This window comes from Defluviimonas aquaemixtae (assembly GCF_900302475.1).
Classification (GTDB): domain Bacteria; phylum Pseudomonadota; class Alphaproteobacteria; order Rhodobacterales; family Rhodobacteraceae; genus Albidovulum; species Albidovulum aquaemixtae.
In genome coordinates this window covers 619324-676994 of the sequence record NZ_OMOQ01000002.1, presented here as the reverse complement: position 1 = coordinate 676994, position 57671 = coordinate 619324, and the positions used below count along the sequence as shown (strand labels likewise).

At 64.1% G+C, this 57671-nt stretch carries 44 protein-coding genes and 2 pseudogenes (2 of these 46 only partly in view); 19 read left to right on the top strand and 27 right to left on the bottom strand.

The window, feature by feature from the left end:
• Both DEA8626_RS15025 and DEA8626_RS15020 read left to right on the top strand, forming a co-directional pair.
• Window positions 1–1329, top strand: partial view of a selenium-binding protein SBP56-related protein gene (locus DEA8626_RS15025; RefSeq protein ID WP_108854024.1) — the 3' portion only. It extends 72 nt beyond the left edge of the window; only the last 1329 of its 1401 coding nucleotides appear in the window; its start codon lies beyond the left edge, outside the window; its stop codon occupies window positions 1327–1329.
• A 13-nt stretch (window positions 1330–1342) separates the two neighbouring features.
• Window positions 1343–1999 (top strand): hypothetical protein, encoded by a 657-nt coding sequence (locus DEA8626_RS15020; protein WP_108854023.1) that lies wholly within the window; start codon window positions 1343–1345, stop codon window positions 1997–1999.
• Between the two features lie 138 nt (window positions 2000–2137).
• Here DEA8626_RS15020 and DEA8626_RS15015 read toward each other — a convergent pair.
• Window positions 2138–2377, bottom strand: a pseudogene (locus tag DEA8626_RS15015) (integrase core domain-containing protein); the annotation flags it as partial.
• A gap of 994 nt (window positions 2378–3371) precedes the next feature.
• The gene (locus tag DEA8626_RS15005) at window positions 3372–4112 is read right to left on the bottom strand and encodes an SDR family oxidoreductase (protein ID WP_108854022.1); all 741 of its coding nucleotides are present in this window, start codon (window positions 4110–4112) and stop codon (window positions 3372–3374) included.
• A gap of 181 nt (window positions 4113–4293) precedes the next feature.
• On the opposite strand from DEA8626_RS15005, the gene DEA8626_RS15000 reads away from it, so the two are divergent.
• The 4 genes and pseudogenes from DEA8626_RS15000 to DEA8626_RS14985 all read left to right on the top strand — a co-directional run bounded on the left by DEA8626_RS15000 (window position 4294) and on the right by DEA8626_RS14985 (window position 7897).
• Window positions 4294–5208 (top strand): AraC family transcriptional regulator, encoded by a 915-nt coding sequence (locus DEA8626_RS15000; RefSeq protein ID WP_181366458.1) that lies wholly within the window; start codon window positions 4294–4296, stop codon window positions 5206–5208.
• Window positions 5209–5244: 36 nt separating this feature from the next.
• Complete coding sequence (locus tag DEA8626_RS14995) at window positions 5245–6264, top strand: zinc-dependent alcohol dehydrogenase family protein (protein ID WP_219929204.1); 1020 nt, start codon at window positions 5245–5247, stop codon at window positions 6262–6264.
• Window positions 6265–6343: 79 nt separating this feature from the next.
• Window positions 6344–6694 carry an aldo/keto reductase gene (locus tag DEA8626_RS14990; RefSeq protein WP_219929203.1) on the top strand — a complete coding sequence of 117 codons (351 nt, stop codon included), beginning with the start codon at window positions 6344–6346 and terminating at the stop codon, window positions 6692–6694.
• Window positions 6695–6707: 13 nt separating this feature from the next.
• Window positions 6708–7897 (top strand): annotated as a pseudogene (locus DEA8626_RS14985) (IS3 family transposase).
• Between the two features lie 476 nt (window positions 7898–8373).
• On the opposite strand, the gene DEA8626_RS14980 reads toward DEA8626_RS14985, so the two are convergent.
• The 25 genes from DEA8626_RS14980 to DEA8626_RS14860 all read right to left on the bottom strand — a co-directional run bounded on the left by DEA8626_RS14980 (window position 8374) and on the right by DEA8626_RS14860 (window position 38728).
• Window positions 8374–8745 (bottom strand): IS66 family transposase, encoded by a 372-nt coding sequence (locus tag DEA8626_RS14980; RefSeq protein ID WP_281261497.1) that lies wholly within the window; start codon window positions 8743–8745, stop codon window positions 8374–8376.
• 4 nt (window positions 8746–8749) lie between these two features.
• Window positions 8750–9469 (bottom strand): helix-turn-helix transcriptional regulator, encoded by a 720-nt coding sequence (locus DEA8626_RS21605; protein ID WP_108854020.1) that lies wholly within the window; start codon window positions 9467–9469, stop codon window positions 8750–8752.
• Between the two features lie 183 nt (window positions 9470–9652).
• Window positions 9653–10423: a hypothetical protein gene (locus DEA8626_RS14970; RefSeq protein ID WP_108854019.1), complete on the bottom strand. Its 771-nt coding sequence runs from the start codon at window positions 10421–10423 to the stop codon at window positions 9653–9655.
• Window positions 10416–14231 (bottom strand): phage tail protein, encoded by a 3816-nt coding sequence (locus DEA8626_RS21090; protein ID WP_181366457.1) that lies wholly within the window; start codon window positions 14229–14231, stop codon window positions 10416–10418. The genes DEA8626_RS14970 and DEA8626_RS21090 overlap by 8 nt, the downstream gene beginning before the upstream one ends.
• A 294-nt stretch (window positions 14232–14525) precedes the next feature.
• On the bottom strand, window positions 14526–15695 hold the full coding sequence (locus DEA8626_RS14960; protein WP_108854018.1) for a hypothetical protein: 1170 nt from the start codon (window positions 15693–15695) through the stop codon (window positions 14526–14528).
• A gap of 12 nt (window positions 15696–15707) precedes the next feature.
• On the bottom strand, window positions 15708–17387 hold the full coding sequence (locus DEA8626_RS14955) for a hypothetical protein (RefSeq protein WP_108854017.1): 1680 nt from the start codon (window positions 17385–17387) through the stop codon (window positions 15708–15710).
• 22 nt (window positions 17388–17409) lie between these two features.
• Entirely contained in the window at window positions 17410–19530 is a 2121-nt protein-coding gene (locus DEA8626_RS14950; protein WP_108854016.1) for a hypothetical protein, read from the bottom strand.
• Complete coding sequence (locus DEA8626_RS14945) at window positions 19527–21416, bottom strand: baseplate J/gp47 family protein (RefSeq protein WP_108854015.1); 1890 nt, start codon at window positions 21414–21416, stop codon at window positions 19527–19529. Before DEA8626_RS14945 ends, DEA8626_RS14950 begins: the two co-directional genes overlap by 4 nt.
• On the bottom strand, window positions 21416–26455 hold the full coding sequence (locus DEA8626_RS14940) for a baseplate J/gp47 family protein (RefSeq protein WP_108854014.1): 5040 nt from the start codon (window positions 26453–26455) through the stop codon (window positions 21416–21418). Before DEA8626_RS14940 ends, DEA8626_RS14945 begins: the two co-directional genes overlap by 1 nt.
• Window positions 26455–26883 carry a GPW/gp25 family protein gene (locus tag DEA8626_RS14935; RefSeq protein WP_108854013.1) on the bottom strand — a complete coding sequence of 143 codons (429 nt, stop codon included), beginning with the start codon at window positions 26881–26883 and terminating at the stop codon, window positions 26455–26457. Before DEA8626_RS14935 ends, DEA8626_RS14940 begins: the two co-directional genes overlap by 1 nt.
• Window positions 26880–27155: a PAAR domain-containing protein gene (locus tag DEA8626_RS14930; RefSeq protein ID WP_219929202.1), complete on the bottom strand. Its 276-nt coding sequence runs from the start codon at window positions 27153–27155 to the stop codon at window positions 26880–26882. The genes DEA8626_RS14935 and DEA8626_RS14930 overlap by 4 nt, the downstream gene beginning before the upstream one ends.
• 20 nt (window positions 27156–27175) lie before the next feature.
• Window positions 27176–27817 (bottom strand): phage baseplate assembly protein V, encoded by a 642-nt coding sequence (locus DEA8626_RS14925; protein ID WP_108854011.1) that lies wholly within the window; start codon window positions 27815–27817, stop codon window positions 27176–27178.
• Complete coding sequence (locus DEA8626_RS14920) at window positions 27814–28923, bottom strand: phage late control D family protein (protein WP_108854010.1); 1110 nt, start codon at window positions 28921–28923, stop codon at window positions 27814–27816. The genes DEA8626_RS14925 and DEA8626_RS14920 overlap by 4 nt, the downstream gene beginning before the upstream one ends.
• On the bottom strand, window positions 28913–29608 hold the full coding sequence (locus DEA8626_RS14915) for a CIS tube protein (protein WP_108854009.1): 696 nt from the start codon (window positions 29606–29608) through the stop codon (window positions 28913–28915). Before DEA8626_RS14915 ends, DEA8626_RS14920 begins: the two co-directional genes overlap by 11 nt.
• A gap of 3 nt (window positions 29609–29611) precedes the next feature.
• A complete protein-coding gene (locus tag DEA8626_RS14910; RefSeq protein WP_146188879.1) occupies window positions 29612–30547 on the bottom strand; it encodes a hypothetical protein in 936 nt (311 codons plus the stop codon).
• 101 nt (window positions 30548–30648) lie between these two features.
• A complete protein-coding gene (locus DEA8626_RS14905) occupies window positions 30649–31071 on the bottom strand; it encodes a phage tail protein (RefSeq protein WP_108854007.1) in 423 nt (140 codons plus the stop codon).
• 2 nt (window positions 31072–31073) lie between these two features.
• Window positions 31074–31265, bottom strand: coding sequence for a DUF6760 family protein (locus tag DEA8626_RS14900; RefSeq protein WP_108854006.1), 192 nt, complete (start codon window positions 31263–31265; stop codon window positions 31074–31076).
• Window positions 31262–31621, bottom strand: coding sequence for a hypothetical protein (locus DEA8626_RS14895; protein WP_108854005.1), 360 nt, complete (start codon window positions 31619–31621; stop codon window positions 31262–31264). The genes DEA8626_RS14900 and DEA8626_RS14895 overlap by 4 nt, the downstream gene beginning before the upstream one ends.
• Before the next feature lie 15 nt (window positions 31622–31636).
• Window positions 31637–32077, bottom strand: coding sequence for a phage tail protein (locus DEA8626_RS14890; protein ID WP_108854004.1), 441 nt, complete (start codon window positions 32075–32077; stop codon window positions 31637–31639).
• A 34-nt stretch (window positions 32078–32111) separates the two neighbouring features.
• Complete coding sequence (locus tag DEA8626_RS14885) at window positions 32112–33698, bottom strand: phage tail sheath family protein (RefSeq protein ID WP_108854003.1); 1587 nt, start codon at window positions 33696–33698, stop codon at window positions 32112–32114.
• Between the two features lie 14 nt (window positions 33699–33712).
• A complete protein-coding gene (locus tag DEA8626_RS14880; protein ID WP_108854002.1) occupies window positions 33713–34609 on the bottom strand; it encodes a hypothetical protein in 897 nt (298 codons plus the stop codon).
• Between the two features lie 26 nt (window positions 34610–34635).
• A complete protein-coding gene (locus tag DEA8626_RS14875; RefSeq protein WP_108854001.1) occupies window positions 34636–35292 on the bottom strand; it encodes a hypothetical protein in 657 nt (218 codons plus the stop codon).
• Window positions 35289–35876 carry a Pvc16 family protein gene (locus DEA8626_RS14870; RefSeq protein ID WP_108854000.1) on the bottom strand — a complete coding sequence of 196 codons (588 nt, stop codon included), beginning with the start codon at window positions 35874–35876 and terminating at the stop codon, window positions 35289–35291. The genes DEA8626_RS14875 and DEA8626_RS14870 overlap by 4 nt, the downstream gene beginning before the upstream one ends.
• Window positions 35873–38191 carry an AAA family ATPase gene (locus tag DEA8626_RS14865; RefSeq protein ID WP_146188878.1) on the bottom strand — a complete coding sequence of 773 codons (2319 nt, stop codon included), beginning with the start codon at window positions 38189–38191 and terminating at the stop codon, window positions 35873–35875. The genes DEA8626_RS14870 and DEA8626_RS14865 overlap by 4 nt, the downstream gene beginning before the upstream one ends.
• Before the next feature lie 120 nt (window positions 38192–38311).
• Entirely contained in the window at window positions 38312–38728 is a 417-nt protein-coding gene (locus DEA8626_RS14860) for a DDE-type integrase/transposase/recombinase (protein ID WP_108853998.1), read from the bottom strand.
• A 1407-nt stretch (window positions 38729–40135) separates the two neighbouring features.
• Here DEA8626_RS14860 and DEA8626_RS14855 point away from each other — a divergent pair.
• From DEA8626_RS14855 to DEA8626_RS20855, 13 genes are all read left to right on the top strand, one after another.
• Complete coding sequence (locus tag DEA8626_RS14855; protein WP_108853997.1) at window positions 40136–42481, top strand: type IV secretory system conjugative DNA transfer family protein; 2346 nt, start codon at window positions 40136–40138, stop codon at window positions 42479–42481.
• A 25-nt stretch (window positions 42482–42506) separates the two neighbouring features.
• Complete coding sequence (locus tag DEA8626_RS14850) at window positions 42507–45848, top strand: tetratricopeptide repeat protein (protein WP_108853996.1); 3342 nt, start codon at window positions 42507–42509, stop codon at window positions 45846–45848.
• A 428-nt stretch (window positions 45849–46276) separates the two neighbouring features.
• Entirely contained in the window at window positions 46277–46477 is a 201-nt protein-coding gene (locus DEA8626_RS20860; RefSeq protein WP_146188877.1) for a hypothetical protein, read from the top strand.
• 104 nt (window positions 46478–46581) lie between these two features.
• Entirely contained in the window at window positions 46582–46899 is a 318-nt protein-coding gene (locus tag DEA8626_RS14840; RefSeq protein ID WP_108853994.1) for a hypothetical protein, read from the top strand.
• A gap of 565 nt (window positions 46900–47464) precedes the next feature.
• Window positions 47465–47836, top strand: a complete 372-nt coding sequence (locus DEA8626_RS14835; protein WP_146188876.1) for a hypothetical protein — start codon at window positions 47465–47467, stop codon at window positions 47834–47836.
• A complete protein-coding gene (locus DEA8626_RS14830) occupies window positions 47836–48930 on the top strand; it encodes a C1 family peptidase (protein ID WP_181366456.1) in 1095 nt (364 codons plus the stop codon). The genes DEA8626_RS14835 and DEA8626_RS14830 overlap by 1 nt, the downstream gene beginning before the upstream one ends.
• Complete coding sequence (locus DEA8626_RS14825) at window positions 48927–50345, top strand: hypothetical protein (RefSeq protein ID WP_108853991.1); 1419 nt, start codon at window positions 48927–48929, stop codon at window positions 50343–50345. The genes DEA8626_RS14830 and DEA8626_RS14825 overlap by 4 nt, the downstream gene beginning before the upstream one ends.
• 3 nt (window positions 50346–50348) lie before the next feature.
• The gene (locus DEA8626_RS14820; RefSeq protein ID WP_108853990.1) at window positions 50349–50981 is read left to right on the top strand and encodes a hypothetical protein; all 633 of its coding nucleotides are present in this window, start codon (window positions 50349–50351) and stop codon (window positions 50979–50981) included.
• A gap of 86 nt (window positions 50982–51067) precedes the next feature.
• Window positions 51068–52156 (top strand): hypothetical protein, encoded by a 1089-nt coding sequence (locus tag DEA8626_RS14815; protein ID WP_108853989.1) that lies wholly within the window; start codon window positions 51068–51070, stop codon window positions 52154–52156.
• A gap of 193 nt (window positions 52157–52349) precedes the next feature.
• Window positions 52350–53390, top strand: a complete 1041-nt coding sequence (locus DEA8626_RS14810; RefSeq protein ID WP_108853988.1) for a hypothetical protein — start codon at window positions 52350–52352, stop codon at window positions 53388–53390.
• Window positions 53391–53393: 3 nt separating this feature from the next.
• Complete coding sequence (locus DEA8626_RS14805) at window positions 53394–53819, top strand: PH domain-containing protein (RefSeq protein WP_108853987.1); 426 nt, start codon at window positions 53394–53396, stop codon at window positions 53817–53819.
• A complete protein-coding gene (locus DEA8626_RS14800) occupies window positions 53816–54307 on the top strand; it encodes a hypothetical protein (protein ID WP_108853986.1) in 492 nt (163 codons plus the stop codon). The genes DEA8626_RS14805 and DEA8626_RS14800 overlap by 4 nt, the downstream gene beginning before the upstream one ends.
• Window positions 54308–56306: 1999 nt before the next feature.
• A protein-coding gene (locus DEA8626_RS20855; protein ID WP_146188875.1) for a hypothetical protein crosses the window boundary here: on the top strand, window positions 56307–57671 show its 5' portion. 207 nt of this gene lie beyond the right edge of the window; 1365 of the gene's 1572 nt are visible here — the first part of the coding sequence; its start codon is at window positions 56307–56309; the stop codon falls past the right edge of the window.

The window sequence follows — 57671 nt, the reverse complement described above, 5'->3', positions numbered from 1 at the left end:
GCGTTCACATTGATGCTCAGTCCGGATAGATCACAGCCCGATGGACTCGCGGTCATTGACGTGAATCCCAGTTCGGATTCGTATGGCAAAGTTCTGCACAGCCTTTTCATGCCAAACAAGGGCGACGAATTTCATCATTTTGGATGGAACGCGTGTTCCTCGGCTCTTTCGCCATTGACCGGCCACGCCTTTCTGGAACGCCGTTACCTGATCATTCCCGGAATTCGGTCCTCGCGTATCTACGTGATCGACGTGAAAGAGCCGCTCAAGGCGAAAATTCACAAAGTCATCGAACCCGATGAGCTATTCCGAAAGACCGGCTACTCGCGCCCGCACACCATCCATTGCGGCCCCGAAGGCATCTATGTCAGCACGCTTGGCGGTGGCGGCAAAGACGGCACAGATGGACCTCCGGGCATCTTCATCATGGATTGCGAGACCTTCGAAATTCTCGGCCGCTACGAAATGGACCGGGGCGCACAGGACAAGCACTACGATTTCTGGTGGAACCTGCCGCGTGATTACATGGTCAGTTCCGAATGGGGCCTGCCGCCTCAATTCGAAAACGGCATCGTGCCCGAAGATCTGCTGTCCAACAAATATGGTCACTCAATCCACTTCTGGGATCTTCGCGCGCGCAAGAACATCCAGACCATCGACCTTGGCGAGAACCACCAGATGGCTCTGGAAATCCGGCCCGCCCATGATCCGGCCAAGCAATACGGCTTTTGTGGCGTAGTAGTGGACACGACGAACCTGCAAGGTTCAATTTTCACGTGGTGGCGCAGCGACAACGGCACATTTGAGGCGAAGAAAACCATCACCATCGACCCGCAGCCCGCTGATGCCGACGATTTGCCGGACCTGCTTAAGGGATTTGCCGCCGTACCGCCGCTTGTCACCGATATCGACCTCAGCCTCGACGACAGGTTCCTTTACGTGGCCTGCTGGGGTACGGGTGAGATGCACCAGTACGACGTGAGCGATCCAATGCACCCGAAACTCGCGGGAAAGGTCGAGATTGGCGGCATCGTCAAGAAGACCAAGCACCCGAACGGCAAGGCATTTGGCTATGGCCCGCAGATGGTCGAGATCAGCCGCGACGGCAAGCGCGTCTACTGGACCAACTCGCTCTATTCCACCTGGGACGATCAGTTCTATCCCGGCGACCGGGGCGCAGCGATGGTCATGGCGAATGTTGGCGAAAAAGGCGGCTTGAACTTGGAGAAGAACTTCTGGGTCGACTTCCCCAAGGGCTACCGCAGTCATCAGATCCGCCTTGAGGGCGGCGACTGCTCGACCGACAGCTTCTGCTACCCGTCGGCCTGAGGTGGACACACTGATGAACACGGCGGCCCTTTGGTGGGCCGTCGTGACAATCGGCGTCTATCACGGTCTGAACCCTGCGATGGGCTGGCCGCTGGCGGTGTCATCCGCCCTGATGGAACGACGTGGATATGCCCTGCCGCAGGCTCTGATTGCCTTGGGGACGGGCCATTTCGTTTCGATGACGGTGATCCTGTTGCCATTTTCGCTCATGACGGCGTTGGTTCAGTGGGAACGCGAAATCCGCCTCGCTGCGGCGGGGGTTGTGATTGCCATGGGGATGTTCCTGCTCACGTACCGGCGCCACCCCCGTTTCTTGTCCCGCGTGCCGCCGTCGCGGCTCGTCCTGTGGTCTTTCCTGGCAGCTTTCGCTCACGGCGCAGGTCTGATGCTGGTGCCGATGTATCTTGGGCTTTGCCGAACAGAAACGCTGGATACCGGGCACCAGGCGGCGGTTTCACTCATGGCCGGCAACATCGGCACGGCGCTGCTTGTCGCCGCAGCGCATACCGCAGCAATGATCGTGGCTGGCGGAGCGTTAGCCGTCACGTTCTATGTCTGGCTCGGTTTGCGATTCCTATCGAGGACCTGGTTCAATCTCGATCTGCTCTGGGCGCTGTCCCTAATCTTGGTAGGATCCGTCGGACTGTCCGGCGCATTGGGTTCCGCGTGACTTGCACCGGCATAAGCCAATTGGGTGTGGGGACTAAAATATTCGAATGCGGATGAAGCTTCCCTTTGGGTCTTGCCGCCTGAAACTGCACCGCACTGACGGCAAGATTTCGGGCACATTGACCTATGAGCTGTCCACTTAACCTTCTTGGCTGACGAATGACATGACGGTTTCGATTGGCCGTCGGCCTTGGTTGCGGTAGCCCAGATGCGGGCGTTCGGTGTTGTAGTGGACGAGCCAGGCGTCGAGGTCGGCCTGCAAGGCGTCGACGGTTTCGTAGAAGGTCTCGCGCATCTTCACCCGGAAGAACTCGTCGAGGACGGTGCCGTTGAAGCGCTCGACGAAGCCGTTCGTCTTGGGCGACTTCACCCTGGTCCGCAACACTGTTAGGCAATCGTGACGGCGAATGGCCTAACCATAAGCAGGAGAAACGCGCGTCCATTCTTATGTCGCCTGACTACATGTAAGCCATGGGTGTGCTGTTCGACCGAGAGATGTATAGATAGCCTGACATATTCGACCAGAAGACGCCAATTGCGGTACTATCCGAACCGGAAACCGCCCTTTTGACGGCAGGCTCGGGCTGAACTTTCCGAGCTGATTTCGCCTTTTCTGACGCGCCGCCAACTATGTGAGAAGCGCGACGGCCGAGACGCGGGGCACGCCTGCGCTTTACAGGGGCTATGTAGACCAGCTCACCGCAACACTTTCGAACGAAGGCGTGGTCGGTCGCGCGAGCGAAGAGCTACACAAGATCATTGATCGTGTCGTGGTTCGCCACGACGTGAACCGTGATGTGCACGAACTCGAAATTGAGGGCGATCTCGTTGAACTTCTGTCCAAAGCAAAACCCGCCGGAGAGGCGGGCTATGTCGCTTCGAGAAGTTCGCCAAAGTTGGTTGCGGGGGCACGCATTGGCCTTGACCGAACTCACGCCCGACTTAGGTAGGGTCCCCAACGATGACCGAAGAGGGAGGATTCCGGAAGTTCGCCGCAGGAGCGAACTGACTTGGGACCCACTGTGGAAGCGGACTTTCAGCGGCGCCTCCAACGGCAAGAGTTGCCGGACTCTACGAAAATGCAAAATGGGCAAGTGGAAGGCAGCCAGGAGGTTCGATTAGCGCGCGGCGCGAAGGAAAAATGATTGTTGGTCAGGGCACTGTCGCCAAAAGTCTGACTGATCTCGGTTTTCCCCCTGCACTGCCTGACCTACCAACTGCGGGCCTTCAGATAGAAAGTCGGCACATGGCGGTGGATATAGAGAGTTTCGAGGGAGCTCTTTGACCCGCTCTTCCTATGCAGACCACGCGTACGGAGGAAACATTTGGCCGTGCGCTGGCCAAAGGGCCCTGTAGGCCCCTGGGCCTCATGGTCAGAATTCCTGCACAGTCGGGCGGAGGACGATTTCGTTGATGTCGACGTCAGCGGGTTGCGAGATTGCGTAGGCGATGGCGCGCGCTACCGAGTCAGCCGGGATGGCCTGCTTGTAGAATTCCTGTACGAAGTTCGAGCTTTCCTCATGCGAGGATCCGAACTTCAACTCGGAATCGACCGCGCCGGGCTCGATCGTGGTGGTGCGGATCGCACCTCCGACTTCCTGACGAAGCCCTTCGGAGATCGCGCGCACGGCGAATTTCGTGCCGCTGTACACCGTACCACCCGGCGCAAACACCTTGATGCCGGCAACCGAGGCGATGTTGATGAAGTGGCCAGCGCCCTGGGCCTGAAAGATCGGAAGGGCGGCGGCAACGCCATACAGGACGCCCTTGATGTTGATGTCGATCATGCGATCCCATTCGTCGACCTTTGACTCGGTCAGCGGTGCAATCGACATCAGCCCCGCATTGTTGACCAGTACATCGACACGGCCAAAGGCGTTCATTGCCTCTTTAAAGATTTCGTCCACGTCTGATTGCTTGGTCACGTCGGCCTGAACCACCAGGACTTCGGTGCCGCTGCTGCGCAGGTCTTCGGCGATTGCTTCCATTCGGTCCTTGCGACGCGCAGCCAATACGATGTGTGCGCCAAGGCCGGCCAGATGGCGGGCCGTCGCTTCGCCAAGCCCGCTGCTACCACCGGTGATGACCACGACTTTGCCGTTGATGTTGTCCATGTTCTTTTCCGTATCTTGTGGAACGGCACCGTGCCGTTCGATGGGCAGAACCTATGGATGGTCAGGCCGCGCCGACATGCCTGTTGCGGTCAATGATTTGCCTATTCCTGCTCGCAGTGACGATTTGTGGGCGACAAGAGGCGAATTATTGATATGAAGCAGCATGTCGATACGAATTGATATGACGGACTTCAGGGACGTGATGCAGCGACAGGGGCTGACATCCGGTGCTGGCCTTCGGGAAACATTGATCCCCGGTGTCCGGGTCTTTTGGGCTTATGAGCAGGGTCCGCCGACGCCGCTGATCTATGAGGCAGGGATCGTGCTGGTCTTTCAGGGGCACAAGATCGGATATCTGGGTGACCAGGTATTTCGCTATGATGCCGACAATTACCTTGTACTCGGTCTGCCACTGCCCTTCGAATGCGCGACCTTCGCCACCGCGAAAGAGCCGCTGTTCGGCCTGTTTGTCGATATCGACCGCACCGAGCTGGCGGGGATGGTGGCATCGGTCAAGGATATCCAATCAGATGCAATTCAGCCCCATGATCTGGGTCTGGCGGTCAAACCGGCCCCGCATTCCGACGAAACCCGTGATGTGGCGGGCAGGCTGCTGGGGCTGCTGACCGATCCGGCAGCGGCGGCGATCCTTGGCGATGCGACCCGGCGCGAGGTAGTGTTTCATGCGCTGCGCGGGCCGAAGTCCGGATTGCTGAGCGCGGTGGCCGGGGCGGCCACGCTGGACGACCGCATCGACCGCAGCATCGCCATGATCCGCAGGGATTTCGCATCAAACGTCGCGGTGCAGGAAATGGCGGAACTTTCGGGGATGAGCCAATCGGCCTTTCACCGCCAGTTCCGCGACCGGACAGGGCATTCGCCGATACAGTTCCTCAAGCGGATCCGCCTGCACCATGCCCGCCGCATGATCGCGTTTGAAAACGCGCGGATCAGCGATGCCGCCATGCGGGTGGGGTACGAAAGCGTTTCGCAGTTCAGCCGTGAATACAAACGCCTGTTCAGCGAAGTGCCAACACACGCACGCGCCAATGCGCGGACCAATCCCGCGGCCTATTCCGATCCGATGCGGTTTTAGGCGGCCAACCTCAATGCCAAAGAAAAGGTGAAAGACATGAGCCAGGACATGAAGGTTATCGAGGCGACGGAGTTCGCGCTTGAAGGCTTGCAGGAATCGCGCCGCCCGATCCCGACCGCCGGGCCGGGCGAAATCCTGGTCAAGGTCAAGGCGGCCAGCCTGAACTACCGCGATATCGCGGTGATGTCGGGCACATATCTGCCGGGTTTACAGCTTCCTTATGTCCCCGTGTCCGATTGCGCGGGCGCGGTGGTCGCCGTGGGGGATGGCGTGACGCGGTTCGCCACCGGTGACCGCGTGATCCCCTGCTACATACAGGGGTGGCAAAACGGAGATCTCACCCAGAAGCAGCGCAAAGAGCAAACGCTGGGCGCGCCTTTGGACGGTGTCTTGCAGGAATACATCGTTGTTCCGGCGGAAAACGCGGTGCCAACGCCCGCCATATTGACCGATGAAGAGGCCGCCACCCTACCCATCGCTGCATTGACCGCGTGGCATTGCCTGCAATCGGGTGGTGTCGCGCCCGGCAAGAAAGTTCTGGTTCAGGGCAGCGGCGGCGTCGCACTGTTTGCGTTGCAGTTTGCCAAGGCGCTTGGCGCGACGGTTGTGGCGCTAACGTCATCGTCGGGAAAAGCGGACTTCCTGACCGGGCTGGGCGCGGATCACGTGATCAACTACCGGGACGTGCCCGAATGGGCAGGTGCAGTGCGCGAAGCGACGGGCGGCACGGGTGTCGACATCATCGTCGAAACAACGGGCACGTCGATGCCGCAATCGCTGAACGCCTGCGCTTTCGGCGGGTTCATCGGTGTCATCGGCTTTGTCGGCGGATACGAAACCAGCCTTGATATTCGTCAGTTGATCGGCCCCAAGATCCGCTTGGAAGGCATCGTCGTCGGGTCGCGCGCCATGATGGAGGACATGATCCAAGCCATCGAACAGCACGCCCTGCACCCGGTGATCGCCGAGCGTTTTTCCTGGCTATCGATCGTCGACGCTTTCGATGCCCTGAAAGCGGGCGACAAGCCCGGCAAGATCGTTCTTCAGGTTGCCTGAAGACACAAGGCCGGGGTCCGATGCGCCGGGGACCGGGCCTGAGAACAACTGGAAATACGATTGGAGGAATTTGAAACCGATGTTGAAACAAAAACAGATTGGCCGTTCGGGCCTGTGGGTTTCGGAGCTCTGCCTGGGCTGCATGAGCTTCGGCGACCCGGCGAAAGAACGCGCCTGGGCGCTTCCACAGGATCAGGCGCTGCCCCTGATCCACAGGGCCTATGAGGCCGGGATCAATTTCTTCGACACCGCGAACGTCTATTCCGCCGGGACCTCGGAAGAAATCCTCGGCAACGTGCTGTGGGACATGGCGCCGCGCGAGGAAATCGTGCTTGCCACCAAGGTCTTCGGCGATCCGCGACCGGAACGGCAGGGGCTATCCCGCCGGCTGATTTTCCAGCAGATCGAAGAGGTGGCTCGGGAAAACTGAACGGCTGAGTTAGGTGGATTCTCCGCTCCCAAACCGGCAGCGTGGCCGGGAAGAAGGAGCGAAGACGACCAGACGACCCAGACGGAACCACAGCCCTGCATTCAAGGCTAAAGTCGCGTTGGCTGCATTGAAGGGCGACAAGACGATGAGCGAACTGGCGACGCATTTCGACGTGCATCCGAACCAGATCAAGCAATGGAAAGATCAGCACCTCGGTGGCGTGACGGACGTCTTCGACGACAAGCCCAAGGCGACGAAAGAGCCTGAGATTGACGTCAAATCGCTGCATGCAAAGATTGGCCAACTGACGCTGGAGAATGATTTTTTGGAAGGAGCGCTCGACAAGGCCGGCCTGTTGCCGAGCGCAAAGAAATAACGGATCGCAGTCACAAGCTGAGCCTGGCACGGCAGGCCGAACTGCTCGGGATCAGCCGTGGCAGCCTCTACTATGAGCCTCGTCCAACCAGCGAAGACGACCTCAGGCTGATGCGCCGGATCGACGAGTTGCACATGGAATTCCCGTTTGCCGGCAGCCGGATGATGAAGGGCCTTCTGCGCCAGGAAGGCTTCACGGCCGGGCGGTTGCATGTCGCCACGCTGATGAAGACCATGGGCATCGAGGCCTTGTATCGGCGTCCCAGCACGTCGAAACCCGCGCCCGGCCATAAGGTCTATCCGTATCTTCTGCGGAAACTGGCCGTGACCCGGCCAAACCAGGTCTGGGCGATGGACATCACGTATACTCCGATGGCTCGGGGCTTTGTCTATCTCGTCGCCGTTTTGAACTGGTTCAGCCGAAAGGTGCTAGCTTGGCGGTTGTCGGTCACCCTGGAAACCGGACCCTGCATAGAAGCTCTGAAAGAAGCGATGCGCCGGCATGGAAAGCCCGAGATCATGAACACCGACCAAGGCAGCCAGTTCACGTCGATCGACTTCATCAAGGTGCTGAAGGATGGCGAGATCCAGATCAGCATGGATGGCAAGGGCGCGTGGCGCGACAACGTCTTCGTTGAGCGGCTCTAGCGAACGATCAAATACGAAGAGGTCTACCTGCGGGCCTATGACAGCGTGTCAGCCGCCCGCGAAAGCCTGCGTCGCTACATCAATTTCTACAACTCAAGGAGGCCGCATTCATCGCTGGACGGGCAGACGCCCGATCAGGCATATTACAACCCGCCTACGCCAATCCTGGTGGCGGCATAATCGGGCGGAAAATCCACTTACGAAACGGCTCGAAACTGTTCAAACCAACCGAGCCACCTCTAGGGGGCAATCACCGCCATGATCGAACTCGCCCAGCCGGAGGCGGGCAAGTCGCTTGATCCGTGTTCGGTGAAAGTGGTTGCGGGGGCTCGCAACTCACGATTTCTGCGGTTGGTGGAGAGCGTGGTCCCGCGACTTGTCGTGTAGAATTGGCAAGCGTGGCGTAAAAATGTGCGGAGGACGTGATTTCAACTTTCGCGCCTACAAACGAACGCGCCGACACGCCCTATGCACACGATCCGCACATGCTGACTGCCTAACCGCTTACGGCCACTTCGGTTTCGGCCCGATCCTCCAGAAGCCAGCAGACATTCTCCGGTCGAGTTCGATCTGGAGTGCGATTGCCGGCGGGGACCGACCGAGACAATGTACTCAACAACCAAGGCTTGACGCGTGGTAAGCGCTCAGCCGGCGCCCTATGCGGCGAGGCTTGATGCGGGTGCGAAGTTCCAGGGCATGAGGTCGTCGATGCCGCTCTTGGGGTGTCCGTCGAGCAGAGCGCGCAGCGTGTTGGTGAGATAGCTGACCGGGTCGATATTGGTCATCTTGCAGTTGGCGATGAGGCTGACGAGCATCGCCCAGTTCTCGGCGCCGACCTCGTGCCCGGCGAAGAGTGCATTTTTCCGCGTCAGGGCAATTTTACTGATCTGGTTCTCGACCGGGTTGGTGTCCAGCTCCAGCCGGCCGTCGTTCAGGAACCGGGTCAGGCCAGGCCAGCGCGCGAGCGTGTAGCGGATGTCCTCGGCCAGTTTCGAGGACCTCGAGAATGCACGAGAGCTGCGCCTCACTCAATCACCTTTTCTGAGATGGATACCGTAGCTCGAAACGATGCTCTCCACGGGAACAGGCACCTGAGTTACGCCATGGTGCTCCAGAAGGCTCGGCGCGCATGACGCGGCCGGGAATGGCGCCCCGGCGCGGGACTTCGAGCTTTTCGAGAATGGCGTGCACGTGGTTCTTCACCGTGCCGATGCTGCGGTTGAGCTCGTTCGCGATTTCCTTGTTGCTCAGGCCGTCGCAGACCAGTCCGCACACTTCGCGCTCGCGCCGTGTGAGCGTCTCGACCTCGGGCCAGTCCTCGACCGTGCGGGGGCCCAGGCTGGTGTGCAGCTTCTGGAAGAGTCCCGCCGCCGCCCTGGGCGCCAGCTTGACCTCGCCGCGGCAGGCGGACCGAATGATCCCGGAAAGCTCGGAAAGCGCCGTGCCGGTCGGCGCCACCCCCGCGAAGCCAAGACGGGCGCAGTCGAGAAGGGCTTCGCCGTCCGCCTCATCCACGCCCAGCGCCACGAAGCACGCATCGGGCGCACAGGCCATCAAGGCCTCCACCACGACCGGCCCGTCGATCGAGGAGAGATCGACGAGGATCGCCGATCCCGGACACTCGCTGTTCAGTTCCGCAAGGCGCGGGATGTCTGACGCGAAGACCACCCTGGTCACGTCCTTTTCGCGCGAAAGCCCTCGCTCAAGGCACTCACCGAACAACCTGTTCTCGGAGTAGATCAGCACATTCATGCAATCTCTCCAGGCAAATATGACCTAAAAATTATTACAACCATAGCATGAAATTGCCCGGGCTCCGAACAATGTTTCTAGGCTTTCACGGTTTTTCACTGTTTATCCAGTGACCGAGGATCAGTTCCCGTGCTGACGATTTCCACCTCGGACCACGCGCTTACCGCCCGCCTCCGATGTCCATCAGCGGAAGATGCAACGAAGCCGATATCCTGGCCCCTCCGAGGTCACTTCTGCCACGGTGCCGTCGCCTGTCTTACCGTCTGCGATCCCCTCCAGAATCGCGTTGATCACAGGCAACCACCGCGAGCTCCAGCCCTGGTCGACCGGCCCATTGCGCAGGACGAGTCTTGGCACCGCCGACAGCCCATAGGCGCGATGCAACTGGAGCCGGGCATACTCCGGGGACTCCATCAAGATCAGGTCCACGTCGCCCTCAAGGTCGCTGCCGGTTCCAATAATGGAAATCATCAGGACCGGCACGTCGTCCATCCGCGCGGCAGCGGTCACTCCGACCTTGATCGGCCGTTCCGAAACGTCTCCAGTGACTTCACCCTGCACGATCGAACCGTTGTCCATCCTGTGCCAAACCGGCGAGTTTCTGGCCTTTGCCAGGGCCTTGAAGAACTTTCGTCTGACCCGCCTCTCGCGAGGATCGGGGATGCCCTCTATCGGCTTGAGTCGAAGCGCCAGATCCGCAGCGAGCTGGGCTTCCTCGTCAGTTAGGTTTCGCGGAGCGAGCCCAAGCGTGGCGCCGGCTTCCGCAAGTGCCGGCTCGCAATGCAGCGTTCTGTTCGGAAGCGCCTCGACAACTTCAGCAATGCCTTGCCGGTCAGTCTCGGCAAACGAAATGGACTCGCGGGAAATGTCTGGCGTCAGCGGAAGATAGAAACTCTTCGTGTTTCCATTTTCGTCTCGCGCAGGTCCGATGCGAATGATCAGATCGTTATCCATAACTTCCACCCGTTGCGTAATCGATGATGACTTCTACGAAACCGTCTTTCAACTCTTCCTCGGTTTCGATGCCGCGGAACCTTTCGGATTGGATTAGGGCCTCGGCCTGCGCAACGTTCATTCTGCGGAAATGCTCGATGGCCCGTAAAAGGGCCTCTTTCCGCTCCTGACCAGCCGGGCTGGTCGGATTCACAGAGATCCTGTCGCGCGGTGGCACTTCCATCGCGGCATCTTCGCCCATCCTAAACGCCTGAGCTCCGCCCTGTTCGCCTGCTTCGGGTTGTTCGCTGGCAATCGGAGCAAGCGCGCTCGGTGTCACCGGAGCGTCGGGCCGACGGCTTGCTCTTTCATGCATTATGAACTCCCCCGCCGCCGACGATGCGATGGCGGATCGACCCCTCGTCCTTTCGGCGACAAGCCGGATCGTCTCGAGAACGCGCAGCTGTTGTTCGATCTCGGCCCCGTGCGCCGTGCCGTGATAGGGAGCGGGAAGACGATAATTTCTGCGCCAGAACTGGTAAGCCTGTGACAGCGCACCGCGCGTCATTCCCAGATGGGTGGCAGCGCTTGCAATGGCGGTCTCGACTTCCGTGTAGGCCGGCGGAGCGGAACCTGCCCCGTGAACCGGAACGTTCGGCCTTTCCGGACCGAACCTGCCCGCACTGATGGTTACGCCACCGACGCCCTCGGGCCCGACATCAACCGGACGCCGGCTTGCGGTAATCCCTTCCGAGCCGGACGCTTCGATCTGGTCGGACATCGTGTTGCCGAGGGCCAGCATGTCCTGCCGCGAAGGCGTGTGAATCCGGCTCACGTCTTCCCCTTCCGGCACGTGGATAATCCGTTGCATCTCCTCGGTGCGCCCGGCCAACGCCTGCCGCAAGCCGTAGTCGTCCATCACCTCGTCCACAGCGTTCAACTTGGCCTTCACAACCTGATCTGAGGTGAAGGTGCCCTCGTCCTCCCCTGCCGGGACCTCTCCGGTCGGGTTGGCGCTCCATTCGTACTTGATACGGCCCCCGGCGGACTCGACTTCGATGGACTTGAACACGGGATAGTCGCGCCGCACCCCGGCCGCGACCGCTTCGGCTTCCTCCTGGGAGATTTCCCCCTGATCGAGAGCCGCCTCGTTCCGCTCGCGGAGGGCGAGCAGTCCGGCGTCGATCTGGGCCTGAACTTCTGGATCCGCCGCCTCTTCTTCCTGCGGTTCCTCCTCGCGCCCTGCGCCGAAGAGCCCCTTGATCCCCCGCGCCAGTGCCACGCCCTTGTTGATGATCCAGTCGATCGCCATGTTAACCGGGCGCTGGACCGCTTCCATGAACTGCCGGATCTTGTCCGAGATGCCGCCGAGGCCGAGGAGCGAGGCGAGGAAACCGATCACCACCGGCAGGATGCGGTTCAGGGCGCCTTCCACCGCGGTGGCCATCGCGCCGATGTTGCCCGCCACGATCACGGCGAGCGAGTTGATGATCGCGTTCACCGCCGCGATGATCTGCTGGCCGCGTTCAATGAAGAAGACCACGATGTCGTAGATCATCATGCAGGCCTTCACGAAGGCGCCGGCGGGGTTCAGAAGGCCGATTAGCCACTTGATGCCCGCCTCGACGATCTTGGTGATGACCCAGCTTCGGATCTCGGCGAGGATGGTTTCCTTGATGTCGCCGAGCTTCTCCAGAAGCATCTGCCACAACCCGGCCGGACCCTCGGTGAAGAGGACTCGGATGATCTCGACGCCGGTCTCGATCTTGGCGACCATGTCCTCGCCAAGGATGCGGACGGCGCGGGCGCGCACGTTTTCCTTTGTCAGGCCAAGCACTTGCAGGACGACGCTGAGGAACCCTTTCAGGTCCCAGGTCTCGGGCAGCTGAAGCCCAGCGCCCTCGAGCGCGCCGAAAAGCCATCCCATGAGGGCCTGCTTGAGGTTCTCGACGATGTTGCCCATGAACTTGTCGAGCCCGGCCTTGATGCCGGCGATCAGGTTCGTCAGGAACTGGATCGGATCCTCGATGATCGCGGTCACGACCGACGCCGCGCGGGCGAGGATGCCGAGCAGCATGTTCTTGAATTCGAGGACCTTCTGGACCACGCCGACCGTCGCGTCGTAGACGCGTTCCCACAGGCTGCGGTTGGCGAGCCGAAGCTCCTCCTCGCGGGCGTTGCGGCGCTGGATGCCCTCGCGGTACATGTCGACCATGTTCGAGATTATCGCGTCGCGGCTGCTGCTGATCTCCCCTTCCAGCGCCTCGAAATCCTCGGTGATGGACTGGCTGGCCTCGCCGGCGAAATCGCGTTCGTTCTCGGGCAAGGTTTCGTTGATGTAGGTGTCGATCTCGTCCCGGCCTGCCTGGACACGGGCGCGGGCGCGGGCCAGTTCGGCCTCGACGAAGGTCGCTACCTCGTCGATGGCGCGGTCGATCCGCGCCTTGAAGGCGAGCCGACCCGCGGCAAGCGCTCGTTTGAACCGGGCATCGCCGCCGCCCGTGAAGAACTCGCCGAAGCGGGTCAGAAGCCCGCCGCGGACGTCGTCGAAGGCGTCGTTGTAGTCCGCCAGCGCCTCGTCGATCGCGGTCTGGAATTTCTCGCCGACCTTTTCGGTCATCTTGGTCAGGATGTCCGTCACGTCCGTGCGGGTCCGCTGTCCGATGCCCTCGATCGTCGCGGTGATCTCCGCCTTGCGGGCCGCCGTCAGGCCCGAGGTCTGGGCTTGCTGCCCGGCGACCTCGTTGAGCTGCGTCGCCCGCGTCGCGTGGAAATCGGTCAGGCCCGAGGCGATCACGCCGGCGGCGCGGCCATGGGTTGCGGCCCGGTCGGCCGCCTCGGCTTCGCGAAGCTGGGCCGGTCCTTCCTCGTTGTGCCGCTCCGCCTCGCCGCGCGCGCCGAGCGTCGCGGTGAACTGCGGGTCGTTGCCGCGTTCCAGCATCGTGTCGGTGATGTTGTTCTCGGCCGCCAGCGCATCGGTCTCGGCGCGATTTCGGGACATGTCTACAGCCTGGGGCGTCGATGGCGGCGGCACGACAGGTCCGGCCGAGACCGCGGCGGGTGCATCGCCGACGGCTTCGGGCTCGAGCGGCACGGCTTCTCCCTCCGGCGTCGGGGCGGGCTGGTTCGCTTCTTCGACGGCGGCGGGTAGACCCCCGGTGGCCTCGGCCGTGTGCCCGCCGAGCGAGCCCTGGATCTCGCGCGCCGCGTCCTCACCGCCCTCGTCCATCAGCCGCTTGGCGTCGTCCTCGCTCTCGGGCGGCGGCATCGCGTTGTCGATAGCCTCGCGAAGCTGCTGGCGGAAGGTCTGGCGGTCGACCTCGCCGGTTTCCGCCTCGTCGGCTTGCGCCGCCCCGAGGGCCGCCGCCGAGCGCCGTCCGGTGACCTCAGGCGCGTCGGAGGAGGCCATTGCCGCACCGGTCGCGGCGCTTTCAGGCTGGTGCGCGGCCGAGGCGGCGGCGCGGCTCGACACGGCGCGCGCCGCGGGCGCCACGGCCTGCGCGGGGCTCGGTTCGGCGGGTTCCTCGGGCGCTTCGGCCGGGGGCTCGGCTTCGGTTGCCTCCCCCGGCGCGGCGGTCTCGCGCGATGGCGCGGCCGCGCCGCCCTCGGTGTCCAGCGCGACGGCCTCCACGGCGGCGGACGCGGCCTCCCCTTCAACCGGGCCGGACGGGGTTTCGGACGACTGCGGGGCCGCCTCCGCCTCTTCCGTCGCGGTCCCGGTCGACTGGGCCAGATCGGCAATGCCTTCGACCACGGCGCCGGTGATCGCCGTCGCCGCCCGGGCCGCGGTCTGGCCCTCGATCGCGTGCTCGGCCGGCCGAGCGGGCACGGCCGTTCGCGCCGACATGGCGGGCGTGACGGCTGGCGGAGCATTCGCGCGATTTGCCGGCATTGACGGGGCTGTCGACCGGGTCAGCGAAGCGCCCGGAGGACGCCGCAGAGCCGAGCCCATCTGTCCCGGCCCCTCGCCCGGCGCGCGCCGCTCGGGGAGGCGCATCCGCGAGGCAAGCCCGGCCGACGCGCGGTTGGCGCGGGGGGCGGACGGGCGCCGGGAGCGGGGCGATCGCGCCATGACCTCTCCTTGGACGCAGGGGGCCCGGCGCGCGCCGCGCCGGGCGCGGGCTCAGTTGTCCTTCACCACGCCGGCGAGGATGTTCAGGACCTCGCGGCTGGTCTTCTGCGACCGCAGCCCAAGCATGTTCATCGCCAGAGTGGGCTGTTCCTTGAACATCTTTTCCAGTTGTTCGGTCGCCCCGAGACGCATCATGCCCTTCGCAAGCTTCATCTGGGTCGTGTCCAGATTCAGCTTGGCTTCCTTGACCTTCGCCTCGATCTTCTTTTCGAGTTCGGCGACGCTCTGCGCCGTCTGTGCCTGCTGCGCTTTTTGCGCGCCGGGGTCCTCGATGAGGTATTCGCGGCACCTGCACTCGATCGGCTTGATCATGCGGCGGTGCCGGTAGGGCGCCCGGGGATAGGGCCCGAAGCCTCCGCCATCGAGCGGCGGGCGGAAATTCCCGACGATGACGCCGGTTTCACAGACCTCGACGCAGCCCAGCAGCACCCAGCCCTCGCCGCAGCAATCGCAGGGGTCGCACTGGACCAGGCAGTCGCAGGGATGCATGGGCTTCCCATAGTCCCCCGAGCTGCCCGGCTGCCCCTGCCCGCCGGCAGTTCCGCCGCCGCCACAGCCGCAACCGCAGCCGCCTCCCCCGCCCGCGTCCTTATCCGGCCAATTGTAGCAAGTGTGGTCGGGAAGGCCCTTCGGCGAGAACGCCTTGATCTCGACGTGGTCGCGGCTGCGGGCGCAGTTGACCTCGGACCCGCTGTCGCAGCAATCGCCGCGCGGCGCCTCGTCGGCCCTTGTGCGTCGTGCGGCGATGCAGACCCAGGCGGTCTTGTCGTCGCCGTCGTCGCACTTGCACCCGCACTTGTCGGGCGAGACATCGACGACCGCCGGTTCGCAGATCTCGATCGGCAGACCGTGGCAGTCGATGGCGGTGCCCCGCCCGACCTGCACCTTGAACCCCTGGTAGGCTTTCTTGCCGTCCGTCTGGTTCGTGCTGGCCGGCTTCTTGCAGGGATCGCAATCGACGATCCTGCCGCAGATCTCGGGGGCCGGGTCGAACGGAAAACCGCACACTATGCCGCATCCATAGACGGCGCGGTTCACCGCCTGCATCAGCTGCACCGGGTAATGCATCGCCGCGGTGAGGTCGGTGTCGTTGACGATCATCCCGTAGTTGAAATTGACCGCGGTGCTTCGCATCGGAACGATTGTGCTGGGCTTATTCATGGAAAACACTCCTTATCGCGAAGAGGAGAAGCCGGCGGTGCGGCCCTCGTCCTGATTTGAGGATTTGACGCGGCCCCGGTCGCCGTAGCTGGCGACGGGCCGCTCGTCGTCGTCATCATCGCCGACACCTTCTGCCGGCCATTCAGGGCCGACGCGGAACGTGCTGATCCAGTTACCTCCCGGGCGGGCCTGCCCGGTCTTCCGGCCGCAATGATCGCGGCAGTCCAGTTCCACGGGCTGCGCATCCATCATGCAGCCGCACTTGTCGCGGATGGCCTGGCCACGCAGCGTGATCTCGACCCGCACCAACTGGCCGGCCGCCGCGCAGTTCCGGATGTCGCCGATGATGTATTCGAGCCAGCCTTCGCTGATGCAGAGGTGGAACCCGGTCGCGCAGTCCGGATCGCGACGGTCGAGGTCGGGCTTGATCAGAAGCGGGACGCGGTACTCCTTCCAGTTCACCACCACGGCCTGCCCGTGCGAGTTCGTACGGTTCTCGCGGAGATAGACTTCCATGATGACGCTCAGCGGGTGAAGCGTCTCCTTGTCCACCGGACGGTCGAACGCGACGTGGAACCCCTCGTCCATGCCGGGATTGTCCGTGCACTTCTCGTCGTGATCGAAGTTGCAGGCCTTCACCCGGTCGGCGAACTCCTCGAGCGACATTCGGGTGTCCCACTCCCCGAGCGCGCTGCGCTGCCAGCTGTAGGATTTGACCTTGGGCAGGTAGACGTCGGTGTCGTTGATCAGTTCGTAGAGCAGCGGCGCACGGTAGGCGACCGGCCGCATGTCGCAGGTCGTGGGCTTGCGGCAATCGGGCGGCCCGTCGTCGTCGCAATCGTCCTTCTCGCGTCCGCTGCCGCCCTTGTCGGGCCGCTCGCCGGCGAGTCCCGGGGGGACATGTGTGGCGACATTCTGGGCCTCGGGGCGTTTGCCGTACTCATCCCCGTCGCTTTCATCGCCCTCAGCCGGACAGACGCAGAAGCCGTATTCCGGCTTGCACCCCTTCTCGTCCTTGTTGGTCTGGCAGATCGCTAGGCACGCCAGCGGTATCCCGGCATCCGGGTCGTAGCGAAGCCCGTCGCAGCCGACGGGGGTCAGTTCGGGCGGCTTCCTGCACGCCTCCTTCAGGTCGAGCGCCTCGTACTCGCCGTTCGAGATCATGCCGGTACGTTCGCAGACGAACGTCCGGCGGGGATCGCAGCTTGGCGGCGGCAGATTGCCGGGACAGTTGTCGGTCTTCTCGCAGCCCTTTCTAAGCGTGAAGACGACGCAGCGGTGCCGCCAGCCGATGGTGTCCTCGCAGGGGTCCCAGGCCTCGCGATCCGACCGTTCGGCATAGTGGACACGCAGCGTGTAGCAGCCTTCCGCCTTGAAGTGGCTCTCGACGAGCTGGTCGATGCCCAGGTGCCTGTCGGGCGTATAGAGCGTGCGCCCCCATCTATCGAGCGCGAGCCCGCACCCGACATGGATACAGCCCTTTTTTGTGACCTCGACCTCGCCGGTCTCACGTGTCCGGATGTCGAAGCCGTGGACCACCCCGGTGCCGTGAAGCGCGAGGTTCAGCAGCCGCTCCCGCAGGTCGGTATCCAACTGTTCGCTCGCCAGCTGCTCCGCCGTCAGGCGCCCCCCTGCCCGATAGACCGGCAGTCGCGACCAGCATCCGTTGGTGTCACTTTCATGCTTCGACATTTTGGGTCTCCCCGGTTGTTCGTCACTCGAGGACGAGATTTCCATTCAGATTTGCCTGGTCCAGCCGCGCCGGTTCGTCGGGCCGCGCCGACCGCGTGCCGGCATCCGGAAGCGTCCACGCGCCCAGCGCGCGGCTGTCGTCCGGGCCGAGCGTGATCTCGCCAACCGCGGGGCCGAGGCCCAGTCCCGGCCGGGGGTCGTGGGCGGTGAAGTCGCAACGCACCCGGGTGTTGGCCGGGGCGAAGTTGCGCGCGATGGCCGCGGTGAAGGGCGAAAGCTCCTCCTTCAGTTTGGCCGAGCCGAAGAGGCGCACCGTGATCGTCGCGCTGCACAAGGTGCCCGAGACGACGCCGCAATCCCGGCCCAGCCGTCCCGTGCCGAGCGGCGCGGTGCAGCCGAGCGTCCAGGGGTGCCGCCGTACCTTCGGAAGCCGCGTGTCGCGACCGAGCCGGCCGCCCGCGGGATCGTCCGCCGCGGGCAGAAGCCAGTCGGCCGGACCCTCCGCGCCGTCCTCGATGGCGAAGGCACCGGGCGCGAGGCTTTCCATCACCCGTTCCAGACCGGCGCGCGTGCCGCGCATCTGCATGGCGCCCGGAAGGTCGGCGAGCAGGGCGCGGCGCTTTTCGAAGGGAAGACGAGACAGATCGCCATGCCCCAGCCAATGCAGCAGGAACCGGCTCCAGAGCGGATCGGCAGTTGCGGGGTCCACGCGGTCGGTGGCGGCCGTGATCTTGTCGTCGATGTCGTCCACCACCGCCTGGAACCCGGCCAGCGCACGGCGCATCTGGCGTTCGGACCGGGCGCCGTCGCGGTAGATCGCGGGCAGATGCTCGATCAGCGAGCGATCGGGATAGAGAACCCGCAGCGCCCCAAGGCTGGCGGGACCGGCGCAGGCCGGGACCTCGACGGTGACCCTCAGAAGCAGGAACTCTGCACCGATCTCTCCAAGATAGTGGCGGCAGACCGAGGAACCGCCCCGGCCGTAATGCCGGCTGATCGGCGTGGCGTCCCAGCCTGCATCCTCGAAGACCTTGAGCTCCGTGGACATGACATCCTGGCGGGTCGCCCTGGCGTGCGGCGCGCCGGTGAAGCCGCATGCGGCGATGGTGATTTCGGCTCCCTCCGGAGCTACGACGGTCAGATCGGCCCGCTGCCAGCCCGACCGCTCGCCAAGCGGCGAGCGCAGCACGGGCGACAACCAGGCCACGCGCCGGGCAGACGACGCCTCGTGGCTGTCGCAAATGCGCCAGAGACCGGTTTCGGTTGACGCGACGAGGCAGTCACCGTCCGATTGCAGGTCCGTGATGTGCCCGATCTTACAGGCCCCCTCGTTCCAGAGCGGCTTGAGCACCGGTCCCACATGCCCGGGCCCCGCTTCGAAGATCCCGCCGTCCTCGGCGTCCTTCAGCGCGACCGCGCCGCCGTCCCTCAAGGCGACCGGCCCCTCGGGGTCAGGTTTCGGTTTGGCTTCTTTCTCGTGCGGGACGAAGGCCCTCTTGGCGAGATCCACCACGATGAGCGTCCACCCCTCATCGTCACCGGGATCGATGCGGACCAGCCTCAGACGCCCGTCCGTGGCCGACTTCCCGACGAGGATCCTGCCCTTCGCGGGAAGCTCGACGGTCTCCGGATGCGACACGCCATCCGAGCGCAAGCGCCTCAGCCGCCGCTCTTCGTCGCGGCGCTCGACGATCAGAAGCCCGTCGCAGGTGTCGGCGGCGATGCCCTCCGGTTGCCAGCCGTCCTGCGCGAAAACGCCCAGCCGCTGACCGGTCGCCGTGTCGATGCGGACGATCTGCCCCTCCGCCAGCACCCAGCCGAACCGCTGCCCCCAGATGAGGCGGGTAGCGGAACCGGCAAGCCCGGGCGGGATCCGGGCCAGCCGGATCGCGCGCCCGTCGTCGTCGACGAACACGCCGCCATCGCGCCGGAGCCAGATCAGGCGCCCGGCGGGATCGCGCGCCAGAAGCGCGCGCGCGTCGGCGTCGGTCGTGCCGGGCAGCCGCTCAGCGACCGGCGCCCCCGGCACATCCAGCCTTGCGACGCCCCCGGCCTCCTCACGCAGAACCAGGCCGACCCCGGCCCCCGCGCCCCATTGCGCGGCCGTCTCGAACCGATAGACGCGATCGCGCGGGTGGGTCATGCGGTGCCCTCCCGAACCGGGACGATCTCCAGCGACCGCAGGCGCGGCAGGTCCCTCGGTCCAAGGCGAATCACGTCGCCATCCTTCGTCACGACACCGCCTGGACCGGACACTTCGGCGGAGCGGAAATGACGCACGTCCTCCACGAGACCGGCCAGGGCGCGAAGATCGCCGATGGTGATGTCCCGCCCCACCGGCCACGGTGCGACTTCGTTTCCGCGCGCGATATCGCTGAAACGGGCATTGAATAGCGCCGTCAGACGGGCCTTCAACTCCTTCAAGTCCGACGAGGATGCACAGACGGCTTCGAGCCGGATGTCGATGTCGCGATAGATCGGCGGTGTGACGAAGATCCGCTCTCCCAGCAACCTGGCGGGGTCCAGCGTGCGCGCCACCGCGTCGATCACGTCGGCGCGCGGCGTACCCGGCACTGTGCCCTCGGCCCTGTCGGGGATGATGATGATTGTCCAGGCGCCCTTTGCGGCGGCTCCGGGCCGGTACCGGGGGATCACCTCGAAGCGGGCCAGACCAAGCCCAGCGGCGCCGATCAGGGCGCGCAGCGTCGCTTCATCCATGGCCGCCATGCGTGTCGCCGCTGCCGACCGGGCGCGCGCGATCAGGGCGTCGAGGCAATCCGCATCCCGCCCACCGGTCCCGGCTTCCAGGTTTTCGCCAATGAGGCGTCCTGAGACCATCCAGCGCAGGCCCCGCGCCACGTTCCCCGCGCCGCCGCTCGTGCGGATCAGCGGCTTGTGGCGAAGCTGTTCGCCGATTGCCAGGACCCGGCCGTTCAAATCATTTCCAAGGCGGATCGTCCCGGCCTCGGCATCGGCCACGGCATGACGATCCTCGGGGCCAGAGGCGGCGAAGCCGTCCACCAGCGACCAGGCCTCGGGGCTTTCCAGCGCGATCCGGCCCTCGCCTCCCGCGATGTCCGCGGTCGGGAATTCGAGAACCTGGTCCGGCAACCCGGTGCCGAACCCGATGGCTTCCTCGACGTCGCGCCACCCTTCCGCGAGCGTCACCACATCGAAGCCGATACGCCTCAGCACCACGCTGCCGGGGCGGAAGCTTTCGGTCAGCCGAAGGCGGAACCATTTCGACTCGCCGGTCTTCGCCGGTTGGAACCGGATCACGCCCGAGCGGGTCAGGCCGAAACTGCGATCCGTGACCTCGTGCGCGATCCAGCCGTCGTTGGAGACGCGCCGTTCCTCGACGATGACCGGGTCCCAGTCCGGCCGTCCGGGAGACAGGGCGAAGTAGTCCTCGCCGGACCCGTTCGGGACCGGCGCGTCGCTGCGCTCCGCCGCCCGCGCCCCTTCGACGATGACCCCAAGAGCGACGGGCCGCTCTCCGGCGGCGATTGGGTGCTTCAACTCCAACTCCAGGGCCAGCGGCCCGCCCCCGTCCGCCGGTGGCAGGCGCAGCGCGTTCCGCCCCTCGGTCAGCCCCTTGCCGAGCGGCTTGCGGCCCTTGTCGGTGACCAGCCAGATCTCTTCGATTTTCGCGCCGGTCAGCCGGACATCCTCGGCCACCATGAACCGCCCGTCGGGCAGGTCATCGCTGCGAGCCACCTGCCCGGCCTCGAACTCGCGCAGCGGCAGCCCCTCGACTGTCGGCCAGACGTCGAAAACCGCCTGCCGCGCGGGCCGGGGCGCGATCCCCATCAGCCGGGTGAAGGCGCGCTTCAGGCTCGGGCCGACATGGCCGATCCGGTAGATCTGCTGGTCGACCAGCCAGGCCAGAAGGTCGATGATCGTGATCCCGGGATCGTGAAGGTTGAAATCGGTCCATTCCGGCGCGATTTCGGGGATGAGGCTGCGGGCCTCCTCGACCAGAGCCTCGAAATCCGTGTCGTCGAGTTCGGGGATCAGGGTGTTCCGCATCAGGCGTCCTCCTCCCCTTCGCGGACCTGGATTTTCAGGTCGTCGGCGGTTTCGGTCATCACGACGTGGTGCGCGCCGATCGCCGACGCGGGCGCTCCGCCATCGAGCGAGACCTCGATCCCGGTCACCGCGTCCAGTCCGTCGATGCCGCGGAGTGCCCGGTCGATATCGATGGGCCAGACCGGACGGCCTATGGGCCAGCCCGCGCCGCCCGGCCCCCCGCGCGCCGGGTCGAAAAACGCCTTCAGCCGGTTGCGCGCCTCGGTGTCGACCGCGCCACCCTTCCCGGCCGCGACGCGCAGCGAGACCTCGACCTTGTGACGCGCGAAGAGGACGGACTGCACATCCAGGCATTCGGGGCCGTAGGCGGCGCTCATGCGGGACGCCAGCGCCACGGCCAGCGCTTCGCGCCGCGCCTTCGAATAGGTGCGGGCGCGTACCTTGCCTTTCGCCAGGACGTCGACGCGGATCGGGCCGCCCTCGGTCTCGGAGTGCTCGGCCTTGACCTGGGTGATGTCGGTGTCGAAGTCGCGCGCGATGGCTTCCAGGTCCGACAGGCTCACCGCACGATTCTGATGCCTCAGCGCAGCCGGCATCCGCGCCAGCCGCTCGGCTGCGTCGGGCGGCGTCGTGCCGCCGGCCACGGCCTCTCCGGTGAACGCCAGTTCAAAACCTGCCGGCGGCGCCAGCGGCTTGAGCTTCGTCGCGGGCAAGGCCGACGCCGGTTCCCCCCCGACCTGATAGGAAAAGGCGCGGATGTTGTCGCGGCCGGCGGGCGGAATACGCCCGCTCTCTCCCGTTCCGAAGGTGATCGTGCCGTCCGGGGTCAGCAGGTAGGCCCGCCTAGGGCCGATACCGTCGAGGCTGGGCACCTGGTGCCAAAGCACCCACTGCCCGGGCACGTTCGGAACGTCGTCCCGAACCGGGTCCGGCCGGCCCGGCTGCATGCCCTCGCGCAGCTCCTTCACCTCCTCGGAACTGAGGCTCTCGCGGACCCTCAGCTCCAGGGTATTTTCCAGGACGGGCGATTTCAGCAGCTTGACCTGCATCGACTGCTCGCCCAGCGAGGTGCCGACAATCTCTTGCCTGACCGTCTTGGCCTGAACGATGCGAACGCCATTGAGCCAGAGACCATGCACCTGCGGGCGCCAGCCCGACCGGCCGACGATCCGCAGCCAGAACAGGCTCTTGCCGAAGAGGTTCGTGCGCACCTGTTTCTCGGCGACGGTGAAGTGCAAGAGACCCGATTGCAGGAAACCGCCGGTGGGATCGCGGTCCGCAAGGGGCGCGGGTGTCCAGCCAAGGTCGGCCCCCAGCGTTTCCAGCGTGATCTCGACAAGCTCTTCCCGGTCTTCCGCCCGTGCGAACAGGGTCGAGAGCCCGAGGCTCAGCGGTTCCGAAAGACCGAGAAACAGCGTCGGTCGGTTGTTCGGGTTGCCCAGCGGCGGCAGATGCGCGCCCTGGAACACCGGATAGGTCACATCCTTCAACTTGTTGGCCGAGGTCTGGTCCAGGTTGCGCAGGTTGTTCCTCGCCACGATCCGGCCGGGCTCCTTCGCGGGCATGTTCGCGAACGAGGCGGTCAGCTGTGCGATCTCGGGCGGGCGCATGTGGCCGGTCAGGACGCTGATCGTCTGGGTCGAGGTCGGCTGCGGGGGTGGCGGGTCCACCGTGACCTGGTATTTCGGTCGGCCGTAGTCGCCGCCGACAAGGCGCGCGCGGATCCAGAGATCGTCCTGGCCGCCGATATTGACCTTCGACAGGTCCGACGGGATCGTGAAGTTGATCTTGCCCGAACGCGCCAGGTCCCGCGTCTCGTCGTCGAACCCCTTGTCCAGTCGTTTCCACCCCTTCCCGTCGAAATACTCCCACGAGAGCTCCGGCGCCTGGTAGTTGCGGTCGAGCGGTTCGAGCACCAAGGACTGCGCCGCCTTGCCCACGGGCACGATCTTCGTGTTGGTGTCGGGCGGGGCGTCCCCGGGGGCCCACTCGGCGAGTTCGAAAACGAGCTCGCTTGTCGGCAGCTCCAGGAACGTCGTCGGCAGCGTGATCGGCGCGGCCGCCCCGGGGAGCAGCATTGAGGCGGGCCTCTTGCTGGTGCCGATGCCCGAGAAGACCGCCTGCGTGCCGATCTGAGAAAAGCTCGGCGCGTCCTTTCGGGCGAGCCATTCGTCCGCCGTCGCCGTGGGGGCAACCTTGCGAGTCTTCACGTCGACCGCCCCGGCGAGGCGCGCGGACAGGTCGGCATCTTCCACCACTGTGAAAGAATCGTTCCCGCCCTGGACCGCGGCGACCATGTAGCGGTGAAAATCGCCACCCGTTTTCGCGACGAATACGAATTCGCCAGCCGCAGGCAGGTCACCCGAAAACAGCTTCACCCGCTTGGTCGCATCGTCGAAGGTGCTGTCCAGCTCGTCGTCCAGCAGCCACAGCGTGATGTCCTCGTTGCCGTCCACCGGTGTCGCCTGACCGAGCAGTACGCGCGCACCGTCGGCGTCGGGCAGAGTGACACGGTCGGCCTGAGAAACGATCCCGCCGCTATGCTCGAAGAAGAGGTTTGGACGGTCGGCGTCGGTCACGTCCGCCTTCAGCCAGGTGAAGAACTCGGTCCAGGCCGAGGGATTGAAGGACAGGAAGGCAAGGCTCTGCGTAGCGCCCGCCGTGACCAGCTGGGCCGAACGGTCCGATGTCCCCGCCAGTCCGGCGGTTATCGTTCCGACCTTGCCGATATCGTGGCGGATCGGGCGATCCAGCGCCTCGATGTTCCACTCCAGCAGGATGCTCGTTCCGGCCTGATCGTAGACCGCGACGATCGAAGGTTGCTCGTACTGAAAGCTCGTGGTCGCGCGTTGCGGCGCGATACCCGCGATCAGACCGAACCGTTTGGGCGTGCCGAGGTTGGGGTCGGGGATAGGCGTCAGGTTGCCGTCCTCGAAGTACTGCAGCTGCCCGTTCTGATCCTGACCCACCACACTTCGGTGCTGAACCAGTCCGTCCCGCCAGACGGCGCCCGCGGGAAGTGTTTCGTCGGCGATCTCGATGCCCGTGGCTTCTGTGGTGACAGCTCCGAGGGAGTCGATGCCGAAAACCCAGACCTTCTTGTCCTCGTCGGTGACCAGAAACTCGCCCGCTCCGTTCTGGAAGCTGTTCCCGACCGGTGCAAGCCGCGCCATTGCGTCCAGCGTCACCCCCGGCAACGGCACGGGCTCCCAGCTCGCTCCGACCGATGGCGTCCCGTCCGCGTCCAGGCGAAATCGCTGGACGCCCATGTCGCTTGCCCAGAGCACCTGCGCGGCCGAGGGGTTCACCCCGCTGGCGGCCATCGGCACCAGCACGATGGCCTTGCTCATCGCCTCGGGGCTGAGGCCTTCCAGATGCTTCGGCACCTCTTCCCACGTCCCGGCGCCGCCATTGCCCTCGCCGTCGGCAAGGAGGCTCGGGTCGACCTTCACCGGTATCGCGTGAAGCACGGTCGCGCCTTCGGTTCCGGACACGGCAAGCACGAGGTCGGTGTCGGCGTTCAGCGTCGCCGCCTTGACTCCGAACTCAGGCGAAAGCTTCGGCGCGTCTTCCTGGTCCGGCGCGGAGGCCGTGACCTCGAGCCAGTACTGCGGCGATACGGCGCGGTCGATGACCTGTAGCCGCCCGTTCTTGCCGATCCCGAAGACATGGGGCCGCGTTTCCCCTTTCCGGGCCAGGACAGCCGCGAGCGCCTCCAGCGTCGCGTCCTGCAAGTCGAACTTCAGCGTCGCGGTCGCCCCCGCCTTGGTGAACACTTCGGGCGCGGCCAGCGCGAAGACGTCGAAGCGCTGCGGCTCGGCCCCGAACGGCAGGAAGGCCGAACTGATCGGCAGTGGCGTAGCGTTGTGCACGGCCTGCGAGATGGTGTCGGCGGGCGGCTCGTCCTCACCCTCCAGCATCGCGACCTCGAGCAGGACCCCATCGACCCTCAATTCCTGCGCCCCGTCGCCCTCGGGCGGCACCGGACCGAGCCGGCGCATCCTGAGCCAGCGGTTTTTTATGTCCTTGGCGATCTCGAGCTCCAGGACCGGACCGTCCCAAGCTTTGAGGTAGGTCACCTTGTCGCCGTCGCGGCCCACTTCCGGCAGCGCGTGCCAGGCCGGGTCCTCCTGGTCCGCACGCTGCCCCCAGATCTCAACCGCCATCGGGGTGGCGCCGAACGCATCCACCGCCGGCGCGCCGTCGCCCTGCCGTCCCGTGATGGTCAGCGTCATCTCGGCCGGAGGGGAGACGTCGAGCGCAGCGGCGTCGCCGATATAGAACGCATGTTCCTGTTCGTCCGGCATCGCGAAGGCATCGAGCCAGGTCATACGCTGCAACGTGCCGATACCCGGCTTCAGGCCCGTGCCGCCGACCGGAGCGGTCAGCGTCACGAGCCCGTCCTCGGACACGCTCTCGATCACGCGGATGCGCACGTCGCCGTCGGCGTCGATCCGAAGCAGGTTTCCCGCCTCCAGCCCGGTCGCGAAACTGAGCCTAAGCACGCGGTCGCCTGCCCCGACCGCGCTGTCGAGAATGTATTCCAGCGCGTCGCCGACCTCGGGTTCGAGCGACACGACCGTCGCAGGCGCGGATCCGATCCGGTCCGATGCGGGATCCACGGTGAAGACGGCTTCGATCCGGGCGTTCTGGATCGTCAGGACGTCCGTGGTTTCGAACCGGACCGCACTGTCGGGCGTGTCCAGATCGAAGCCGGATCGGGCCGGCAGCGTCTCGGGCCCCTCGCGGTCCTTCGCAAGCGCCACCACCGCGTGCCCCTCGGCCGACCGGGGCTGCGGGGCAGGCACGTTCAGCATGTCGAGGAAGGCAAGCCCGTCCCGCTCGGGCGTCTTGTCGAGCCGCCGCGTGCTCTGCTCCAAGAGACGCGCAGCGATTTGTACCAGCGCACGGTCAGCGCCGCTTTCCTCGGCCACGGCGCGCCAGCCGGGCGCGAGCTCCGCGATGTCCCGCAACAGGTCTTCGCGCAGCAGGCGTCCGCGGCGCGGATCGATCGGGGGATATTCCGGCACGCCGCTCATCACCTCTCCGGAATGAAGAATGGAAAGACCGCGTTGCCCGGCTGGTTCGTCGTCCGCAGCCGGTAGTTCACATCGATCTTGAGCTCGCCGTTCAGCGCGTTGCCGACGTCGACCTTGACGCCCAGGACGTCGATCCGCGCTTCGAAGCGGCGGAGCGCATCCGTCACGGTTTCCTTGATGTCCGCGACAAGCTGCGCATCGACCGGATCGAAGACCAGTTCGTGGATGCCACAGCCGAAGTCGGGCCGCATCACCCGCTCGCCCTTGGCCGTCAGCACGATGATCATGATCGCCTGCCGCACGTCCACCTCGCCCTCGACCAAGTCGAACCGGCCCCAGCGCGGATCGAGCTGGGGTGGAAAGGCGAAGCCGCGCCCGAGGAACCGGGGCGGATCGCCGAGTGTGAGAGAGGACGCGCGCCGGGTCATCCGATTAGCACCGTCATTTCGCCCTTGGCGATGGCGTTGGGGGGACCCGCCTCGAGCACCTGGTCGCCCTGCCGCACCGCGAAGGACCCCATGATCTTGACGCTGGTCGAGCCCACCGCGACCGTGCCGCCGACATGTGGCACCACGCCGTTGACCAGCGGGCAGGTATGGAAGTCGACGCCGACCCGCCAGGCCGGCTGCCCGCCGATCAGCACGGTGACCGCCCCCGGGCCCGGAGCCAGCGGCGTGCCGTGGCTTGTCTGATCGCCCATTCTCGCTGCCGGCTGTCCCATCAGTTGATCTCCACCAATGCGCCCGAGACCTTGCAGTTCGCCGAGCCGGAGACTTCGGCCTGCTGCGCGTCGATCTTCACCGTGGGCGCGGTAAGGGTGATGGATTGGCTGGCCTCGATCGTGATCGCGCCGCCGGCCTCGATCTTGACCTTGTTGCCGTTCGCATCCTCCAGAAGCGCGAAGTCCTGCGTCAGGTGGAACCGGGGGCCATCGGCGAGCAGCAGTTCGATCTCGTGGGCGTCGCCGTCGTCGAAGCGCAACTCGTGCTTCTTGCGCGTGCGGAAGATCTTGCGGTCGTTGCCCTCGCCCTCGCCGTTCGTGTCGGGAGGCGCCTTCTGCCCGTTCCAGACCCCGCCGAGGATCACCGGATGCGTCGGGTCCTCGGCGATGAAACCAACGAGCACCTCGTCGCCCACGTCCGGCAGGGTGTAGAACCCGATGTCGCCCCCCGCCATCGGCGCTGCGACTCGCGCCCAGAAACTCTCCTGCCCTTCGGAATGCAGCTCCAGCTTGACCCGAACACGCCCGAGCCCCTCGGGGTCGCCGTCGTTGGTCGTCACGACACCGAAGGCCAGGCCTCTCGGGAAGCCATCGGAAGCGCGTTCCGCTTCGGAAGGACGCATGGCACCGAGCATGTTCATATGTTCGTCTCCTGCACGCTGACGGTTGACTTGAAGCCGCTGCCCGAGATGTCGTGGACGACGCCCGAGACCCAGTAGGTTTTCGAGAAACCGCGGCCAAGCCCCTCGAATTCAACGTTTATGTCCGGTTTGAGCTCGGGCAGCCCGATGCACTCGGCGGTGCCGGTGACGAAGTCCTGCGCCCGTTCCTCGAGGATCGCGGCGGCGCGGGCGTCGGCCTCCTCCTGCGTGTGAACCGCGGCGCGGATACGCAGGACCGGTTCTGACGACAGGGCCGTCGCGATGCGGTCGACGCCGCTTTCCGCGCCCTGGTCCAGACCGCCTTCCTGGCCGCGCTGGGCGCGTCCCACGATGGGCGCGCCATCGGTGGCCGAGGTGCCCACCACCTCGACCACGGCGACCTGCTTGGCGAGGTTGGCCTCGGGCGAGAACGTGGTCAGCCCGCCGCCCCAGGGAAGCACGATTTCGGCCGAGTCCTGGTTCTGGCGCGGCGCGAACCGGAACGTCTCGCCATTCATGTAGAAGACCGAACTCGTGCGCTCGGCCATCTTCTCGAGGAACGCGAAGTCCGTTTCCTCGTTCTGGTCGATGCGCGCGATCTCGGTCTCGCTCGAGACGATATCCGCGTCGAGCCCGCGGATATCCGCGATCTCCTCCACCGCATCGGTTTCCGGGACGCCCTCCCAGTTTCGTGTGTATTTCCCTATGGTGAGTGGGTAAAGCGCATCATAACCGGCGACCTCGAGCTCAGGAGTTCCGCCCGCGCCGAAGGTCGTGTTCAACTCGGTGACGATGCCCTTCAGAATCGTGTCCAGCCGCGCCAGTTCGCCGTATCCCAGCTTCACCTCGACCTCTGCCCCGAAGGCGAAGAGCTCCAGCAGGTCGACGCGCGAGTCGTTCTCGCCGGCGACGAACTCGCGATGCTCCCAGTTGAACGCGTTTGCGACGGTGATCGAGAACCGGCCGGCCGCGTTCACCTTCAGGTCGACCTTCACCGCCGAAACGGTCAGGAAATGGTCGCGCACCAGATCCTCGCCGCCGACGGTGACGACGAAGGCGGGGGCGAAATAGTCGCCGTGGCGCTGTTCGAGCGTTTCAACGTCCATTGCGGCCCTCGCCCAGCTTGAAATCCTCCAGGGGCGGCGTGACCATCACGTCGCCCGGCACCAGCGCCCGCGGGTCCTCGACGTCGTTGTGCGCCGCGATCACCCGCCAGAACTTCGGGTCGCCGTATTCCGCCTGCGACAGAAGCCAGAGCGACTCGGGTGTCGGACGGTGCCCGTCGACCTTTCCCAGCACGCGGTGCTTGGTCTTGTCGGCCGAGTTCCTGCGCGGGTTCTCGAGTTGCTCGCGGATCGTCCGGTATTGCTTGAACGTGACGTTCAGCGTGGCACGCACCGGCGTTCCGTCACCGAGGAACATGGTGAAGCGCTGCGAGATCTTCTCGACGATGGCGCGGAAACTGAAGGCGCCCCACTTGAACTGGACGCGCGGCGGCGCATGCGTGTCACCATCGATCGTGAGCATCTTGATGAAGTTGGCGGTGATGTCCGCCACCGACTCCCCGCCCCCGTCCGTATAGGTGTCGAACAGGAGGTCCATGCTCAGGACCTCGGCCGAGCCGTTCACGAATTGCAGGATGGGGTTCGACAGGCCGGGAACCGGGGTTTCCTGGAAGCTGGCGCTGTACTCGACGGCGTATTCGGTCGGGTTGAACAGCACCTCGACCTTCTCGCCCTCGTTCCGCCCTTCGAGGATTTCGATATGGGCTTTGACAAGCTGCGTGGTCATCGCTCAGCGCCCCCGTCTTTCCTGTTCGATGCGGATCCGCTTCTCGAACCGCTTCCAGAGTTCGGCGTCGAGCCGCGCCATGTCGACTGCGGGCGCCTTGGGTGGCGGCGGCGGCACAGGCGGCGGCGCGGCCCGTTGGACCGGCGCAGGCCGCTCGGGCGGCTTGCGGAACGCGAGCGCTGTGGGCGCCTGCGCTCTCCGAGGCGCCACCGGCGCGGGCGCGGCTGGCCGCCGCGCGCTGTCTCCTCGCGGTTCCGCGAAACTGTCTGCGCGGCTGCTGTGGCGCTCCGGACGGTTGGGCGCCGCGGCGACCTCGGCCCGCACCTCCACCGCCCGGAAGTGCCGCCCGACCAACTCCAGCCGCGCGAACCCGGTGCGGGTCGGAGCGGACACATGGCTCCGGACCTCCGAGAACAGCCTCTCCTCGCGACCGGAACCGCGCGACGCACCGTCGGCTGCCGCGGCGCGGGCGGGCACCGACGCCAGGGTCTTGACGTTGGACAGGGTGTGCAAGACCGACGCCCTCCGCTCTATCCAGGCCGTGAAGGTCTGGCGGAGCGGGAACGGTACACCGGCCTGCGCGCCCCGTGACCCGAACCGCATGGCCGATCGACCGTCGCGCCCGTTCGCGCCGCGCCCCGGCATGCCGTCGCGGCCGGTCGAAGCGGTTCTCTGCACTCGGAAGCGTCGTTCGTGGAACCGCATCTCGAACAGGCGGCGCGACAGCGTTCTGTCCACGATCCGCGGCAGCTCCGTCTCGGCGCGCACCACGTCATTCGCCAAAGAAACGACTTGAGAAACCTGACGCGACCAATTGAAAAGCAGGGAAAATCGCAGGCTGAGCGTTAGGCTCACCCGGCTGGAATTCTCCACGTGGATCGCACGGTTCGGACGCTGCGGCGCGGCCGGCCCCGCCTCGCCGGGCTTGCGGAAGTACAAGTCCGCACCGCGCCTCGCCCGTTCCGGATTGGCCGCGGATCGCGCTGGAAACGGACGCCGCACGGCCATCGGGCGCCGGGGCCTTATGCCGACGCGCGCGATCATTGCTTCGTCAACCCGTGGTGGACGAGTTCGACCGTCTCGACCGCCACGGCATTCGCCGACGCGTCGAAGTCGCCGCCCGTCCACTTGACCGGGAAGGCCCCGTCGCAGACCCAGCGCCAGGCCTCGTCCCCGACCTGGTTGAGCAGGATGATCGAGATCGTCTTCCGCTCGATGTTCCCCGCGACCACGTCCTCGTGCCAGTCCCAGAACCACGGGTCCATCAGGCCGCGCTTGAGGGTCAGCGTCGACTGCGTCGTCTTCACCGCCAGCTGGTGCTCGAAGTCGTTCACGCCGCCCTCGCGGTAGGGTTCGACCTCGGTCACGCGCTCTATGCCCATGACCGACTGTACGCCGCCCCGGTCCAGGCCCTGGGCCTCGATCCGGAACCGGAAAGATCGGAATGGATCCGTGACTGCCATCGTCAGAACGCCTCGATCGGTCTCGCGCCGCCCTCACCCGCCTGGTCGAGCCGACGATTGATCGTCGAGATCTCGCCGCACCAGGTGCGCCGCGCTTGGTGGTCGAGGCCCATGAGCTCTGCGCTCGACCAATGAAAATGAAAAGCTATGAAGGCCATCTCCTCGTAGAGCTCATCGGGAGGAGAAAGCCTCATGCCTCCCCCATCACGCCGAACCCCTCCATCCGGCCGTTGACGGCGGGCTGAACGGCGGGCGCGTCGCCATCGCCGTTCAGTTCCTCGTAGAGCGACTGGAGGAAGTTGAGATCGGCGGCGAACAGGCCCTCGATCACCTTGGTGTTGATGTCCGGCGCGGATCCGAGGTGCGTGATTACCCGCGACAGGACGATGATTGCCAGGTAGGCCGGGTTGGCCTGAACGCGCGGGTCCTTGAGCGGCAGGATCTCGTCCGCCGCCGTCGCGAGCCGCATCACGCCTTCCTTGTGCAGGACGCCTTCGGCATCCATGTAGCCCTTGGGCAGCGTGAACGGGATTTCCGTCTGGAATGTCATGATGTCCTCCAAGGGTTACTGGATCCGCCGAATGCCTTCGTTGCAGAGTTCGAGCATGTCGATGGCCACCTCGTTGCCCTTGCCGTTCAGGTCGGTCGGATCGTATTTGCAGGGCCAGGCCTTGGTGATCTCGAATGCGGCCTTTTCCTCGCCCGCCTCGTTCTGGACGCGGATCACCACGTTACGGCGCGCGTCGTCCAGCGGCGTCGCGTCGTCCACCACCAGCTGGTGCCAGTCGGCCAGTTCCAGGCTGTCGGTGACGCCCCATTTCAAAGTGATGTTGGCGTACTTGTTCAGACCGTTCAGCTTGCGCACGGTCGTGATCTCGTCGCCCTCGCGGTACTCGATGGGCTCGGTCGACATGTCGCCGATCGCCACCTCGGCGAAGCCGGCCTGGTCGATCCCGTCGATTTCGAGGCGGTATCTGAAGTTTCTGAGTGGGTCTTGTCGTGCCATTGGCTATCCTCCTCGGATCAACTGCAATCCCGGGTCATGTTTTGGCTTCGATGGTCTTCTGGAAGATGCGAAAGATGACGAACTCGGCCGGGCGCACAGGCGCGATCCCGATCTCGACGATCAGCCGCCCGTTCAGGATGTCGTCCTCGGTCATCGTGTCGAACCCGACCGAGACTGAGAACGCCTCTTCTTCCTTGGTCCCGAACAGCGCCCCTTCACGCCATTGCGTGCGCAGGAAAAGCGTCACGCTCTGCTTCACGCGGGCCCAGAGCTTGGGGTCGTTCGGCTCGAACACGACCCACTGGGTCGAGTTGTAGATCGATGCCTCGAGGAAGATGAACAGCCGGCGGACGCTGACGTATTTCCACAAGGGATCCGCCGCCAGCGTGCGCGCACCCCACATCCGGATGCCGCGGCCCGGGAAGCGGCGGATGCAGTTCACCCCGCGCGGGTTCAGCACCTCCTGGCTGCCCGTGTTGATGTCGTATTCGAGGTCGATGGCCCCGGCGACCGGGACGTTGGCCGGCGCCTTCCAGACACCCCGCGTGTTGTCGGTCAGGGCATAGATCCCGCAGGCCGCCGCACCGGGGGGCACGAGCGTCTTCACGCCGGTGCGGGGATGCGGCGTGTGATACCACGGATAGTAGAACGCGCCGTACTGTGTCGCCCGCTGGTTTCGCGGCTCGATCGTGGAAATGTCGTTCTGCCCCCGCGAGCTGTCGAGAACCGCGAAACGGAACCGGTTGCGTTCGCAATGCGTGACGATCGCCTCCTGGATCGCGAACTGGCCCGCGTCCACGTTGCCGATGCCCGGCGCGTGGACGATGGCCACGTCGCGGTAGAAGTCGAGGTCGAGCGCCGCCAGCCCCCGGAAGTCGGTGGGATCCACGATCGGGTTGCCGGCTTCGTCCGTAAGCCCGTTGAAATGCGCAAGCGTCGCGTCCGCGCCGTCGGCGCCGCCTGCAAGCGGCGCGCTGACCACGGGGTCCGGCCCCGGCGGAACCGCCGTGCCCGGCGCGACCTCGAGCGTGATCAGCGCCGACGTCGTTTCGCCGATCATCTTCTCCCAGAAGACCGAACTTTCGGGATCGAGCGACAGATCGTCGTAATCCTCGACCAGAACCGGGCGCGGGAGCCGGTCGACATCGGCGAAGGGATCGAAGATGCCCCCCGGCACCTCGCGCCCGAAATAGGCAAGCTGCAGGCGGAACCCGATGGGCTCGGGCGCACTGCCGCCCGGAGGCACGGCGATCGTGGTCGCCGGCAGCACCCGTGCCCAGATGCGGTTCCCGGCCGCGCCGGGTCCGTTCGCGCGGATCGTGTAGCCGCTGTCGTCAAGCTCGGCGGTCGCCGCGCCGTCGCCGACGATGCGCGAGATATAGCAGCGCCGCCCGCCATTATCGAAGAACGCCTTGACGCCGAAGGGCAGATACTTGTCGTCGGCGAAGACGTCGCCGAACAGGCGCAGGAACTCGCCGTAGCCGGTGACCAGCCTGGGCCGCAGCGGCCCGCGCTCGCATTCGCCGAGAAACGCGACGGTGCTGGTCGCGACGCCTTCGATGGGTTTCGGGCCGCGTTCGATTTCCTCGATGAATACGCCCGGGGCTAGATACTCTGGCATCTATTCGTCCTCCGTTAACTGCTGGGATCGACGAGGCCGAGCTGCCATTCGGCCAGCGCCTCGCGGATGTTCTTGCCAAGGTTCTTGGTCAGGTCGTCGAGCGTCTTCTCGAGGGCCTTCAGCTCGTCTTCCTTCAATTTCAGGATCGCGCGCTTGTCGTTCAGGTCATCCCGCGCGGCCTGAAACGCATTCCAGGCGCCCTCGATGTCATGGTCTTCTGGCTTGATCAGCTTGGGCTCGACCATCCCCGAGAAGAAGTCCCCCGCGGGAAGCGGCGTCGGCGTCGTGTCCGCGCAAGGGTCGTGTTCCGGCTCTTGCTCCCCTTCGGACCGGCACCCCTCGGTCAGAAGCCAGAAGGCCGTCGCCTCGTGGCCGGTCTGCGAGAGCTTGGTGATCTCGTCCTTGGCGGCGCTCATCTTCTTGTGTCGGGCCGCGACCCCTGCGGCGAGTTTCTTGACGTGTTCCAACCTGGTCGATGCCGCGGCGAAGGTCTTCTCGGCCTTGGCGACCTCGGCGGCGGCGTCGCCTACTGCGCCGCGCTTCCAGACATTTTCTTCGGATGACTCCCTGGCATCGGGGACGAAGCCTTTCAGGCCGATCACCTCGGCTTTCTTCTCGTCGATCTCATCGACAAGGCCCTTGATGCTCTCCTTGACCTTCTCGACGCCCTCCGGTCGGAGTTCCCGCTTTAGATCGGGCAGGAGACCTGTCCGGAACGCCTCCAGTTCCGCCTGCGCGGCCTTCAGCGCCGGATAGGCGGCTTCGTACTCCTTCTTCGAGGTCGAAGCCGTTTCGACGAGCTTCGAAAGATCGGCGATGTTGTCCTTGAGGGAGGCGGCCTCGAAAGCGGCATCGTTCGCCTCCTTCTTCAACTTCTCCAGTTCGTCCCTCAGGTTGTCTTCTACGCTCATGTCGTCGTCTCCCTGCGTTGGAGGTGTCATGTCGGCAGGTCGATCAGCCCGACGCTTTCGGTCCGCATGTCGGTGACGTCCTTCGGTCCGTCGGTCTTCTCGACCCCGTCGAAGAAGGCCGTCACGTGGGCCGTCGTGGTCAGGGGAAAGCTCGGCGCCGCCCCGGCGGTGTCGTCGGTCTGCACCCGGACCCGCACCGCGAAGGCGCCGCGCTTGCCGCTACGGGTCTCGAAATCCTCGGTCGTCCCGGCGCCGGGTATGTCCAACGCCGCGACGATGCGCGCGCCCTCGATCTCCTTGCCGTCGCGCTCGACATGGCCACGCAGGACGGCGGTCTCGCCGTCGACCACGCGCTCGGGCGAGAGGTCGAGAAGCGGCTCGGCCCGCGGCGGCTTGTTCGGCTCGACCACGTCCACCGGGAACGCCGCGACCGGCAGGTACCCTGCGCGGGAGACGTCCAGCTCCACCTGGAACGGCGGAGCGCCGGGCAAATCCTCGAAGAACAGCGCCCCGCTCAGGGTCGGCCGCGCCTTGACCCCAAGACCGACGATCCGGGCGGTGATGCCGCGCTGCACGATCTTTCCGGTGAACCGGTCGCGCGGCACCACGAGGCAACTCGCCGTCCGCGCGCGACCCTCGCGGTCGGCGAGCGGATCGAAGACGATATCGAAACTGTGGCTCATGCCTCCACCCTTCCGAAATCGGGCGGCTCGGCGGATTGCCCGGCATCGAAGCGGCGGCTGCTCACGCGCTCCGCCAGATCGGGCACGACCGCGTCCACGAAGACCGGCGAGGCGAGATAGACGACCGACGTGCGATACGCAGTGCTCGCGTAGAGCCCCCAGACCCGGCTCAGTTCCTCCATCGGGTAGGGTTCGGGTGTCAGCCGGATGGATTGGTCGGGCATCAGCGGCGGACCGAGCGTCGGGTTGGCCTCGAGCTTCGCGAGGATCAGGCCCAGCCTCGACAGGTCCTCGGTGCCGCCCGCCGCACCGATGCGATTAACCGAGATGACGTACCGCACGTCCAGAGCGAGCGCCCTGCGGCGTTCGCCGCCATCCACGACGCGCGGCTCGTTCCGCATCGACCTGTTCGGCTCGATATGGAACAGGAACAGCGAGACGGGCGCCTCCGTCCCGCCCTCGGGCAGGTCCAGCGGACCCAGGCGGACCGACTGATCCGGCGTCGAGAAGGTCGCGTCGCCCACGGCATCGTGCAGCAACAACTGCAAGGCGCGCGTGGTCTGCTGGAGAACCGCGTGGCTCATGCCCGGCCCCGCGTGATCAGCGCCCGCGACGGCGGGTCCTCAAGCGCCCGCTCCGCTGTGAACTGGCCCATCTTGATCAGCTCCGCCCGGGTCGCCGCCATGACATGGCGCATCTCGATCACCCCGCCGTCCGAGGCCGCGGCGAAGGCGGCGTTCACCGCGATCTGCTGGATCGACCCTCCCGACAGCTCCAGCCGCCGGGCCAGGAACGCGACGTCCAGGTCCTCGGCGCAGGGCGCGGTGTCGGGAATGGCGCGTTCCCAGATCATCTGGCGCTCGGCCGCGTTGGGGAACGGAAAATCGATCACGAAGCGCAGCCTCCGCAGGAACGCCGGATCGATGTTGGCCTTCAGGTTGCTGGTCAGGATGACCAGGCCCTCGTAGGCCTCGATGCGCTGGAGCAGATAGGCGACCTCCACGTTGGCGTGCCGGTCATGGGCGTCCTTGATCTGCGTGCGCTTGCCGAACATGGCGTCGGCCTCGTCGAACAGCAGACACGCCGAAGCCGCGTCGGCCGCCCGGAAACAGGCGTCGATGTTCTTCTCGGTCTCGCCAATGTACTTCGAGACGCAGCGCGACAGTTCGACCTGCATCAGGTCCACGCCGAGGGCGCGGGCGATGACCTGCGCGCTCATCGTCTTGCCGGTGCCCGACGCGCCGCAGAACAGCGCCCCGACACCGCGCCCGTAGGAAAGGCGCCGGGAATAGCCCCAGTGGTCCAGGACCGTCGGACCGTTGACCACGTGCGTGGGGACCGCCTTGACCTGCGCCTCGATCCTCTCGGGCAGCACCAGGTCCGTCCAGTCGAAGTGCAGTGGCGGACGCCGCACCGTCGCCGGCGCGTGGCGGATCGACACGTGCCGCGCGGCCTCGAGCATCAGGTCCTCGGTGTCGGACGTGTCGCCCGCGCGTCTGCGGCCCGCAGCGAGTTCCGCGACCAGCCTGATATCGGACAGCCGGAACCGCAGCCGTGCGGCCAGCCCCGCACTGGTCTCTTCGTCGGACCCCAGCCCGTTGTCGCGCATGGCGAAAGCCCAGCGCTTCTTCCGATCTTCCGCCTCGACCCGACCGATGTTCAGCGCCACCGTCGCTCGCGCTGCCTTGGGGGCCGAGGCGACCCCATCCAGCACCAGTCCGTCGACGAGACCCTGCAGATCAGTCGAGAGGCACAGCGACCGCGCCGCGTCGCTCGCCTGGTCCAGCCCTTCGAGCAGCAGCACGGCATCGTGCAACCGCGCGTGAAGCGCGAGGTCGATCAGCTTCTCTTCCGACTCCAACGCCCAGGCATCGGCCCGCAGGACCGGCCGGCCGATCGCCAGAAGCGCGGCGGCCACTTCCTCCGCCCCGTCATGTGCGCCGGGCGCGATGGTGGCGACAGGATCGGCGACGTGGGTGAAAAGCCGCTCCAGGTCCGCCGTCAGCTCGGCGAGCGCCGGCAGCGCCGCCGCCTGCAGCCACCATCCGCCGCCGCCGCGGGGCCGCTTGCCCAGCATCAGATCCAGAATGGCCGGCGCGGCGCGGTAGCCCGGCTGCGGCTCGCCCGCCCGATCCGCCGGCGCGGGTGCCGGGCGGACGAGGCCGTAGCGCGCGAACAGCCGCCGCCCCGTGACCAGCGCGGTGAACTCGGCGCCGACCAGGTCGGGGTCGAGCAGATGCGCCAGCGTCGACCCCGAGGGCCGCGGCTCGGCATAGTTGTTCTGCAAAAGCCCGTAGGCCCAGGCATAGCGCTGATCCAGATCGGGCGCGGCCGCCAGGCAGATCGCGCGCACCTCGGCGGGTTCCAGCGCGAAGGTGCGGAACAGGCGCTGCTGCCAGAGCGGCGTTTCCAGCATGATCCCGAAGAGCCGCGCTTCTTCCGACGTATCCGCGGCGCCGAAGCCAGCCATAAGTGCCGCAAGATCGCCGGACCAGCCGCCCGCATCGCCGCCGCGCGCGGCCACGAGCCGGTCGAGCGCAAGGGCGAAGGCCGCATCCAGCCAGTCCGTCACCGATCGCAGGGCGGACTCCCCGCCATGCCGGAAATGCGGCAGTGCCAGCGGCGGCTGAACCGGGCGGACGTCCGAGAGCGAGATGACCTTCGGATGCGCGGTCTGCTCGGCCAGGCCGATGGCGTCCCGAAGCCGCGCGGAATCGAGCTGGTTCAAGGCGATCTGCACGTCGGTGCCTTCGCTCGACACCAGGATAACGGCCACGAAGGGCGACCGGGGGAGCGGATGGACCTCGTTCTCGCCCGCGCGGTCCTCGAGGATGAGAACCGTCGGCTGGTCGGCGGCCAGGTGGCGCTCGACATCCTCGGGATCGACCAGCGCCGTCACGGACAGGTTGGGATCGTCTTCGAGGAGCGCTCTCAGGCCATCCGCGAAGGCACGTCGCCGAAACGGTCCAATGAAAGTGCGCGTCAGCGCCATCAGGCTGACTCCCTAACAAAGAGGCCTTCAGGCTCTCAAAGCCGCCTTCCCCGGCCAATCGGCTGAATGTCCAGAAATCGATCCGGTCCGGAGGATACTGGTTAGCGCAGGTCCGCGTCGATCCTTCAGCCAGGAGCGCCCTGTATCCTTCGGCCAATCGCCGCGCGCCGCTGCCACAGGATCGGACCAGACCAAACGAAGCTGAAACGACCACTTGGATCGCCTGCGCTGGCCCAATGCCATGTTCATCGCGTCAAGAATGAGCTGCATCCTCACGTTCGTCTCCATGGTCCAGCCAACAATCCGCCGCGGGAAGGCATCAAGGACGACGGCGAGATACAGGAAGCCGGCCCAGGTCGGCGCATAGGTGATGTCCACCACCCAGAGCATGTTCGACCCGTCCGCGTAGAAGTTGAGGTCGATCAGGTCAGCGGATGAAAGCACACGGTCATCGCGGATCGATCAGATTTCAAAAAATACAAAGATCCCAAAGTCAAATCCTTTGTTGCTGCGCCTTCGAAAGGAAGAGTTCTTCCGAGGTACACCTCCAATGCAATCCATTGATCGCATCGCAACGCATTTAAACGATCATGGTACACCCTGCCTCATAGTTTACTGGGGTTCTCGCAGTTTCTTGAAGCCCCCTACGGACTCCCGCCTCTCCCGAACCCGGCCTTGGTTCAATGGCGGCAAGCCCCGCGAAGCGAACCTCAATGGCAACAACATAGAAAGGCCATACTCCGGGCGACCTACGGATCCGTCGAACCTGCAACCACCAATTGCGAGAGCCCGGTTGAGCGCTCATGAATGCAAAAGAGGCCAATCTCTGCCCCGTAGCCGAAATGCCCACGACGCAGCGCGATACCATGCGATCGAAACATGAACATCAGTTGCACAAGACACCACGTAAGCTCCTGAAATCACGTCTCAATCGCTAACATCCATCACCAGAACGACGCCGATTGGACGCTACTCTACGCCGTCGCAGTTGGTTGCGGGGTGATTTGCACCTACGGGGCTAAGTCATTGATATTGCTCGGGCCGAATGAACGGCGATGTCTCGCTGCTCGCCAAGACACTGAAATTAATATGGTTTCTTGAGGGGTTTGGTTGCGGGGGCTCGCAACTCACGATTTCTGCGGTTGGTCGAGAAGGTGGTCCCGCGGGTCGCAGCGTAGAGTCGCCAGGCGCGGCGTGAAAAGGTGCGGGTTACGCGATTTCAGCTTTCTCGCCTGCAAAGGAGCCCGCCGATATGCCCTGTGCACATGATCCGCAAACACAAACTGCCCAAACGTCTGTGACGCCTTGGGTTTCGCCCCGATCCTCCAAGGGTCCTAAAGTAGGATTTTCGGAGCTTACAAGTCTTGGAGCGCACAGGACTGGCTCCCAACGTTCACTGGCGCCTAAGAATATGATATTATTTACATTCTCTATGTCTGGTACAATCGTTCGGCTCGGTCGCGACTGGCGGCGGAAGCGCTGATCTGCTGCTTACAAGGCTACTTCCTGAGCAGGACGAACCTGATCCTCAGACTTTGGCCAGGTCGTTCAATCCGAAAAATGAGTTCGCGGAGCGGCAAACTGCGCGGCTACCCGGCTGATCTTCGTGTGCAGGCGCCGCGCCTGTGAGCAGCCCCACAGAACCAAGAGAGACGCAATGCTGATCAAGACAACCCAACACTGGACCCGTCCAGTAACCTCTACCGCAACCGTCCGCGCCACGCGCACCACAAGTGCCGCTCGGGCAGTCGTCGGCGGCTGCGAGGGCTGCCACCATCAACAAGGGCCCGCTGTCCTGCGAGAACCTCCGTGCGTTCTGGCCTATGGCGCACTCCGTCATGGAGGTGCGGGATGACTGACAGCTCCCACAGCACCGACCCCTTGGCTGCCATAGATCGCATTGATCAGGATCCCACACAGCACAGCGACCTCAAGCATAATGCCGGGATCGAAGCTGCCGACGCGACGGTTGACCTGGTTTGGTCCGGCGGCCCGGCTGCTGATCACAAGACCGCGATGGTCCTTGATCCGCTTCTGCATCTGCTGGCCAATGGAGAGAGCCTGACCTTGTCCTTTGCCCACACCCCTGGCTCCGCAGAGACGGGCACGCATCGGCTTCGCCTGTCGGTCCGAGCCGCCGCTTTCGGGAAAGAACCGGTGCAGATCACGAATTCCCTGTGTTCCAAAGAGGCGAGGGCTACGTTTGCGCGCACCGTCGAGGCCGCATGTCCCGGTCTGCGGGCGCGGCCAATGGACGAGATCCACCCATACAAAATCTCACCAGCCAAAACCCACCGTCTTGATCCGGCGGGACGCATCCTCGATCTCTGCAGCCGAAACGACGCCAAAGGCCCAAGAGGAAAGCCCAGCCTGCGCGACGTCGACGCCCCAGGTTTGCGACTGCCCCTGCACAGCGCACCGGCGCTAGTCATCGAGGATGCCCTCCGGGCCCTCGAATGCCTCTCCGAGGGATATCGCCTAGACATAACCTTCACCGCCTTTAGCCTCACGCTCCAAGAGAAGGTTCTCCTTAGCGAAGGCTTGCGCCAGATCCGGCCCAGCTACCCTAACATCATGGAAGACCCGCTGGGCAGCCGGCGCGCGATGTTAGACGCCCGCCTCCTCGATGCTTGGATCGCCTCAGAACGGGGGTGGCGCGCCACCTGCACCCTCACCCTCATTGATGCCGCCGCGGCTGTGGTCCCGGTAATCGGAACGCATCTCCTGACCAACTTGCAGGGTGCAAACGAACCGCGCGGCCTGCCTCTCCTCGATCTCTCCCTTGCCTGGCCGGAGGGAATCTGGGGTCCCCGGATCCTGCCGGCCGCGGCCGTGCTTGAGCGGCTCGGGTATGCCGGCGCCGCCCGGCTGGCCCGGCCGGTCCGGAGCGTCGGTGAGGGCCTTTACCTGGGAGAGAGTGCGGAAGAAGAGCCCCTCCAGATCCCGCGTGCGGACCTCAGCCGCCACACGATGATTCTTGGTGCCACGGGAACCGGCAAATCCTCCCTGATCCGGTCTTTTCTCGCCCAGGATATCTCGGCCGGTCTTCCGGTGGTTCTGATCGATCCCCATGGCGACCTGTATGCGGAAGCCGTGTCTCTGTTCGGGGAGAGCCTCGAACAGCGCGCAATCCGCGCCGATCTCTCGGAAGACGGCGCGCCCTTCGGCCTCGATCTGCTCCGTGGTCCGGCCGGTAAACAGGAAGTCCACGCCAACTATGTGGCCAGCCAGCTGGCGAGCATCTTCCAGCGGGTCCTCTACCCTGACGTTTCTGAAGCGTTCGGTCCGATGTGGGCGAGCTTTTGGCGTTCTAGCCTGCTTTTGCTGATGCTGGCCCGGAGTCCCGACAATCCCGACATGCCCCTTGTGGCCACCAACGGAGGCCCGGACCTGGCCGATTTGGAGCGAGTGTTCTGCGATCCTTCCTTCCGCAATACCCTGCTCAAGACGTGCCCGGATGCACAGGTCATCCGCTTCTGGCGGGACATCGCCACGAAGGTCGATGGCGAGGCCAGCTTGGCCAACATCACTCCCTATATCACGGGCAAGCTGACGATGCTGACCGGCAATCCGCTACTGCGCCCGATCCTGACAAGCCGCGAAAGTGTGCTGGATGTTCGTGCTGCGGTGGACGCGGGTCAGTCGATCCTCGTCAACCTCGCCAAGGGGCGGACCGGAGAGGCCGACGCAGCCCTCATCGGGGCGCTATTCACGATGCAGATCTCCGGGGCACTTCTGGCCCGCTGCGCCCGCCCTGCCGCGGCACGTCCAACGCTCAGGCTCTACTGCGACGAGGTACAGACCTACGCCACCGACGGCCTTGCCCAGCTCCTGGCCGAAGGCCGCAAGACCGGCGCCGAACTCACCCTCGCCACCCAGGACCTGACCTCCTTCGGGGGATCCCAACAACGCGGTAACTGGGCCGGCACGGCGCTCTCCAACGTCGGCAATCTTATCACCTTCCGCGTCGGGCCTGCCGACGCCAGATTGCTCTCGGATTGGTACAGGCCCGACGGGATCACCGAACAGACCCTCATGCGCCTGCCGGACCGGGTGTTCGCGGCGAGGACGCTGACGCACGGCGTGCCAGAGAGGGCGAGGCTTGGGCGGACCGAGGAGACGGGCGGAAACGGGACTTCCAGAAGCCCTGGCACGCCGACTACAATTCAAACGATAAAACGTCTTTCCACAAGCTAGCATCAGCCCCAAAGGTCATCTTCTAATGGACAAAAACAACAATGACGAAGCGATCACAGCGGCGGCCATCTCGCTACGCATCATAAGGGAGGTCATCTCGCTGCGCGAAGAAGCCAACGATGATCATCAGAGACTTCAGTACGAAGAGGCCATCAAGAAGCTAAATCGGGCTCTTGATCTGCTCAATTCCATCAATCCTGAAAGTGAGCCGCACGGCAGTCCCATCAAACACCAGATCCTCTTGAGCCGTGGCCTGAACCACAGCGCTCTTGGTCGGGCGCCGAACGCTCTAGTGGATTTCGACGAGGCTGCGCGGGTGCTCGAAAAGACAGAGGATCTCGATATTGATCCAGGAAACCTGGGCTCCAAGGCAACAATTGCAGCTAATAGGGCAAACTGCCTGATCAATCTCGAGAGGCATCCAGAAGCGCTGATCGAGTATGAAAAAGCTCTTATCCTATTCGATCAAGTCGCACTCGAAAATTCTGATCATGCCTTTAAGGAGGCAAGAATGGTAGCGCTGTCGAACTATGGCGCTCTTCTTTTCCAATCTGGAAGAAATGATGAGGCGCTACATTGGCTGCGCCAAGGGTCTTCGGAAATGAAGAATGCAAGGCTCACAGATGGCGATACCAGCATCTTGGAGCACGAAATAAACTCAAGGTATAATCTCTTTCAGTGCTTTTTGGACCGCGGTGAGAGTCAACAGGCGCAGGAACAGGGCTCGGAGCTTCTCAAGTTGTTTGACGCTTTGGACCCTCATGACAGGCATCGGCTTTCGCTAGAAGAGGCCAAAGTTTATAAAGCTTTTGCAGATTTGCTTGAGCGGTCCGATGTTCCATACGAAATTGTCAAAGAATGCTACGATATCGCACTTGCCAGCATCAGAAATTTTTCGGAGGAGCATGATGTACTCTTGGCAGCGCCGGACACAGTTTCGGTTCTTTGCAGTCGCGGAATATGGCTTCTTAACAAAGGCGACTTCAAGCCTGCGCTGCAAGACTTCGATCAGGCTTTGTATCTTCTCGGGCTTGCAACTCAGGCGGGAAGAATGCCTCGTCCAGAAAAGGATGCGGGCACGCTTCTCCTGAATCGCTCGCATTGCCTATTTAGACTTGGGCGTCGCGATGAAGCCCGGACATCTTGCGACACCGGCACGCAATTACTTTCTCAATTTGCGGGTGCTGGAGCGAGCGCAAATCTCGGCCAAGCGTATAGCCTGGGTCTTCTGATCCGTGTGACCGAAGTCGAGCAATCCAACGCGCAGTCGGATGTTATCCGCAGGCTGGCTAGCCTTTTGGGCCTAGGGAAACACCGCAAGAAGAACGTTGAGTTGCATGCTTGGGCTCGCGAAAAGAGCGCATTGTTGGTCGACATCGTGGATCTGGTCAACCGCAAAGAAACTGACACTCATTTGAAAAGGCTACGATATTGGTTCGGTGTCTTCCATCTGCAGTGGTGGTCCTTCGCCGTGGCTAGAGAGGGCGAGGATCAGGAAGCGGCAAAGGCGATGAAGGATATCGTCCTCGCGCTGCAAGGACGGCAGGTTGTGGCGGAGCTCTTAGAGGAAGCGCTATCGGCAAAGGGGGCGGGGGTGGACGCCAGGATTCGGGATTTTGCACTGAAGCGTCGGGAACTGCGGCGACTACTGACCGAACTGCAGGTCCTTGAAGGGGATCCGCTCGGGAGACGCGCAGATGGAGACGATGGGCACGACGATGACGCTTCGGAAGGCAGCACTCGACGCGTCCGCGGGTTCGAGGGAATGGCGTTAGCAGTTGAGGGCGGTCCGGCACCGGTTGACCGCCGGGCCGAGATCGAAGCGAAGAAGGAAGAGATCAGGACGGCCCGCAAGCGCTACGAGGCGCTGAAGGCTGCGGCGGCCGAGGTGCCGGGGTACGAGATCCTGGCGGACCCCGTGAAGCAGATCACGGTGGAGCGGCTGCAGTCTGGGCTGGGGGCGGAGGAGCTTCTGGTGCTGGTTCTCCCGCATGAAGACCCCGATGCCGAGGCGGCGGAGAAGGTTACGACGAGCCACCTTTGGGTGCTGGGCAAGACCGGCGCGCCGCGTCTGGTGCATGCGCCGACGCCCTCGGAGGATGTCCCCGGGGTGGCGGACTTGGCGGCGCTGTTCAGGCGTGCGGGCGCTTCGCTGAGCGTTGCCCGAGGCGGTGTGCGGAAGTCGCCGGACCGGCCCGGTGCCGACAAGCCCGAGCCCCTGCCCGAGGCGATGCTCGGCACCGCCTGGTCCGAGATCGAGCGGGGGATGCGCCAGCTGATCTGGACGCCTCTGGAGGCGAGCGGGGCTCTGGAGGGAGTCTCCCAGGTGACGGTCTGCACAATGGGCGCATTCCACAACTTGCCGGTAGCATCCGGGGCGCCTGAGGGGCTGACGGTGCGCAGCGCCGGCGCGCTGCCGATCTTTGCCCTGAGCCGGGGTCTTTATGCCGGCCCCGGGAACGAGGCCAGTGACGAGGCCAGCGCGCCGACCAGACCGGCGGCGGCGGTGGAGGCCCCAGTCGCACTCTTGTACGATGACGATGTGAAGGCTTCTTCAGACATCCCGCAAACCGGTGTGGAGATCGCAGCGAGCCAGTGGCTCTGGGAGCGCGCCCGGGACGGGGCGGTGATCCGAGCGAGCGGGGTGCGCTTCGCGGAGGCCGAGGGTCCGGTGGTACGGCTCGCCCATGCGGCCTGTCATGGCACTGTCGACGGCTCAGTGACGCCCCCGCTGCCGATCCTAAAACTGGGGAGCGGGGTCACGGAGCGGGACCTCGTGCGCCGTCCGGTGGTCGAGGGCTGGATGTTCATGGCCTGCGTCGTGGGCCAGAACTTCGACGACCTGATCGAGGGCACCCCGGTGGGCCTGGTCAACGGGGCCCTGAGGAACGGCGCGCAGACGGTGGTGGCCTTTCTAAGCCCCGTGCCCGATACGATCGGCCTACTGACAGGCCTGACAATCACCGCCCAGGTGAGCCACCGCGGCATACCCTTGGGGGCGGCTGCAGACCACGCCCGACGTGTGCTCGACCCGACCCATCCCGAGGACGACCCCGAGCTGATGCGTCTGGTGGCAGAAGCCCTAGCCGCGCACAGGGCCGAGGACTTCGCCCGAGAACTCGCCGCGGGCGGGACGCCGGCCGGACTCGAGAAAGATGTCCCGCCTGTGCTCCGTATCTGGACGGATTTCATCGGCCTGGCCGAGACGCTCGCGGGGGCCGAGTCTCCCCCGAGCGCGGCCGAGCTCGCCCCGATCCTGGCGCGCCACATCCACCCGCGAATCCCGGCCGAGACGCCCGAGGACCGGCTGCGCCTTGGCGTACTGCAACACGCCCTCGTGGTCTTCGAAGGATACCCACAGGGCTGAAGCCAGCACTTTTTTGACCCAACCCGGCAAACCGGACCGGTCACCGGCTGATCTCCAGGCACAGGGGACGCAATCCCCTGGCGTCCAGAACAGGAGATCGAAACGGACCACAGCCCCCGCCACACCCGCCGCGGCCCCAAGCCTGCCCATGCCCGCCGGTCACAGCCCGAGCATGGGATGCGCCAGCTGATCTGGGCGCCTCTGGAAGAAGGTGGGGCGCTGGAGGGGGTCTCTCAGGTGACGGTCTGCACAATGGGCGCATTCCACAACCTTCCGGTGGCCTCCGGGGCGCCGGAGGGGCTGACGGTGCGGAGTGCCGGGGCGCTGCCGATCTTTGCCCTGAGCCGGGGGCTGTATGCCGCCCCTGGGAACGAGGCTAGGGTGCCCAGCCGCTGGCTCTGGGAGCGCGCCCGGGATGGGGCGGTGAAGTGGACCACCGCTGGACAGACTTTCACGGCCTTGCAGAAGAGCTGACCACCCGCGAGGCTTCCCCGAGCGCAGCCGAGCTGACCCCGATCCTGGCGCGCCACATCCACCCGCGGATCCCGGCCGAGACACCCGAGGACCGGCTGCGCCTTGACGTCCTGCAACACGCCCTGGTGGTCTTCGAGGGCTACCCCCACGGCTGACGCCAGCACTTGTTTGACCCGACCCGGCAAACCGGGTCGGTCACCGGCTGATCTCCCGGCACAGGGGACGCAATCCCCGCCACTCTGCAGCAAGGGAGATCACCATGCAGACCAATATCGATAAGGGCGACACCATGCTCTTTACACTGAAAGGTTCAGAAAGCACTGTCCAAGATCTAATGCGCTCCCTCGTTGCGCTACAAATCGCGGTACGCAACACTGAGCGAAAAGCGGATTCAGGCGTAACCGATTACATGATCAGGCAGGACTACGAGCCTGATGTCGACTTTGAACCAATCAGAGAAACGCTAGCGCACATTTCAAACGACCTGGAACTTTTCGAACGTAGAATCGAAAGACATCTGGGCGCCGTCGAAGTCCTTTACCGCTTCGAGCACGTGGACACGGAAGCAAGCGAATAAAAACGCTGCTTCGAAGATTGCCCGGACGGTCGCTTCTGCGTGGCCATCAACGGCGCGAACATAGCGAGCTCTGACACCCTCAACGGCGCTGTGCTTCAAGCCATCGGATGGACCCAACACAAAGTGCGCACCCCGATCACGGCATAGTAATCCGCCATCGGACAGCACCGCCTCGGTCGGGCCCATACGGGCCTGGCCGGGGGCCCTGACATCAGGCCCAAGACAGACCCTCGGCCAAACCCTCTCATCCATCTCCGCGAAAAAACTTCGCCCAATCCGGCAAAACGGTGGCCTCGGCGGCTGATCCCATAATGCAGTTAGCGTTGGTCGCCCAGGCGGAACGCTCAAAGGTGAGTACGAATGATCCACACTACCGCACCGCAACCCTCAACAGAAAGGAGGCGCCCATGGCTGGCTATGGCGGCGGCTCCAAGGCGCTCCCGCTTTGGCCGCAGCGCGCGGCCCAGCCGTTCCGCCCCTCAGGTGGGGTGGCACCCAACCGGCTCGGCTACCCCGCTCCATCCCAGAGCCCTTTTAGCCGCCCGTCATCTCAAGGACCTGAACCATGACTGACCCTGATCTTCCGTCATCACCCGAACCCGCAGAGGCCAGTGTGTTCGATGGCTTGCCAACCTCGGTGCGAGAGCTCTTTGCGCGCTATGCCGTGGTGACCCTGCCGCACGCAGCGGACCTGGTTGCCCGGCTGGCGACAGACCGTCGGCTTGCCGCAGATGCCGGTGTGAATCTGGCCGATCTCGCTGAGGCAACCGAGCGGCTCAGCAAGGCGCTGCCCATCGAAGCGGTCCCGCCGTCACCCTACGCCGAGATCCCGTCCGGTGTCCCGACCTTCGAGGACCCCGGCGAGACCGGCGCCCACGAGACGCACGCCGACGATCCAGACGACTCTCCCCCCTCACCATGGAAGGAGGCCCCCTGATGCAGGAGCCGAACTACATGTCCTTGCCCAGTGCCGCCGAGATGACAGTCGATGCGCTGGGGTTTTCCAACGCCGCGGTCGCGCGGATGAAACGGAACGGCATTGTCAGCGCGCTTCAGCTGGCAGAACTTGCGGTTCGCGACCCGCGCCAGCTGAAAGCGGCGACTGGCGTCTCAGGCACCAAGGCGATCCGCCTCGTCGTCGAAAAACTCGGGCCGCTTCGGGACTTCCAGAACGTGGCCACGACCTTCGACGTGATCTCGACCTCCGGTGTTCCGCTGCAAGAGCCGCCGGCGGCCCTGGCTATGACCGCGGCAAGCGGAGCCCCCGAAGATCAGATTGCGGCGCTCCTCGCGGCGCGGACGCTTCAGCTGCCGTCTCGCAAACTCCTCGTGGAAAAGATGCAACCGGTCGGAAACCAGGGTCCTCATGGAACCTGTGTCGGGTGGGCGGCCAATGCCACCCACGAGTACCGGCTCGGCCGCCAGATGTCGCCGGGCTATGCGTACCGGGGCGCGAAGTCCCGGGACAACTACCCGGGCGAAGGCAGCTGGCTGAGGTTCGCGATGCAGCATGGCTTCGAGATCGGGCATGTGGACGAACAAAGTTACCCTTACACCGCGGCAATCCGGGAACAGCCGATCTCGCTGCTGGCGGCCCTTGCCGGACAGAGCCGGACCATGGGCCATGTCTCGTTGCTCGGCGCGAAGCCAGAGCAGGTGCCCGGGCTGATCAAACTGGCGCTGTGCGGCGAGCTGCATGACGATCTCGGGCCGATGCCCGTGGCGGTCAGCGTAAAGCTCTACGAGAGCTTCGTCTCGACCTCCACTGCACTTGATGGGTTGATCCGGATGCCGCTGCCGGGCGAAAAACTGCGCGGCGGCCATGCCATGTGCGTGGTCGGTTACATCGATGCCAAGGACCCCGAAAACCCCTTCGGAATCGATTATTTCGCAGTTCGGAACAGTTGGGGTACAAGTTGGGGGTGCCACAATCCCTTTGCTCTTGCCGGACATGCCATGATCCCGACCCAATACTTCAGCAATCAAAATCTCGTCGAAGCCATGGTCAACATTGGAGGAGGCCTGCGATGATAAAGCTGGAGCGGGCCATAAGTGCCTTTGAAACTGGCCTCACCCGATCCGCCGATGGGCGGAGCGGAGGCAGCCCTCGCCTCGAGACCGGCAACCCAACCGGCAACACAACTTTCGAGAAATTGCCGGAGGACACGGGCACTTTGAGTCCTGAGATAGCGGAAATCATCTTCGCTATTAACTTCCTCGTACCGTTCCGGCACCCGGACCCGAAGAAGCACAATTGGACGTATTTTGCTGCGGTACCGGAGAACCTGGATACGCCGCTTGAGCGAGACGTGCTCGATGCCATTCTGGATGAATCAGACACCATCATTATGGCAATGGTGCAGGGGAAAGCCGCTCGAACGGCAAGGAGGCACGACCGAAAACTGCGGGACGCAGCCAGCGAGCGAAAGTCCAGTGGCCGGCCTGCGGTCAGCATTACCGCGCTCGACATAGCAGGGCAATGCATGCAGCGTGTTTACAAGAAACTCTACAAGGACCGTGACAAGCTCTTTGAGCCGATAGGCCCAGAACAGCGGGCACCGACCTATAGGGATGTCCAGAAGATTCTGAACTACTACTGCTTCAGCGTTCCGAAACTCATGCTGAGCGATATTCCAAGAGATGACTACCCGATGAGCATCCCGCCGGAACTTTTCAAAATCTGGCGCCGTTGCAAGGCGAGGCAGCAGGAAGCTGAGCTACGCGGGGAAGATCCATGGAAAGACGCGGAGGACTGGCTGCTTGCCAGGAAGCGCCCGAAATTCACGGAGGATGAAGCGAAAGTACTGAAGGTCCCGCCCGACTGGATGTCGATCAACGAGGATGGCGCCGATGATGGGGAGCATGTCGCATCCGGGCTCGACCGGGTTGACGCCAAGGTTACCGCCAACATTGACGCTCAAGGTGGTGCAAACTCGATCGACCAGCTCCCTGGCGATGAAGCTATGAGTGAACAGTTTCGTCGTTGGGCGGAGACAGCGGTTTTGTATTTTTGTGACAATATTCGTCCGGTGTTTCGCCTCGTCGAGAAAATCGAGAGACTCCGCGCGGAGCTGGGCACCGGCTCGGGGGCGGAGTCTGGGCAAGCTGAGTTGCAAGAATCGCGTGCTGACATGGAACTTGATCTCAGACTCCACGAACTGGAACTGGACTACCAGTTGTCGGCGGCGGAAGCGGTAAAGACTCGGAGGGATTTTTTGGATGAAGCGGGACTGCCAGAGGAGCACGTCCAACGCATGTCCAACATCTATAGCGACAGCAAGGCATTGACGGGCGACCGCCTAAAGCGTCTTGTCAGGAAGATCGAGCGCGATGGAATGGCAACCATTCTCGCCGCTCACGGCACATCCATCTCCGAACTATGTCAGGCCATCGAGGCCCCACCCAACATCGAGCACCAGCTCCGCGTCCAATGGACGAAAGGATAACACATGTCTGGACCTTACAAAGAAAGTGCCCGCTTCTTCGAAGAAGTGGTCCTTGCCGCCAACAAGAGAGAAGAGCAGCGACGACTTGCGGAGACGAAGGCAAAGATGGAAGCATTGATTGCAGATCCGTCTTGGCTGACCGAGGAACTCCTGAGCGCGCCGGACGAGGATGGCACTTCTGACGTCGCTTCAACGCCGGCAGAACTGGCGGCCACCCATGACAACGTCGTTGAGCTCTCGGCGTTCCGTGACAAGAAAAAGCCCGTGATCGTTCCTTCGTTTGAACCCGGGTGGGAAGCTGAGTTGAGAACCGGCACATACGCGCGGTCTCATTCCTCGGAGGCCGATGGCGGTTGGTTCCCGTCAAAGGGCAACGACATGATCAAGGCCCGTGGCGATCGTCATCGCGCTGACTTCACCTGGGTTGGCAAAGGCCTCGAGGCCGAGGGCGTCCTGCTCTTTGTCGATGGGGTCCGGATCGAGGATGTGGAGTTCGAATTGCACGCCAACACCAACAGCATGCGGCTCTTCTTCGTGCTCACGGATCACGCAGGAGAAGAGGTGCCATTGGACCGGGCGGAGACCTGTCTTGAGGATGATAGCACGGTGCGGATCCAGCTCTGGACAAAAAAATGACCTGAGGCGGCAAACCGGGGGCAGCCGGGCTGATGGGGAAACAGGGGCGGTCATCGGGAGCGCCCTTGCCAACTCCGGAGCCTCAGATGCCCACCTCCAACTCCTTCTCGCCAACGACCACAATTGCGCGCAGCGCGATCGACACACTGATCCTGCTCGGAGCGGCCGCCTCGGCCGCATTGTTGCTCTACTTGAGCTACCGCTTCGAGGCGATGGCCTATGCCCAGATCCTCGGTACTCTGGGCGCGCGTCCGCTCTTTGCAGGCAGCGGAGTCACCGTAGCCGAGGGTCTGGCTGCAGGTCTCAACGCCGCCAAGGTCGCCCTGATCTACGTCGCCGCCCAGCACCTGGTGCGGCGTCGGGGATGGCGCACGCTCTTGCCCCGGGCCGTTCATGCCTTCCTTATCACCGTAAGCCTAGTCATGACCTTGCTGGTAATCGGCGGGCAAACCATCAGCCCCAACGCCGAACGTCGCCTGGCCAGCCTGCTAGAAGGCACGGAAACCAGGTTCTCCAGCGAAACAGCCCGTCTTGAAGCCGCGGCGGCAAGGCAGCGAGAGGTAATCCGTCAGTCTTATGAGGCAGAACGCACGCAGCTTTCCGCAGCGCACCTGAGCCGAATGGCGGAGCTTCAGGAGGGTCTCGACGCCGAGCGCGACAACGTGATCAACGGCGAGTTTTACGGCCCGAGGTACCAGGACTTCGAGCGCAACATCGAGCTCGAGCGCGCGACCTTCGCCTCCCGGACGGACGAACTCCGGACGCGCGAAGAAGCCGCCATGGCTGCCCTGGCCGAGACACTGGCCACGGATCTTGCCGCTGTTCAGGAGGCGCGTGACACAGCGCTTTCGGGCATCTCTCTGGGCTCGGTCTTCGACGTGGAAGAGGCCCAGAACCCCTACCTTCTGCGCTTCCTCGAAATTGCTCGGTACATGGCACCGGATGGCGTGGAGATCGAGATCGTGGTCCTGACCGTATTCGTGGCAGTGATGATCAGCCTTGGAGTCGAGATCTCGCCCCTGGTTGTGCTTGGCTATGTCTTCCGCAGCTTGTGTCGGCAGGAGGAGACCGCCGCAGAGGTGCGGGCCGTTGAACCGCAGCCGGTGCATGGCGATCCGGCCAACGACAACAATCCGCAAAGCGAGGCCGAGGTCCGCGCCAACCGCGCGGGCTGAGGCACCCGGTGTCGACCCGGCCTCTCGTCCGGCCGACACCGCCCCTACCCCAAGATTTTTGCACGGCCACCGGCAAACCACCGCGCCGCGCCGCTGATACCCCCATGTACCCAGGCGGATCGGCTCCTGGGACATCACAGGAGTGATCCCATGACCAACACCGCGCTCTCGAGCCTCGCGAAGGAGATGGCCCATGCAAACGACTAAAGGCGCAACCTTCATCTACGCGGCGGCGTCGCTCGCCTTCACCCTCATTCCACCCGCGATCGCTCGCCTGATGGTGGCGGGGCTCATGCTTACCGCCATCGCGATAGTCTGGTGGACCCAGCAGCAGGAGATCGTGCTGCTGGGGCTTCTCGCCGATATCGGTGACACGAGCGCCGATCCGGTCTTCGCTGCGGTCCGCCCCATGGGATTTGGTGATCCGGGCTTGCTCTGGATCCCATCGGACCAGCTTGCCGCAGTCGTGAGCCCGGCGGTGGGGGACCTTGTTCTTGCCTTCGGCGGTGAGGATCCAGCCGCTGCCGCCACGCTTGGTGTCGATGGCGTGTTCGTCGCCGACACCTTCTATCTCATGCCCACGTCGATGGTCTTTGAGGCCTACGCCCAACTAGACCTGCGGGGAACCATCGCCGAGACCAATGACCTAGGCATCGTCCTCATGGGCGTCTTGGTCGTGCTCTTCGCCAGGCTGGCCCTGCGCGTCGGCATCGCCGTGGCCTTCGCACCGATCGCCCTGCTGGCGGTATGGCTCCTGATGACGTGGAACGCCGAGAGCTGGGCGATGGCCCCGGTGCCGATGTCCATGATCATCCCGCTGACCTGGTGTGCCGCGACAATCGGTGGCGTCCTCGCCTTCAAGAGCACGCTCAAGGACCCCTCGGGACTCGGCTTGCGGATCGCCGGCCTCGTCCTGGCCGCGCCCTTGGCCTTAGCCATTCAGATGACGGATCTGCTGCCGGCACCCCTGAATTGGGTGCTCGTGCCTGCGGGCCTGATTTGGCCGGTGCTTGTGCCTACCCTTGCGGCCGCTCTGCTGATCCGGGACGGGCTCGACCTCGATCTTCCGACCACTCTGGCAGTGGCGGCAGGCCTCCTGCTTCTGCGCTGGCCGCTGCTGAGGCGAGCGGGCACGGCCGTCGGGGCGGCGCCTAAGCGGCCGTCTACACCGGAGCCCGATCACACGGGGGCGATCTCCCTCGACAGCCTCCTGCGCAGCGGAAGGGAGACCTGAGCCATGCGCCTCAAATCCTACATCGACACATGCCTCGAGCCTGGAGAACGTGTGGTTCTCCGGGCCCGCTATCACTGGCTGGCCAACCTGCGGTCTTTCTGGCTCCTGAACCTCTTCGAAGGGGTGGTCATAACCGATCGCCGGATTCTGACCAAGACCGGGATCCTGGCCACCCGCACACAGAGCATGCGGCTGGGTCAGATCGAGTCGAAGGACGTCTCGCAGAGCCTGGCGGGCCGACTTCTGGGGTACGGTGACGTCATCGTCGCCGGGTCCGGCGGAAAGACCTTCATCTTCCAGGACCTGTCTCGTCCGCTTTCGGTCTCCGCGGCCATAGGTCGGGCCATGGCCGCCCGAGGGGTCGACACGGGCACCCGGTCCATCGCCAAGACATCAGGCCCGCGCCGGCGGAAGGGGATCCTGTCATGACCGCGCGCAAATCGGCCCGTCGCAAGACGACCCGCAAACCCGCCCCCCAAAGTTTTGGGGAACGGGTGGATGCCGCCGTGGTTGAAACCACGACTCGCGCCTTCGCCTGGCTCGGCTGCAGCCTTGTCGGCATCTTTGCCATGATCCTCTGGCCGGTCCGGCTCTGGCTGATCATGCTCGGCGCCGGTATCGCCGGCTTCTGGCAGGGCGCCCGGGACGAGTACCGGCTGATCCTCGAGGAGTGGCGCGAGGATCGCATTGAACAGGAGCGCCTCGCTCGAACTATCGAAGCCGCCTGGGAAGACGCCGGTCTCACGACCCCCGAAGCCCGCGCCCGTGCCGCCCAGCTCCCCGATGACCAAAACCCAGACCTCTTCATCAACGGCACCCCCATGAGCAGGAAGGAGGTGCTTCGACAGGTGGGGATGGCAGCAGTTCGGAAGGAGCGGCGGAATGACAATCCAGAACAGTCGACAGAGTGTATCTAATCCGACATCATTGTAAGCATGCGCGGCGTTCTTCAAGAAGCGCTCGTAATTGAACGCTACTCTACGGGAGTTTTGGGTGAAGAAGCGACTCGAGCAACCCCCGACAAGGTTCAAAAGCCTTCTGGAAGGGCATATCGGTCAATATCGTTGGCTGGAGGCGCTACTCTCAAAGACTGAGACGGATATCTCCCTAGCGGAACTCGAAAGCCTTAGTCGTAAACTCTCGGATCTACTAGTCGAGAAGCAACTTGCTTCGGCCCTCCAACTCGCCGAGCATCTCCAAGTTCGCCTGGCTCGTGAAGAGCAAACCCTATCTGATCCAGAGTGGGATTTGGCTCGAGCAGTATTATCCGTGAATCGCGGAGTAGCCAACTACATTCTTGGAAACCTTGAATTAGCCAATTCCTCATTCCGTACGGCGTCAACTCTCTATTCTGACCCTCGGAGGCTTGGTAGATCGTCAACGTATGACCAAGATAGAGCAATTCTCGCCCGAAATTATGGCGAATGTCTTGAAAGAATGGGTGACACGGCTAACGCGCTCGAAAAGTATGACGAAGCCGCCCACTTCTTCTTCCAGGAGCATTCGAGAATTCAAGATCCACCTAACAGGAACACGCTCTTGATGCTTCTTGAAGGCCGCGGCCGCTGCAGCGAGAAAATGGGGCAGTTTCAGAAGGCAGCAAGCAGTTACTCTGATGCCCTTAGCATCTATGAGAGCCATTTCTCTTCGAAAAACACGGAATATCGCGCCGCTCGCATAAGACTAGCCATTGGGAAAGCACGATGCCTTTCGAAACTTGGGTTCATACGCGATGCTAATGACAGCCTGAAATATGCGCGGCGACAGGACAAGCGTAGAGGAGAGTTGCAGTTTGAGATTGCTCAAATTGATTACTTAGAAGCTCGCATCAGTCGACAAGAATTTGTAGGAATTGGAGGTTTACGGCACTTAATGTTAAGACCTGATTCCGTTCTAGAAAAGATCTGTTCAATCGAGGATCGCCTTGCACAGGTCTCGATGTCGGTTGACAGCTTTGATCTCGCTCGATTGCGTGCCTTGGTGGCTTCTGAGTGCGGTTGCTGGCATGTCATCGTTGGGCTTCGCGCTCTCCGGCGTGAAATGGAAGGTCATGCCATCCTAAATTTGAGGCTCGCCAGATTGGCCTTCGAAAGAGCGGAGCAGATTTATGAGCACAGTCCGGTGCTTGGGTCACAGTTGGCCATCGAGTTTGAACGATCCCTCAACCTCGTGGCTCGTGCAGAGATGGACGCTCGGTTTGGCCTCAACGAAACTGCCTTGTCCAACCTTGATATAGCGATAGAGCTCTACTTCAAAAACTTGGGAAACAAGGAAAGGGAAGCGTATCGCATTGAAGTTGCCGATGCGTTGATTGAGAAAGCGCTCTGCTTGAGCAGCTTGGGGGATGTTGCAGCCGCGCTCACGACTGTTGAAAGTGCTATCGAAGTCGTTAGCGAAGGGCTCCTCTCGCCGCGGGATATACAGGCTTTGTCTAGAGCCTACAAAGTCAAAGCAAGATTATTCTCGCAGTTCGATATCGAACAGGACCTTGAGTGGCTAAAGGATGGGATTCTGAGAATTGCTCAGTTTTTGGATGTCCCGCTAGTAGAGGTACAAAACAGCCATGCTGTAGCTGCGAGGCGGAGCCTTCAGGAGCTATCGTCGTGGGGGCTGAAGCTATGCCTCGATCGCGCATCGCTTTTTGCAGATGCTCTCCCAGAAATATTGCTTTCATTTCATGGTTGGCAAATGGTTCTTCAGATAGCCGATGAGATGTTGGCTGACTTGGATGGCGGAAAGATCGATCCTCTGGTTCGGCAATTTGCGACACATCGGATTCGGTTGAGGGCAGCTGAAAGGGAACTGCGGAACCTCGAGGACCCCTCTGGGGCGATCCGCAGGGGTGACTATAGAGCCGTTATGCTACGTGCCCTCGACGAAGTATACGATGGGCCAAAAGATGATGCAGTAAGTCGAATGTCTGCATCTTCCACGGACATGCACTCTAGACGCGCGAAAGTTGCGGCGGCCCGCAAGCGCTACGAGGCGCTGAAGGCTGCGGCGGCCGAGGTGCCGGGGTACGAGATCCTGGCGGACCCCGTGAAGCAGATCACGGTGGAGCGGCTGCAGTCTGGGCTGGGGGCGGAGGAGCTTCTGGTGCTGGTTCTCCCGCATGAAGACCCCGATGCCGAGGCGGCGGAGAAGGTTACGACGAGCCACCTTTGGGTGCTGGGCAAGACCGGCGCGCCGCGTCTGGTGCATGCGCCGACGCCCTCGGAGGATGTCCCCGGGGTGGCGGACTTGGCGGCGCTGTTCAGGCGTGCGGGCGCTTCGCTGAGCGTTGCCCGAGGCGGTGTGCGGAAGTCGCCGGACCGGCCCGGTGCCGACAAGCCCGAGCCCCTGCCCGAGGCGATGCTCGGCACCGCCTGGTCCGAGATCGAGCGGGGGATGCGCCAGCTGATCTGGACGCCTCTGGAGGCGAGCGGGGCTCTGGAGGGAGTCTCCCAGGTGACGGTCTGCACAATGGGCGCATTCCACAACTTGCCGGTAGCATCCGGGGCGCCTGAGGGGCTGACGGTGCGCAGCGCCGGCGCGCTGCCGATCTTTGCCCTGAGCCGGGGTCTTTATGCCGGCCCCGGGAACGAGGCCAGTGACGAGGCCAGCGCGCCGACCAGACCGGCGGCGGCGGTGGAGGCCCCAGTCGCACTCTTGTACGATGACGATGTGAAGGCTTCTTCAGACATCCCGCAAACCGGTGTGGAGATCGCAGCGAGCCAGTGGCTCTGGGAGCGCGCCCGGGACGGGGCGGTGATCCGGGCGAGCGGGGTGCCCTTCGCGGAGGCCGAGGGTCCGGTGGTACGGCTCGCCCATGCGGCCTGTCATGGCACTGTCGACGGCTCAGTGACGCCCCCGCTGCCGATCCTAAAACTGGGGAGCGGGGTCACGGAGCGGGACCTCGTGCGCCGTCCGGTGGTCGAGGGCTGGATGTTCATGGCCTGCGTCGTGGGCCAGAACTTCGACGACCTGATCGAGGGCACCCCGGTGGGCCTGGTCAACGGGGCCCTGAGGAACGGCGCGCAGACGGTGGTGGCCTTTCTAAGCCCCGTGCCCGATACGATCGGCCTACTGACAGGCCTGACAATCACCGCCCAGGTGAGCCACCGCGGCATACCCTTGGGGGCGGCTGCAGACCACGCCCGACGTGTGCTCGACCCGACCCATCCCGAGGACGACCCCGAGCTGATGCGTCTGGTGGCAGAAGCCCTAGCCGCGCACAGGGCCGAGGACTTCGCCCGAGAACTCGCCGCGGGCGGGACGCCGGCCGGACTCGAGAAAGATGTC

Bases quoted from the DNA above. Each gene is read 5' to 3' on its own strand.
- DEA8626_RS14800 (WP_108853986.1), top strand. From the start codon at position 53,816: ATGACCGCGCGCAAATCGGCCCGTCGCAAGACGACCCGCAAACCCGCC.
- DEA8626_RS14830 (WP_181366456.1), top strand. From the start codon at position 47,836: ATGCAGGAGCCGAACTACATGTCCTTGCCCAGTGCCGCCGAGATGACA.
- DEA8626_RS14990 (WP_219929203.1), top strand. From the start codon at position 6,344: ATGTTGAAACAAAAACAGATTGGCCGTTCGGGCCTGTGGGTTTCGGAG.
- DEA8626_RS14920 (WP_108854010.1), bottom strand. From the start codon at position 28,923: ATGGACGTTGAAACGCTCGAACAGCGCCACGGCGACTATTTCGCCCCC.
- DEA8626_RS14805 (WP_108853987.1), top strand. From the start codon at position 53,394: ATGCGCCTCAAATCCTACATCGACACATGCCTCGAGCCTGGAGAACGT.
- DEA8626_RS14940 (WP_108854014.1), bottom strand. From the start codon at position 26,455: ATGAGCGGCGTGCCGGAATATCCCCCGATCGATCCGCGCCGCGGACGC.
- DEA8626_RS14955 (WP_108854017.1), bottom strand. From the start codon at position 17,387: ATGTCGAAGCATGAAAGTGACACCAACGGATGCTGGTCGCGACTGCCG.
- DEA8626_RS14960 (WP_108854018.1), bottom strand. From the start codon at position 15,695: ATGAATAAGCCCAGCACAATCGTTCCGATGCGAAGCACCGCGGTCAAT.
- DEA8626_RS14855 (WP_108853997.1), top strand. From the start codon at position 40,136: ATGACTGACAGCTCCCACAGCACCGACCCCTTGGCTGCCATAGATCGC.
- DEA8626_RS14890 (WP_108854004.1), bottom strand. From the start codon at position 32,077: ATGGCACGACAAGACCCACTCAGAAACTTCAGATACCGCCTCGAAATC.
- DEA8626_RS14905 (WP_108854007.1), bottom strand. From the start codon at position 31,071: ATGGCAGTCACGGATCCATTCCGATCTTTCCGGTTCCGGATCGAGGCC.
- DEA8626_RS14945 (WP_108854015.1), bottom strand. From the start codon at position 21,416: ATGCGGAACACCCTGATCCCCGAACTCGACGACACGGATTTCGAGGCT.
- DEA8626_RS14870 (WP_108854000.1), bottom strand. From the start codon at position 35,876: ATGAGCCACGCGGTTCTCCAGCAGACCACGCGCGCCTTGCAGTTGTTG.
- DEA8626_RS14900 (WP_108854006.1), bottom strand. From the start codon at position 31,265: ATGAGGCTTTCTCCTCCCGATGAGCTCTACGAGGAGATGGCCTTCATA.
- DEA8626_RS14820 (WP_108853990.1), top strand. From the start codon at position 50,349: ATGTCTGGACCTTACAAAGAAAGTGCCCGCTTCTTCGAAGAAGTGGTC.
- DEA8626_RS21605 (WP_108854020.1), bottom strand. From the start codon at position 9,469: ATGAATGTGCTGATCTACTCCGAGAACAGGTTGTTCGGTGAGTGCCTT.
- DEA8626_RS14970 (WP_108854019.1), bottom strand. From the start codon at position 10,423: ATGGATAACGATCTGATCATTCGCATCGGACCTGCGCGAGACGAAAAT.
- DEA8626_RS14850 (WP_108853996.1), top strand. From the start codon at position 42,507: ATGGACAAAAACAACAATGACGAAGCGATCACAGCGGCGGCCATCTCG.
- DEA8626_RS14840 (WP_108853994.1), top strand. From the start codon at position 46,582: ATGCAGACCAATATCGATAAGGGCGACACCATGCTCTTTACACTGAAA.
- DEA8626_RS14950 (WP_108854016.1), bottom strand. From the start codon at position 19,530: ATGACCCACCCGCGCGATCGCGTCTATCGGTTCGAGACGGCCGCGCAA.
- DEA8626_RS14810 (WP_108853988.1), top strand. From the start codon at position 52,350: ATGCAAACGACTAAAGGCGCAACCTTCATCTACGCGGCGGCGTCGCTC.
- DEA8626_RS14815 (WP_108853989.1), top strand. From the start codon at position 51,068: ATGCCCACCTCCAACTCCTTCTCGCCAACGACCACAATTGCGCGCAGC.
- DEA8626_RS14835 (WP_146188876.1), top strand. From the start codon at position 47,465: ATGACTGACCCTGATCTTCCGTCATCACCCGAACCCGCAGAGGCCAGT.
- DEA8626_RS14880 (WP_108854002.1), bottom strand. From the start codon at position 34,609: ATGAGCGTAGAAGACAACCTGAGGGACGAACTGGAGAAGTTGAAGAAG.
- DEA8626_RS14930 (WP_219929202.1), bottom strand. From the start codon at position 27,155: ATGGGCGATCAGACAAGCCACGGCACGCCGCTGGCTCCGGGCCCGGGG.
- DEA8626_RS14885 (WP_108854003.1), bottom strand. From the start codon at position 33,698: ATGCCAGAGTATCTAGCCCCGGGCGTATTCATCGAGGAAATCGAACGC.
- DEA8626_RS15000 (WP_181366458.1), top strand. From the start codon at position 4,294: ATGACGGACTTCAGGGACGTGATGCAGCGACAGGGGCTGACATCCGGT.
- DEA8626_RS14925 (WP_108854011.1), bottom strand. From the start codon at position 27,817: ATGAACATGCTCGGTGCCATGCGTCCTTCCGAAGCGGAACGCGCTTCC.
- DEA8626_RS14875 (WP_108854001.1), bottom strand. From the start codon at position 35,292: ATGAGCCACAGTTTCGATATCGTCTTCGATCCGCTCGCCGACCGCGAG.
- DEA8626_RS14915 (WP_108854009.1), bottom strand. From the start codon at position 29,608: ATGACCACGCAGCTTGTCAAAGCCCATATCGAAATCCTCGAAGGGCGG.
- DEA8626_RS15020 (WP_108854023.1), top strand. From the start codon at position 1,343: ATGAACACGGCGGCCCTTTGGTGGGCCGTCGTGACAATCGGCGTCTAT.
- DEA8626_RS14935 (WP_108854013.1), bottom strand. From the start codon at position 26,883: ATGACCCGGCGCGCGTCCTCTCTCACACTCGGCGATCCGCCCCGGTTC.
- DEA8626_RS14895 (WP_108854005.1), bottom strand. From the start codon at position 31,621: ATGACATTCCAGACGGAAATCCCGTTCACGCTGCCCAAGGGCTACATG.
- DEA8626_RS14995 (WP_219929204.1), top strand. From the start codon at position 5,245: ATGAGCCAGGACATGAAGGTTATCGAGGCGACGGAGTTCGCGCTTGAA.
- DEA8626_RS14825 (WP_108853991.1), top strand. From the start codon at position 48,927: ATGATAAAGCTGGAGCGGGCCATAAGTGCCTTTGAAACTGGCCTCACC.
- DEA8626_RS15005 (WP_108854022.1), bottom strand. From the start codon at position 4,112: ATGGACAACATCAACGGCAAAGTCGTGGTCATCACCGGTGGTAGCAGC.